The 57,671-nt window shown below is 60.5% G+C and carries 51 protein-coding genes (1 of these 51 running past the window's edge); 21 read left to right on the top strand and 30 right to left on the bottom strand.

Features of this window, described 5'->3' with window-relative positions; translation table 11 throughout:
- From rfbF to AC3WTM_RS11525, 15 genes are all read right to left on the bottom strand, one after another.
- Positions 1-436: the 5' portion of a glucose-1-phosphate cytidylyltransferase gene (rfbF, locus tag AC3WTM_RS11595; RefSeq protein WP_102669753.1), read on the bottom strand. Its footprint begins 338 nt before the window's first position; 436 of the gene's 774 nt are visible here — the first part of the coding sequence; its start codon is at positions 434-436; the stop codon falls past the left edge of the window.
- Positions 437-715: 279 nt separating this feature from the next.
- Positions 716-4,309 (bottom strand): glycosyltransferase, encoded by a 3,594-nt coding sequence (locus tag AC3WTM_RS11590; protein WP_102669754.1) that lies wholly within the window; start codon positions 4,307-4,309, stop codon positions 716-718.
- Between the two features lie 116 nt (positions 4,310-4,425).
- Positions 4,426-5,997 carry a flagellar hook-associated protein 3 gene (locus tag AC3WTM_RS11585; protein ID WP_102669755.1) on the bottom strand — a complete coding sequence of 524 codons (1,572 nt, stop codon included), beginning with the start codon at positions 5,995-5,997 and terminating at the stop codon, positions 4,426-4,428.
- Between the two features lie 13 nt (positions 5,998-6,010).
- Positions 6,011-8,056, bottom strand: a complete 2,046-nt coding sequence (flgK, locus tag AC3WTM_RS11580) for a flagellar hook-associated protein FlgK (protein ID WP_102669756.1) — start codon at positions 8,054-8,056, stop codon at positions 6,011-6,013.
- A gap of 23 nt (positions 8,057-8,079) precedes the next feature.
- Entirely contained in the window at positions 8,080-9,366 is a 1,287-nt protein-coding gene (gene flgJ / locus AC3WTM_RS11575; protein WP_102669757.1) for a flagellar assembly peptidoglycan hydrolase FlgJ, read from the bottom strand.
- Between the two features lie 11 nt (positions 9,367-9,377).
- A complete protein-coding gene (locus tag AC3WTM_RS11570) occupies positions 9,378-10,466 on the bottom strand; it encodes a flagellar basal body P-ring protein FlgI (protein ID WP_173677904.1) in 1,089 nt (362 codons plus the stop codon).
- Positions 10,467-10,493: 27 nt separating this feature from the next.
- Positions 10,494-11,189 carry a flagellar basal body L-ring protein FlgH gene (gene flgH, locus AC3WTM_RS11565; RefSeq protein WP_102669759.1) on the bottom strand — a complete coding sequence of 232 codons (696 nt, stop codon included), beginning with the start codon at positions 11,187-11,189 and terminating at the stop codon, positions 10,494-10,496.
- Positions 11,190-11,241: 52 nt separating this feature from the next.
- Positions 11,242-12,027, bottom strand: a complete 786-nt coding sequence (gene flgG / locus AC3WTM_RS11560; RefSeq protein ID WP_057715916.1) for a flagellar basal-body rod protein FlgG — start codon at positions 12,025-12,027, stop codon at positions 11,242-11,244.
- A 45-nt stretch (positions 12,028-12,072) separates the two neighbouring features.
- Positions 12,073-12,813, bottom strand: a complete 741-nt coding sequence (locus tag AC3WTM_RS11555) for a flagellar basal body rod protein FlgF (protein WP_102669760.1) — start codon at positions 12,811-12,813, stop codon at positions 12,073-12,075.
- Positions 12,814-13,016: 203 nt separating this feature from the next.
- Positions 13,017-13,613 carry a cytochrome c3 family protein gene (locus AC3WTM_RS11550; protein ID WP_102669761.1) on the bottom strand — a complete coding sequence of 199 codons (597 nt, stop codon included), beginning with the start codon at positions 13,611-13,613 and terminating at the stop codon, positions 13,017-13,019.
- 9 nt (positions 13,614-13,622) lie between these two features.
- On the bottom strand, positions 13,623-14,084 hold the full coding sequence (locus AC3WTM_RS11545) for a nitrate reductase cytochrome c-type subunit (protein ID WP_371918574.1): 462 nt from the start codon (positions 14,082-14,084) through the stop codon (positions 13,623-13,625).
- A gap of 42 nt (positions 14,085-14,126) precedes the next feature.
- Positions 14,127-16,631, bottom strand: a complete 2,505-nt coding sequence (napA, locus tag AC3WTM_RS11540; protein ID WP_090453787.1) for a nitrate reductase catalytic subunit NapA — start codon at positions 16,629-16,631, stop codon at positions 14,127-14,129.
- Positions 16,622-16,888 carry a chaperone NapD gene (locus AC3WTM_RS11535; protein WP_057715921.1) on the bottom strand — a complete coding sequence of 89 codons (267 nt, stop codon included), beginning with the start codon at positions 16,886-16,888 and terminating at the stop codon, positions 16,622-16,624. Before AC3WTM_RS11535 ends, napA begins: the two co-directional genes overlap by 10 nt.
- A 37-nt stretch (positions 16,889-16,925) precedes the next feature.
- A complete protein-coding gene (locus tag AC3WTM_RS11530; protein WP_173677902.1) occupies positions 16,926-17,093 on the bottom strand; it encodes a periplasmic nitrate reductase, NapE protein in 168 nt (55 codons plus the stop codon).
- A 157-nt stretch (positions 17,094-17,250) separates the two neighbouring features.
- Positions 17,251-18,810 carry a sigma-54-dependent transcriptional regulator gene (locus AC3WTM_RS11525; protein WP_102669763.1) on the bottom strand — a complete coding sequence of 520 codons (1,560 nt, stop codon included), beginning with the start codon at positions 18,808-18,810 and terminating at the stop codon, positions 17,251-17,253.
- Between the two features lie 280 nt (positions 18,811-19,090).
- On the opposite strand from AC3WTM_RS11525, the gene phhA reads away from it, so the two are divergent.
- The 6 genes from phhA (at position 19,091) to AC3WTM_RS11495 (ending at position 23,494) form a co-directional block, all read left to right on the top strand.
- Complete coding sequence (gene phhA, locus AC3WTM_RS11520) at positions 19,091-19,876, top strand: phenylalanine 4-monooxygenase (protein WP_095963831.1); 786 nt, start codon at positions 19,091-19,093, stop codon at positions 19,874-19,876.
- Positions 19,877-19,981: 105 nt separating this feature from the next.
- Positions 19,982-20,338 (top strand): 4a-hydroxytetrahydrobiopterin dehydratase, encoded by a 357-nt coding sequence (locus tag AC3WTM_RS11515; protein ID WP_007975310.1) that lies wholly within the window; start codon positions 19,982-19,984, stop codon positions 20,336-20,338.
- Positions 20,338-21,531 carry an amino acid aminotransferase gene (locus tag AC3WTM_RS11510; RefSeq protein ID WP_102669764.1) on the top strand — a complete coding sequence of 398 codons (1,194 nt, stop codon included), beginning with the start codon at positions 20,338-20,340 and terminating at the stop codon, positions 21,529-21,531. Before AC3WTM_RS11515 ends, AC3WTM_RS11510 begins: the two co-directional genes overlap by 1 nt.
- Before the next feature lie 274 nt (positions 21,532-21,805).
- Positions 21,806-21,937, top strand: coding sequence for a hypothetical protein (locus AC3WTM_RS11505; RefSeq protein WP_008051162.1), 132 nt, complete (start codon positions 21,806-21,808; stop codon positions 21,935-21,937).
- Between the two features lie 36 nt (positions 21,938-21,973).
- Positions 21,974-22,195, top strand: coding sequence for a hypothetical protein (locus AC3WTM_RS11500; RefSeq protein ID WP_102669765.1), 222 nt, complete (start codon positions 21,974-21,976; stop codon positions 22,193-22,195).
- Between the two features lie 99 nt (positions 22,196-22,294).
- The gene (locus AC3WTM_RS11495; protein WP_102669766.1) at positions 22,295-23,494 is read left to right on the top strand and encodes an MFS transporter; all 1,200 of its coding nucleotides are present in this window, start codon (positions 22,295-22,297) and stop codon (positions 23,492-23,494) included.
- Here AC3WTM_RS11495 and arfB read toward each other — a convergent pair.
- The 7 genes from arfB to AC3WTM_RS11460 all read right to left on the bottom strand — a co-directional run bounded on the left by arfB (position 23,491) and on the right by AC3WTM_RS11460 (position 31,180).
- Positions 23,491-23,904, bottom strand: a complete 414-nt coding sequence (arfB, locus tag AC3WTM_RS11490) for an alternative ribosome rescue aminoacyl-tRNA hydrolase ArfB (protein WP_057715927.1) — start codon at positions 23,902-23,904, stop codon at positions 23,491-23,493. The genes AC3WTM_RS11495 and arfB overlap by 4 nt on opposite strands.
- A gap of 159 nt (positions 23,905-24,063) precedes the next feature.
- Entirely contained in the window at positions 24,064-25,485 is a 1,422-nt protein-coding gene (locus AC3WTM_RS11485) for an amino acid permease (protein WP_057715928.1), read from the bottom strand.
- A gap of 863 nt (positions 25,486-26,348) precedes the next feature.
- On the bottom strand, positions 26,349-27,569 hold the full coding sequence (rluB, locus tag AC3WTM_RS11480; protein ID WP_057715929.1) for a 23S rRNA pseudouridine(2605) synthase RluB: 1,221 nt from the start codon (positions 27,567-27,569) through the stop codon (positions 26,349-26,351).
- A 302-nt stretch (positions 27,570-27,871) separates the two neighbouring features.
- Positions 27,872-28,843 carry an SMC-Scp complex subunit ScpB gene (gene scpB, locus AC3WTM_RS11475; protein ID WP_102669767.1) on the bottom strand — a complete coding sequence of 324 codons (972 nt, stop codon included), beginning with the start codon at positions 28,841-28,843 and terminating at the stop codon, positions 27,872-27,874.
- Between the two features lie 11 nt (positions 28,844-28,854).
- Positions 28,855-29,673, bottom strand: coding sequence for a segregation and condensation protein A (locus AC3WTM_RS11470; RefSeq protein WP_007984128.1), 819 nt, complete (start codon positions 29,671-29,673; stop codon positions 28,855-28,857).
- On the bottom strand, positions 29,674-30,303 hold the full coding sequence (locus AC3WTM_RS11465; protein WP_032829738.1) for an L-threonylcarbamoyladenylate synthase: 630 nt from the start codon (positions 30,301-30,303) through the stop codon (positions 29,674-29,676).
- Positions 30,304-30,316: 13 nt separating this feature from the next.
- Positions 30,317-31,180, bottom strand: coding sequence for a PHP domain-containing protein (locus AC3WTM_RS11460; RefSeq protein WP_102669768.1), 864 nt, complete (start codon positions 31,178-31,180; stop codon positions 30,317-30,319).
- Positions 31,181-31,267: 87 nt separating this feature from the next.
- On the opposite strand from AC3WTM_RS11460, the gene AC3WTM_RS11455 reads away from it, so the two are divergent.
- From AC3WTM_RS11455 to AC3WTM_RS11430, 6 genes are all read left to right on the top strand, one after another.
- Positions 31,268-31,864 (top strand): septation protein A, encoded by a 597-nt coding sequence (locus AC3WTM_RS11455; protein WP_102669769.1) that lies wholly within the window; start codon positions 31,268-31,270, stop codon positions 31,862-31,864.
- 1 nt (position 31,865) lies between these two features.
- On the top strand, positions 31,866-32,165 hold the full coding sequence (locus AC3WTM_RS11450) for a YciI family protein (protein ID WP_102669770.1): 300 nt from the start codon (positions 31,866-31,868) through the stop codon (positions 32,163-32,165).
- 122 nt (positions 32,166-32,287) lie between these two features.
- Complete coding sequence (locus AC3WTM_RS11445; RefSeq protein ID WP_102669771.1) at positions 32,288-32,701, top strand: SH3 domain-containing protein; 414 nt, start codon at positions 32,288-32,290, stop codon at positions 32,699-32,701.
- Between the two features lie 7 nt (positions 32,702-32,708).
- Positions 32,709-33,386, top strand: coding sequence for a response regulator transcription factor (locus AC3WTM_RS11440; RefSeq protein ID WP_102669772.1), 678 nt, complete (start codon positions 32,709-32,711; stop codon positions 33,384-33,386).
- Between the two features lie 244 nt (positions 33,387-33,630).
- Positions 33,631-34,080, top strand: coding sequence for a Spy/CpxP family protein refolding chaperone (locus tag AC3WTM_RS11435; protein ID WP_102669773.1), 450 nt, complete (start codon positions 33,631-33,633; stop codon positions 34,078-34,080).
- A gap of 176 nt (positions 34,081-34,256) precedes the next feature.
- Positions 34,257-35,600 (top strand): sensor histidine kinase, encoded by a 1,344-nt coding sequence (locus AC3WTM_RS11430; RefSeq protein ID WP_102669774.1) that lies wholly within the window; start codon positions 34,257-34,259, stop codon positions 35,598-35,600.
- A gap of 138 nt (positions 35,601-35,738) precedes the next feature.
- On the opposite strand, the gene AC3WTM_RS11425 is transcribed toward AC3WTM_RS11430, so the two are convergent.
- Positions 35,739-36,305, bottom strand: coding sequence for an NAD(P)H nitroreductase (locus tag AC3WTM_RS11425; RefSeq protein WP_102669775.1), 567 nt, complete (start codon positions 36,303-36,305; stop codon positions 35,739-35,741).
- Positions 36,306-36,426: 121 nt separating this feature from the next.
- On the opposite strand from AC3WTM_RS11425, the gene AC3WTM_RS11420 reads away from it, so the two are divergent.
- Positions 36,427-37,881, top strand: coding sequence for a TrkH family potassium uptake protein (locus AC3WTM_RS11420; RefSeq protein WP_102669776.1), 1,455 nt, complete (start codon positions 36,427-36,429; stop codon positions 37,879-37,881).
- Here the strand turns inward: AC3WTM_RS11420 and AC3WTM_RS11415 are convergent.
- Complete coding sequence (locus tag AC3WTM_RS11415; protein ID WP_102669777.1) at positions 37,838-38,899, bottom strand: AraC family transcriptional regulator; 1,062 nt, start codon at positions 38,897-38,899, stop codon at positions 37,838-37,840. The genes AC3WTM_RS11420 and AC3WTM_RS11415 overlap by 44 nt on opposite strands.
- 159 nt (positions 38,900-39,058) lie before the next feature.
- Between AC3WTM_RS11415 and AC3WTM_RS11410 the strand changes: the two genes are divergently transcribed.
- On the top strand, positions 39,059-39,370 hold the full coding sequence (locus AC3WTM_RS11410; RefSeq protein ID WP_008051185.1) for an Mpo1-like protein: 312 nt from the start codon (positions 39,059-39,061) through the stop codon (positions 39,368-39,370).
- 27 nt (positions 39,371-39,397) lie between these two features.
- Entirely contained in the window at positions 39,398-39,988 is a 591-nt protein-coding gene (locus tag AC3WTM_RS11405; protein ID WP_102669778.1) for an HD domain-containing protein, read from the top strand.
- A 60-nt stretch (positions 39,989-40,048) separates the two neighbouring features.
- On the opposite strand, the gene AC3WTM_RS11400 is transcribed toward AC3WTM_RS11405, so the two are convergent.
- Positions 40,049-40,864 (bottom strand): UDP-2,3-diacylglucosamine diphosphatase, encoded by an 816-nt coding sequence (locus AC3WTM_RS11400; RefSeq protein ID WP_102669779.1) that lies wholly within the window; start codon positions 40,862-40,864, stop codon positions 40,049-40,051.
- A gap of 134 nt (positions 40,865-40,998) precedes the next feature.
- On the opposite strand from AC3WTM_RS11400, the gene AC3WTM_RS11395 reads away from it, so the two are divergent.
- Both AC3WTM_RS11395 and AC3WTM_RS11390 read left to right on the top strand, forming a co-directional pair.
- Positions 40,999-41,757: a helix-turn-helix transcriptional regulator gene (locus AC3WTM_RS11395; protein ID WP_102669780.1), complete on the top strand. Its 759-nt coding sequence runs from the start codon at positions 40,999-41,001 to the stop codon at positions 41,755-41,757.
- Positions 41,758-41,834: 77 nt separating this feature from the next.
- Entirely contained in the window at positions 41,835-42,728 is an 894-nt protein-coding gene (locus AC3WTM_RS11390; RefSeq protein ID WP_102669781.1) for a DMT family transporter, read from the top strand.
- Here the strand turns inward: AC3WTM_RS11390 and AC3WTM_RS11385 are convergent.
- The 4 genes from AC3WTM_RS11385 to recQ form a co-directional block, all read right to left on the bottom strand.
- On the bottom strand, positions 42,722-43,009 hold the full coding sequence (locus AC3WTM_RS11385) for an Rdx family protein (RefSeq protein WP_102669782.1): 288 nt from the start codon (positions 43,007-43,009) through the stop codon (positions 42,722-42,724). The genes AC3WTM_RS11390 and AC3WTM_RS11385 overlap by 7 nt on opposite strands.
- A gap of 33 nt (positions 43,010-43,042) precedes the next feature.
- Positions 43,043-44,290, bottom strand: a complete 1,248-nt coding sequence (locus AC3WTM_RS11380; protein ID WP_102669783.1) for a type IV pilus assembly protein FimV — start codon at positions 44,288-44,290, stop codon at positions 43,043-43,045.
- 127 nt (positions 44,291-44,417) lie between these two features.
- Positions 44,418-44,852: a MarR family transcriptional regulator gene (locus AC3WTM_RS11375; RefSeq protein ID WP_007984163.1), complete on the bottom strand. Its 435-nt coding sequence runs from the start codon at positions 44,850-44,852 to the stop codon at positions 44,418-44,420.
- 119 nt (positions 44,853-44,971) lie between these two features.
- Positions 44,972-47,098 carry a DNA helicase RecQ gene (gene recQ / locus AC3WTM_RS11370; protein WP_102669784.1) on the bottom strand — a complete coding sequence of 709 codons (2,127 nt, stop codon included), beginning with the start codon at positions 47,096-47,098 and terminating at the stop codon, positions 44,972-44,974.
- A 428-nt stretch (positions 47,099-47,526) separates the two neighbouring features.
- Between recQ and AC3WTM_RS11365 the strand changes: the two genes are divergently transcribed.
- The 4 genes from AC3WTM_RS11365 (at position 47,527) to lapD (ending at position 51,298) form a co-directional block, all read left to right on the top strand.
- A complete protein-coding gene (locus tag AC3WTM_RS11365) occupies positions 47,527-48,114 on the top strand; it encodes a UPF0149 family protein (protein WP_102669786.1) in 588 nt (195 codons plus the stop codon).
- Between the two features lie 10 nt (positions 48,115-48,124).
- On the top strand, positions 48,125-48,520 hold the full coding sequence (locus AC3WTM_RS11360; protein WP_102669787.1) for a YbaN family protein: 396 nt from the start codon (positions 48,125-48,127) through the stop codon (positions 48,518-48,520).
- Positions 48,521-48,621: 101 nt separating this feature from the next.
- Complete coding sequence (gene lapG / locus AC3WTM_RS11355) at positions 48,622-49,329, top strand: cysteine protease LapG (protein ID WP_102669788.1); 708 nt, start codon at positions 48,622-48,624, stop codon at positions 49,327-49,329.
- 22 nt (positions 49,330-49,351) lie between these two features.
- Entirely contained in the window at positions 49,352-51,298 is a 1,947-nt protein-coding gene (gene lapD, locus AC3WTM_RS11350) for a cyclic di-GMP receptor LapD (RefSeq protein WP_102669789.1), read from the top strand.
- Between the two features lie 82 nt (positions 51,299-51,380).
- Here lapD and AC3WTM_RS11345 read toward each other — a convergent pair.
- Positions 51,381-57,671 (bottom strand): cadherin-like domain-containing protein (locus tag AC3WTM_RS11345; RefSeq protein ID WP_492574074.1); only part of this gene is annotated, 6,291 nt, incomplete at its 5' end.

Below are 57,671 nucleotides of genomic sequence, written 5' to 3'. Positions count from 1 at the left end.
GCTTGAGATGGAAATCCACCAACGCACCGATATTGAGGTCCGACACGCCGTCGCCATAGGTAAAACAGAAGGCCTTTTCGTCTTCGAGGTAGCGTCGGGCGCGGCGCAAACGGCCGCCGGTCATGGTCTCTTCGCCGGTGTCGATCAGCGTGACGCGCCATGGCTCGCTGTAGTTCTGGTGAACATCCATGCGGTTGTTACACATGTCGAACGTGACGTCGGAGGTGTGCAGGAAGTAGTTGGCGAAGAAGTCCTTGATCGCATAACCCTTGTAGCCAAGACAGATCACGAAATCGTGGATTCCGTGAGCGGAGTACTGCTTCATGATGTGCCAGAGAATTGGCTTGCCGCCGACCTCGATCATCGGCTTGGGCTTGAGGTGCGACTCCTCGCTGATCCGCGTACCCAGGCCACCCGCCAAAATAACTGCCTTCATCCCCTTCCCTCTTGTTCGTCACAGGGCTCAGCCAAGCTGTATCAAGCTTTTGCGGGGCCATCTGGGTTAAACCTGCCGCCGTTCAGGACACGTCCGGACTCCCCGGAAGTGCTCGTTTTATGGCGATATAAGGGGGACTTGCAGGAAACGCGCCAGCTCTTTCAATCCGCTATCGGGCAATGCCTGGCGGGCATCTTCGACACTGATTGCAAAACCTGATGGAAAAAAAAGGCAGGCGACTCAACGTCGCCTGCCTGAACCGGATGGATGCGCGAACGGTCAGTCCGCCAGCCAGCCATTTTCCCAGTAGCGCAAATTGTCGCCGCGCAGCACGTAGTCACGCAGCACGATCTCGCGCAACTCATCGCCCATGCGATAGCTGGCGTCCGGATCGGCCAGGTGCATGCGGATCGCCTGCAGCCATTCATCCGTGGAGTTGGTCTTGATCCGGGTGCACGGCAAGTAGCCGCGATAGGCTTCGGTGTCGGTGCAGATCACCGGGTAACCGCACGCGCCATACTCCAGCAGCCGCAGGTTGCTCTTGCAGTCGTTGAAGATGTGGAACTCCAACGGCGCCAATGCCAGATCCAGGTTCAGGCTGGCCAGCTTGGCCGGGTACACATCCAGCCCGATCACCCCATGAAACTCATGCATGTAGGGGCGCAAATCGTCCGGGCACATGCCGAAGAAGACCCAGTCGACTTCATTGGCCAACTCGCGGACCACATCGGCGATGACCGCCAGGTCACCGTGGTGGCTGGTGCCGCCACCCCAGCCGACCCGAGGCTTTTTCGAAGTGCGGCGCTGACTGCGCAGATCGGTCCACAAGTGCGACGCCAACATGTTGGGTACCACACGGATGTCGTGATGCATGTCCGACAGCGCGTTACCCAGCGGTTCGGTGGAGACCACCACGCGATCGCACATGCCGATGGCGCGCCGGACCAGCGACTCCATTTCATCCTTGCCCGGCATATTGCGAATATGCGCATTACGGTGCGGGACGTTGATCACAAAGTCATCCAGCTCATAGATACGTCGCGCGCTGGAATATTTTTGCAGGCTCGGGATTTCGTTGATCGGACCTTCGGAATAGCGCCCCTGCAAGATAATCACGTCAGGCGAATGACGCTCGACTTCGATGATGGTCGGCAGGTTGTAATGAATGCGCCCATGCGCCCTGCCAGCGGCCTCCAGTTCGATCAGCGGTTGCGTGACCCGATAATGGCCAATGGCGGATGCGTTGACCGGCAACGCGAGAATCTTCGGCAATTGCGCTTTGGAAAACGGACTCCAACCGGATCGTAAGCCGGGCTCGAGACTGAAGCTTGCCCCGCCCAACCCCTGCAACGCCAGGTTGGTGTTGTAGGCCGGATCACGGGCCACGATCGGCAGCCAGCGCTTATAGAAAACCTCCTGCTCCTGTTCACTTCGAGCCTGGTCACCCTCTTGTGCAACCACCGCCGGTTGCGCGCCCAAGGCCAGTTGCGCATGGGGCGTCCACACCACCAGATAACCTTCCTGGCCGATCCGCAGGCACAGGTCCACCTCGTTGAGGGAGTGCGCCAGGCCCTGCTCGTCCAGGCCGCCGACCGCATCGAAGACCGCCTTGCGCACCATCAGACAGTCGCCGCCGACGGCACTGAAATTGTGGGCGACCTGCAAGCGGTACATGTAGCCTGCCGCGTGCAGCATCTCGCCATGGAACGGCACGCCGGCGGGCCCTTGCAGCCCGAGAATCAGGCCGGCATGCAGCACGCGGCCATCGGGGTTGAACAGCTTGGCCCCCACCACGCCGACTTCCGGACGTTGCGCATGATTGAGCAGTTCACTCAGCCATTGCGCCTGGGTGATCACCGTGTAGGGGTTGAGCATCAGGACATACGCGCCAGCGGCCTGCTGCACGGCGAAGTTGCGCACCGCCGCTGCATTGCCCTGCAACTCGTAGCGCAATACCCGGACCCGGTCGCTGCCCAGTTGCGCCATGCCGGCGAACCAGTCAAGCGCCTCGGCGCTCTCGCTGCCATTGTCCACCAACAGCAACTCGTATTCACCGTACGCGGTTTTCTCCAGCAGGCTCTCGACACAGCGTTGCAACGCCAGGGTCTGGTCCTTGCTGACGATAATGATCGACACCAGCGGCCGATCTTCATGGTGATAGTCGACCCGATTGAGTAGTGCCGAGCTGCCCTGGCGAATGCCGTGGGCGACACCCAGGCGCTGCAAGTGCGCCTCGAGTAACCGCGGATTGGTGTCCACCACTTGCGGCAGCGACAGCCATTTGGTCAGGTCGAACGCCGACTCCAGCAGAACCTCCGAAACGTGTCCGACCACCTGTGTACCGCCGCTCTCGACCATTCGCCACAACACATCGTGTGGCGCCAGTTCGCCGTACACCGAATCGAAACCGCCCAGCGCCAGGAACTGCTCGCGCTCGAATGCCAGCGCTCGCCCCACGTAGGGATAACTGCGCATCAGGTCCAGGTTGAAGTCCGGCTTGAAGGCAGGCTCGGCCGACTCCCCCTGATCCAACCCACCTTCGTCGCTGTACAGACAGGTAAGCGCGCGCGACAGCGCAATGCGTTCCGCCATGACCAGCAAGGCCGGCGCCACCAGCCGATCACCGGCACGCAGCAGATAGAACCAGCCAGTGCCTTCCAGTTGCGGTAACAAGGCGTTGATCTGCTGCTGCCAGTCGTCCTGCAACGGCAAACGGAACACACGCTCGTCCAGCACGGCTTCTGTGCACGATGCCGACAGCACCAGCGTCAGTTCAGGGGCGTAATCCTGATCCGCCAGCGATTGCAGGGTAAGCTCCAACGCCGAACGGCTGCCGTGCTCATCGATGATGATCGGAACGATTTTTGGCTTTGTTGGCCACGCCTCCAACGTGTCCGCCAGCAGCTCGCGCTGACCGTCGGTGAGACGGCGGCACGCCAGCCACTGGGCATACAGTTGCGCGAAACTGACACTGGCGATGCCGACATGCCAGTCCTGGGTGGTCTGCTTGGTGCCCAGAGTCCGACTCAGCGGCAACTCCTCCCAAACCCGCGGCGACTCGTCCACCCGGGTCAATGGCAGATAGCGCACCCAGCCCTGGGCCGGCGCTGATTCGCCACTACGTGCCTTGAGCATCTGCGACAGCCACTGCCGCTCGATTTCGGCAGCGTCCTTCATCGACTGTTGGCCGCTCAATCGTTCGGGGTACAGGCGTTCGACGCCGAGCACGTGATTGGACACCGCCAGGTTGCCGCGCCGCATCAGGCAGACATACAAGGCGAAGTCGAGGGTCGCGACGAAGCAATGGCCTGGCTGAGTCAATGCCGGGAACAATTCGAGCACGTCAGCCCGACGGAACATCGCGTTGCTGAAACCACCGAGGATGTTGACCGGGAAGTTTTCGAAGATCGCCAGCAGGTCCTCCCCCTTGAACACCCCGCCCACCGGGGACAGCGGGGTATTTTCCAGGCGCGAAGGCAGAGGCATGTCGTCGGCATCCCAAAGCAGTCGCTGGGCGACGACCAGGTTGACGTCGGCACAATCGATGAGCATCTGGGCCTGACGCTCGATGCAGGCCGAGAACAACTGGTCGTCATCACAAAGAAATTTGATGTACTCGCCCCGCGCCTGCTCCAGGCAAGCCTGCAGGTTACCCACCAGCCCCAGGGTTCGCGGGTTACGCACATAACGTACGCTAGCCCCCTCCTCAACCAGCGAAGCCACGATGCCTTCGATTTCCTGGCCGCGACTGTCATCGCAAACGATGATCTCCAGATTGCCGTAGCTCTGGCTCAAAGCCGTGTGCAAGGCACGACCGAAAAAGCGCGGATTGAAGGCGGGAATGACCAGGCTGACAAGCGGGAGTGAATTCACGGCGGGCTCACAGGCGGCGCGAGCCCGCCCTGAAAAGCGAGCCCTTTGTTACCGCAAAAAAAGACGATAAATACTGAAGGGACAATGCCATCGGGCGCCTGCGCGCCCGACCACCGTCAGATCTTGTTGAACAGGCCCAGCTGGGAAATCTTGCTGAACGCCAGTTGCGCAGCTTGCAACATGGTTTGCTGCAAGGTCAGGCGAGTCATGACTTCGGCCGGGTCCGAATCGCGAATTGACTTCTGGCTCGCGCTGTTCGCAAGGGTCAGGCTCTCGTTGGTCGCGGTCTGGTTATCCAGCGCCTGACCACGGGCACCGATCGTAGTGATGGCCGAGCCGATCTGGTTGGCCGCACTGTCGATGTTGCCCATTCCCGACTCCATGGCCCCCAGAAACTTCTGCTTGGCCACTGCATCGCCGTCGATTGGCGTGTTTAGCGCAGTGATCATCTGGCCCAGGGTGTCGAGCACGTTCTGGGTCTGATGGTTGTTGTTCTGGATCACAAACTGGTCGCCGGACGCTGGAGTGCCTCCACCCAGGGCAAAGGTCACGCCCGCCGCGGTGGCGTTGCCGCCCGAAACCGTGCCCGACGAGACCGGCTTGCTGTCAGCGGTGATCGGGGCTGCATACAGGTCGAAATTGGTGGCACTGGTGAACTTGAGGATCGCCCCGCCCGCCGGGAAGGCGTTGGTGTAAGCCGTCGGGTCGGTCACGCTGGAACCGGTGATGACCGCGGTCGACGGGTTACCGGCGCTGCGTGAGGTGTTGAAGGTATCCGACGTGGAAGACAGATTGAAACTGTGGCCGGCGATCACCGCATCCGGGTTGGTATCACCGGATTTGAGGTTGATGTTCAGCTTCAGGTCGACGCCACGGAAACTGACCGTCTGGTTGGCACCGTTGGCATTGCTGATCAGACCGTTCTGGCTGGCTTCGGCGGTCACGTCGTTGCCCAGCGAGTCGGTGATCTTCAACTGGGTGCTGCTGAGGAAACTGACGGTGTAGGGCTGACCACCTGTGAACTTCGCGTTGTAGGTGGAGCTGGTGCCAACCGTACCGTTGGACAGCACCACACGACCGTCATCCACCACCGGAGCAGTCATGGTGGTCTGGGTGCGACTGGTATTGATGGTCTGCTGGAACGCATCCCAGCCAGTGGTGTTGATCCCGACTGTCATGCCATCGCCAATGCCAAGGTCGATGGTGGTCTGGTCACCGTTGTAGCTGTAGGTGCCATCGGCGTTCTGCGAGTAAGGCGCAGTGTCGGTTTTCGAACCGGAGAAGAGGTAGTTGCCGCTCGCGTCCTTGGAGTTCATCAGGCCCAGCACTTGTTGCTGGATCTGACCCAGTTCCGACGCATAAGCCTTGCGGTCCGCGTCGGTGGCAATGCCGTTGCTGGCAGCGAGGGCCAGTTCCTTGACGCGCTGCAGAGCAGTACCGATGGAGTTGAGCGTGGTTTCCTGCAGGCTCAACGCATTCTTGGTGCTGCCGATGTTGGTGCCGTACTGATCAAGCATCGCGCTCTGCTGACCCAGTTGCAGCAAACGACCGGCGCCGATCGGGTCATCGGCGGCGGTATTGATGCGGATCAGGCTGCTGGCTTCGTTGCTGGTCGCGATGGCCTTGTTGAAGTTGCGCTGATAGTTGGCAGCGGTGATTTCGTAATACTGGGCGGTGGAAATGCGCATGAATTACGACTCCTTAAAGGCTGTTGATCAGCGTGGTGAAAATTTCCTGCGCAGCCTTGATGATCTGCGAAGACGCGGTGTAGTACTGCTGGTACTTGACCAGGTTGCCGGTTTCCTCATCCAGGTCGACCCCGGAGTTCGAATCCCGCGCCCCCTTGGCATTGGCCAGGATTGCCGTAGTGGCGTCGCTGTCGGACTTGCCTTGGGCAGCCTTGGCGCCGACGTTGGTCACCAGCTTGTTGTAGGCATCGGTCAGGCTGATGCCCTTGCTCGCCGTGCCGGTGTCTACGGTCTGTTTGGTTTGCAAACCCACCAGCGCTTGAGCATTGCGGTTGTCCGAAGACGCCGCGCCGGTCAGGTTGATGGTGAAGCTTTCGCCGCTGGCGGGTGTGGCGCCGACCGTGGTCTGCACAGTGAAGGTCTTCTGCACGGCGGGCGTGACGCTGTTGTCCATCACCGGCGCACCGCTGGCATCGACCATGCCCACTTTCAGGTTCAGGGTGTTGCTCTGGCCGGGAACAATGGTGCCGGTGCCGATCGAGTTGCCCTTGGCATCGACCAGGTTGTAGGTCTGACTACCGCCGCTGGCCGCCCCGAACACCAGTTTGACCGGCGTCGAGTTCTTGAGCGCGGTCTGCATTTCTGCCTGGGCCGCCGGGTTGTAGATATCTATGGTGCTGGTCAGCGTCGGCTGGGTGTAGGTGCCGGTGTTGTTGGCGCTGGTCACACCGGTCAAGGGTGCGGCCGCGGCGATTTTTTTCGGGTCGGTGAGCACGGTCTGGATACCAGCCGCCGCGCCACGGGTCGGTGTCACCTTGAACGAGTCGCCAGCGCTCAACGCACCGCCGTTGAGGTTCAGGCTGAAGCCGTCGATCACCGGAGCCGGCGTCGTCGTGGTGCTGAACGAGCCCATGTCAGTGCCGTCCGAGCGCTTGACGGTGTAGTTGGTCGCGCTGGTGAACGTCACCTGATAGTCACTGGCGGTCAGCTTGCCGGTGTCCTTGATGGTGACATCCAGGTTGCCGGAGCCGGTACTGTTGCCCGCTGCCGCAATGCTGCGCTGACTGATCAGGGCGGCACTGTTGATGTTGTTGAAGATCGCCGCGCCGAAGTCACCGTTCTTGTCGATGCCTTGCGCCTGCTGGCTGTTGATCTGGTCGGCCACCACCAGCGCCACGCGCCCCAGCTCATTGAGCGAAGGGTCAAGCACTTCCTTGCGGTAAGTCAGCAGACCACCGATTTCACCACCACTGATCACCGAGGTCACGTCGATGGTGCTGGAGCCACGGTTCAGCTGCAGCGCCATGCGCGACGGATCGCTCTGGCTCGGCACGGTTTGCAGTGAATTGGTGGTGTTGCCGACCACCAGGGGCTGGCCGCTGCCGATGTAGATGTCGTAGCTGCTGCCACGCTCGACCACTTGGGTACCGACCAGCTCGGACAGTTGCCGCACGGCTTCGTTGCGTGAGTCCAGCAGGTCGTTTGGCTGATTGGTGCCGGTGGAGAGCTCGGAAATCTTCTGGTTGAGCGTGGCAATAGTGGTAGACAGCTTGTTCACCTGATCCGCCATGTCGCCCAGGCTGCCGTTCAGGTTGGTGTTCTGGTCGTTCAACTGCTTGGCAATCGAATTGAAGCGGGCGGACAGGGCCTGGGCACCGGTCAGCACCGACTGGCGGGACGTGTCGTCGGTGGCCGAGGTCGAAACGCCCTGCATCGAGGTGAAGAACTTTTGCAGCACGCCGGTCAGCCCGGTGTTGGTATCGGAAAGCGTGGCGTCCAGCGGAGTGGCCTGAGCGTTGTACGACGCCGCTTCACTGTTGAGCGAGGTGGCGGTACGCAGCTGCGAATCGAGGTAGGCATTGTACACGCGACGCACATCGGCCAGTGTTGTGCCGGTGCCGATGAACACATTGCCGTACTGGATCGAGCCTTTGGTGCTCTGCACAGATTGCTGGCGCGAGTACCCGGCGGTGTCGACGTTGGCAATGTTGTTGCCGGTCGTCACCAACGAGTTATGGCCAGCACTCAGCCCCGACATCCCGATATTGAGCAAACTCATGGTTCAGACCTTATACCTTGTGCCTATAAAGGCGTAGTTGAAACGCCCGCCGCAGCGTAGTTCTGGTAACTCGTCATCTGCTTGGCTATCTGCGAAATCTTGCTCGCGTAGTTCGGATCGGTTGCGTAACCGGCCTTCTGCAACTCGCGTACAAACTGTTCTGGGTTATCGGCCGACTTCACGACATCTTGATAGCGATTGTTGGTCTGCAGCAAAGTTACAAGGTCGTGGAAACTGTCCTCGTAGGAGTCGTAGGAGCGGAACTGCGCCGTCTCCTTGACCATCTGCCCGTTCCTGAATTCGCTGGTGATCGCCCGCGCCGAATTGCCCTGCCAACTATTGCCGGCCTTGATGCCGAACAGGTTGTGGCTGCTGCTGCCGTCCTGAGCACGCATGACCGACTTGCCCCAGCCGGTTTCCAGGGCCGCCTGCGCCACCAGGTAACGCGGATCGACACCAATGCGGGCCGCCGCTTCCTTGGCCATCGGCAACATGGTGTTGACGAACTGGTCGGCGGAACTGAAGGCTTTCTTCGCTGGCGCCAGCGGAATCTGCGCCATGGCGCGACCGTAGATCTGCATGCCGCCACTGGAGGTTTGCTGCGCGCTGGCCAGCCAGTCACCGTTATACAAAGGACCGGTGCCAGTGCTTGTCGCGCGCTCAGGCAACGGTGTCTTGTTGATCGTCGTGGCCGCGGCCGTCGCCGAAGGCACCAGCCCGGCCAACAGACGATCAGCCAGCTTCGGCGGCAATGCCAGGCGTCGCTGATTGATCAGCGCCATGTCGTTGCGATGACCCCCCTCACCCGCCTCTTGCGGCGCATGGACCGATCGCGAAGCCCACAACGGACGCTGGCCATTGACCCGCGACAGCGGCCCATTGACCGCAACCGTGCCCGCCGCCACCGGCGTTTGCACGGCGGCCTTGGCAGCCTCTTGCTTGGCCAGCGATGCAGCAGCCGCCTCGCCCGGCGCCAATGGCTTGTTCTTCGACATCTGGCGCATCAGCACGTCCGCCAGGCCGATACCACCGCCCTCGCGGGACATGGAAACGGCCAGTTGCTGGTCGTACATTTCCTGGTACTGCTTGGCCGCCGGCGTGTTCATCGGATTGTCCTGTCCCAGCGCTTCGGTTGCCGAGCGCATGGACTTGAGCATCTCACCGAGGAACAGCGATTCGAACTCCTGCGCCACCTTGCGCATGTTGCCGTCGCTGTTCTTGTCGCCGACCTTGAGCTGACTCAGGCGGTTGAGGTCCGAATAGGAGCCCGAATCGCTGCTGCTGACCAGACCGCTCTTGCGCATATCCACGATGGCCGTCCTCAGATCACGATCAGATCAGCTTGCAGGGCGCCGGCCTGCTTCAGCGCTTCGAGGATGGCCATCAAATCACCCGGTGCCGCGCCGACCTGGTTCACCGCCCGCACGATCTCGTCGAGGGTGGTACCAGGGCCGAATTTGAACATCGGCTTGGCCTCTTGCTGGGCGTTGACCTTCGATCGCGGCACCACCGCCGTCGTGCCATTGGACAGAGGGCCGGGCTGGCTGACGATCGGGTCTTCGGTAATGGTCACGGTCAGGCTGCCGTGGGTCACGGCGGCCGGTGAAACCTTGACGTTCTGGCCGATCACGATGGTGCCGGTACGGGAGTTGATGATGACTTTCGCGACTGCCTGGCCCGGATCGACTTCGAGGTTTTCCAGGATCGACAGGTAGTCGACGCGCTGACTCGGATCGAGCGGCGCGGTGACGCGAATCGATCCGCCGTCGATGGCCTGGGCCACGCCAGGACCGAGCATGTTGTTGATCTTGTCAACGATGCGCTTGGCGGTAGTGAAGTCGGAACGGTTGAGGTTCAGCGTCAGGCTGTTGCCCTGGTTGAAACCGCTGGGCACCGCGCGCTCCACCGATGCACCACCGGGGATGCGACCGGCCGACGGAACGTTGACGGTGATCTTCGAACCGTCGCGCCCTTCCGCATCGAAACCACCGACCACCAGGTTGCCCTGAGCCACCGCATAGACGTTGCCGTCGATACCTTTGAGTGGCGTCAGCAGCAAGGTGCCGCCGCGCAGACTTTTGGAGTTACCGATGGACGAAACGGTGATGTCGACCTGCTGACCCGGTTTGGCGAACGCTGGCAGATCGGCACTGATCGACACCGCCGCGACGTTCTTCAACTGTACGTTGCCCGAACCCGGCGGCACCTTGATGCCGAATTGCGAGAGCATGTTGTTGAAGGTCTGCAGGGTGAACGGGGTCTGCGTCGTCTGGTCACCGGTGCCGTTAAGCCCGACCACCAGGCCGTAGCCGATCAATTGGTTGGAACGCACGCCGGAAATGCTGGCGATGTCCTTCAGGCGCTCGGCTTGAGCGTTGAAGGCCGCAGACAATAAAACAGCGGCCACCATGAGGTGCTTTAAATTCAACGTAGCCACCTAGAAAGGGAACAGCGGGCTGAGGAAGAAACGGTCGAACCAGCCTGGCTGACTCGCATCGGCAAACGAACCGGTGCCCGAGTAGGTGATGCGCGCATCGGCGACACGGGTCGACGACACGGTGTTGTCGGTAGCGATGTCATCCGCGCGGACGAGGCCTGCAATCCGTACCAGTTCGTCGCCGGTATTGAGGGTCATCCACTTCTCGCCACGCACCGCGATGATGCCGTTGGGCAACACATCGGCGACAGTCACGGTGATCGAGCCGGTCAGGGTATTGCCCTGCGCCGCCTTGCTGTCGCCCTTGGTGGCGCGGTCGCCTTCGTAGCTCGCGCTCAGGCTCAGGTCGCCATCGCCGAACGGGTTGTTGGTGGTGGCGCTGCTGCCGAACAGCGAGGTCAGGCCGATGCCGGTCTTGCTGTTCTTGGCCACCTGCGAGTTGGCGTTTTTGCTGGCCTGGGTCCTTTCGTTCAGGGTGATGGTGATGATGTCACCGACCCGGAACGCCTTGCGGTCACTGTAGAGGTTCTGTTCGAAACCGGCCTGATAGATCGAGCCGTTGTTCGCCGCCGCCGGCAACGGCGTGCGCGGCAACACCGGAGCGTAGTAAGGGTCATTGGGCTTGGGCGTCGCAGGCACGCAACCTGCGAGCGCGGTGATCCCACTCAGTGCCAGAACAGATACATAGCGATTCATGACCCTACCTCACGGTGTTGCAGGCGGCCCAATGGCCGCCACATAGACTTGATTACAGATTCTGCGTTACGAACGAGAGCATCTGGTCGGCGGTGGAGATCACCTTGGAGTTCATCTCGTAGGCGCGTTGGGTGGTGATCATGTTGACCATCTCCTCAACGGTGCTGACGTTGGACGTTTCCAGGGTGTTCTGCAGCGTGGAGCCGAAACCGTTCAGGCCCGGAGTGCCGACTTGCGGCGCGCCACTGGCGGCGGTTTCCAGGAACAGGTTGTTGCCCACTGCCTGCAGGCCGGCCGGGTTGATGAAGTCGGCGGTTTGCAGGTTGCCGATCACCTGGGCTGCCGGGTTGCCGGCAACGGTGATGGACACGGTGCCGTCGCGGCCGACCGTGAAGGTCTGCGCGTCGTTCGGAATGACAATGGCCGGCTCCAGGGCAAAGCCGCTGGCGTTGACGATCTGGCCGTTGGAATCCAGGTGGAACGTACCGTCACGGGTGTAGGACGTGGTGCCGTCCGGTTGCAGGATCTGGAAGAAACCACGGCCGTCGATGGCCATATCCAGCGGCTGCTCGGTGGTTTGCAGGCTGCCGGCGGTGAAGTTTTTCTGGGTACCGACGATGCGCACACCGGTACCCAGTTGCAGACCCGACGGCAGTTCGCTGTCCTGGGTCGACTGGGCGCCTGGCTGGCGCTTGATCTGGTAGAGCAGGTCCTGGAACTCGGCGCGGTCACGTTTGAAACCCGTGGTCGACACGTTGGCCAGGTTGTTGGAAATGGTGGTCAGGTTGGTGTCCTGGGCGGACAGACCTGTCTTGGCAACCCATAGAGCCGGTAGCATTCGATTCTCCTCGTGCGCCTGTTTTACGGCGCGACGTTCTGGTAATTAGCTGATCTGCAAGACCCGAGCCATGGCCTGGTCATCGTCTTTGGCGGTGTTCATCATCTTGATGTGCAGCTCGAACTGCTTGGCCAGGGCCAGAACGGAGGTCATCTCCTCCACGGCATTGACGTTGCTCGATTCGAGGAACCCGGACACCAGCTTGACGTCGGCATCGGCCTGCGCCGGCTTGCCGTCCTTGGTGTGGATCGAACCATCCAGGCCCTTGGTCATGTTCTTGAAGTCCGGGTTGACCAGCTTGATGCGGTCGACTTCCGCCATCACCCGGGGACCTTCGCCCATCGCGCGGATGCTGATGGTGCCGTCCTCGCCGACTTCGATCTGCTGCTCCGGCGGCACGGCAATCGGCCCGCCATTGCCCATGACCGGCATGCCGTTGCCGGCGCGCAGCACACCCAGGGCGTCAACGTTCAGGCTGCCGGTGCGCACGTAGCTTTCACCGCCATCTGGATTCTGTACGGCAATCCAGCCGTTGCCTTGCACGGCAACGTCGAGGTCGCGGCCGGTTTCAACCAGTGAGCCAGGGGAGAAATCCGTGGCCGGGCGTTCGGACATGGCAAACGCACGCGCCGGAAAGCTGTCACCGAACACCGGCATCGAACGGGCCTGTTCCAGGTCTTTCTGGAAGCCGTTGGTGGAGATGTTCGCGAGGTTGTTGGCATGAGCCTTTTGCGCCAGTGCATTCTGGCTGGCGCCGGTCATTGCCACATAAAGGTACTTGTCCACACTCTTTCCTCTGCCTGCCGGACGTTTGCCGCCCACTGCTGTGTTGCGCAGGTTGTAGCAATTTGCAGACCAACTTGCGCGCAGCAGCTCCAACCCCCTTTAAACAAGGGACTGGAGGCTAATCAGAAGGGAATCGAACGATGTATCGAAGACGAAAAACCGGCGCGGTTATGCCGCTTGACGGCAATGCCGTGAAAAGCCGGCTACCAACCTTTCACGCCGCTCATGTCGGGCAATTTGTGGGCAATGCCTTTATGGCAATCGATACAGGTCGCCTGGCCGCTGGCCAATGAGGTGGAGTGCATGTTGGAAGCGCGTTTACCCTGGCGTGTGAAGTCCATGAACTCGAAGTTATGGCAGTTGCGACACTCCCGGGAATCGTTGGCCTTGAGCCGTGCCCACTCGTGTTCGGCCAGCTCCCGGCGCATGCCCAGAAACTTGTCCCGGGTACTGATAGTGCCGAACAGCTTGCCCCAGACCTCCTTGGAAGCCTGCATCTTGCGGGCGATCTTGTGTGTCCACTCGTGGGGGACGTGACAGTCCGGGCACGTGGCGCGCACACCCGAGCGGTTGGTGTAGTGAATGGTTTCCTGCAACTCGACAAAAACGTTGTCGCGCATTTCATGGCAGGACGTGCAGAACTTCTCGGTGTTGGTCGCTTCCAGCGCGGTGTTGAACCCACCCCAGAAAATCACCCCGGCGATAAACCCGCCGAGAGTCAGGAAACCCAGGCTGTAATGCACGCTGGGCCGACGCAGCACACCCCAATAATCCTTGAGCAAGGCAAGCAAAGATTTCATGGCCTTTCCTCAAGGTTTCGGCTGGTGGTTGATTTCGTCTTGCAAGACCTGGTCGATGTTCTTGAAGCTGTTGCTCACCAGTGGCTTCACATCCTTTTGCGGCACGTGACACTGGTTGCAGAAATATCGGCGCGGCGACACCGCCGCCAATGCCTGGCCGTCACGGTCCATGTAGTGAGTGATGCTGATCATCGGCGCCTGGGTACGCGCACTGTTGGCGCGACTGTGGCAGGTCAGGCACTTGTTGCTGTTCATGTCGATGGCATACCCGCGAATGCTGTGGGGTATGGTGGGCGGTTGATCGGGGTAATTGCGCTCACGCTTGAGATCCTTGTTCTCGTCTTCGGCAATGGGTGGTGCCGGCAGCTCCTGGGTCAGGGTCCCGCCGACTCGCCGTCCATCCGGTGCCGGCGCATCCAGTGAGTAACCGGGTTCTGCCGCAAATGTCGCGGGCAGCCACATCAGCAGCATGACAAGCAAGGACAGCGAACGATAATTCATGAAAGCTCTCCTTTATGCCGTCTTGATCAACTCAATCCTGATCGCGCATTTCTTGTAATCGGTCTGCTTGGAGATCGGGTCCGTCGCATCAAGCGTGACTTTGTTGATCAGCTTGTTGGCATCGAAAAACGGTACGAACACCAGGCCTTGGGGCGGTTTGTTGCGCCCCCGGGTTTCAATCCGTGCACGCATCTCGCCGCGCCGACTGATCAGCTTTACTTCGCTGCCACGCCGGGCATTCAAGGCCTTGGCATCGGCCGGGTGCATGTAGACCAGCGCATCGGGAACCGCTTTATAGAGTTCTTCGACACGCTGGGTCATAGTCCCGGTGTGCCAATGCTCAAGCACCCGACCGGTGCTCAACCAGAACGGGAAGTCCGCGTCCGGAGCTTCCGCAGGAGGCTCGTAAGGCAGCGCGAAGATGATTGCCTTCTTGTCGGGGTAGCCGTAGAACTGAACGCCACTGCCCTTCTCGACATACGGATCGTAACCTTCGCGGAAGCGCCAAAGCGTTTCCTTGCCTTCGACGACGGGCCAGCGCAACCCGCGCTCGGAGTGATAACGATCAAAGGGCGCCAAGTCATGACCATGTCCACGGCCGAACTGGGCATATTCTTCGAACAGGCCTTTTTGCAGGTAGAAACCGAAATCCCGGGCCTCGTCGTTTTGATAGCCCGCCGCCATTTGTTCAACAGGGAACTGGTCGACCTGGCCATTCTTGAACAGCACCTCATACAGGGTCTTGCCCTTGTATTGCGGTGAGCCGTCCAACAGTTCCTGCGGCCAGACCTCGTCGGTTTTAAAGCGCTTGGAAAACTCGACCAATTGCCAAAGGTCCGACTTGGCGTCACCCGGCGCCGAGACCAGTTGATGCCAGAACTGCGTACGCCGCTCCGCGTTGCCGTAAGCGCCCTCTTTCTCGACCCACATCGCCGTCGGCAAAATCAGATCGGCCGCCTGTGCCGAGACAGTGGGATACACATCCGACACCACCACGAAGTTCTCGGGGTTGCGCCACCCCGGCAGCACTTCCTGCATGATGTTGGGCCCGGCCTGCATGTTGTTGCTGGCCATCGTCCAATACACATTGAGCACGCCGTCCTTGAGCATGCGACTCTGCTGCACGGCATGGAACCCGACCTTTTCCTTGATGGTGCCTGCCGGGAGCTTCCAGATTTTTTCCGCGGTGGCGCGGTGCGCCGGATTGGTGACGACCAGGTCGGCCGGCAAACGATGGGAGAACGTGCCCACTTCACGCGCCGTCCCGCAGGCCGAAGGCTGGCCCGTCAGGGAGAAAGGACTGTTGCCCGGCTCGCTGATTTTCCCGGTCAGCAGGTGAATGTTGTAGATCAGGTTATTAGCCCACACACCCCGGGTGTGCTGGTTGAAGCCCATGGTCCAGAACGAAACCACCTTGCGCTTGGGGTCGGCGTACAGTTCGGCCAATGCCTTGAGGCGCTCGGCCGGTACACCGGTTTCTTTCGCGGTGCGCTCAAGGGTGTAGGGTTTTACAAATGCGGCGAATTGCTCGAAGTCGATGTCGGTCCAGGTGTTCGCCTTGTCGGCATTTTTGGCTTTCATCTCCAGCGGATTATCGGCACGCAAACCGTAGCCGATGTCATCCGTACCCTTGGCGAACTTGGTGTGTTTGCTGACGAAGTCTTTGTTGACCGAACCGCTTTCAATGATGTGATTGGCGATGTAGTTGAGAATGAGCAGGTCCGTCTGCGGCTTGAACACCATCGGAATGTCGGCCAGTTCAAAACTGCGATGTTCGAAAGTAGAGAGCACGGCCACTTTCACATTCGGCTGGCTTAGACGGCGATCGGTGACCCGACTCCACAGAATCGGATGCATTTCCGCCATGTTCGAACCCCACAAGACGAATGCATCGGTGACTTCGATATCGTCATAACAGCCCATTGGCTCATCGATACCGAACGTGCGCATAAAGCCCATGACCGCCGAGGCCATGCAATGGCGTGCATTGGGATCGATGTTGTTCGAGCGAAACCCCGCCTTCATCAATTTGTTGGCCGCGTACCCTTCCCAGATCGTCCACTGTCCGGAACCGAACATGGCGATAGACTCCCCGCCCTTGTTCTTCAGCGCTTCCTTGTACTTCAACTCCATTACATCGAACGCCTGTTTCCAGGACACCGGGTGAAACTCGCCCTGTTTGTCATATTGCCCATTGGTCATTCGCAACAGCGGCTGAGTCAGACGATCAACGCCGTACATGATCTTGGACAAAAAGTAGCCTTTGACGCAGTTCAACCCGCGATTGACCTCGGCTTTTACGTCGCCGTGAGTTGCAACAACCCTGTTGTCCTTAGTCGCCACCATGACACTGCAACCGGTGCCGCAAAAACGACAGGGCGCCTTGTTCCAGTCAAGGGCAACCATGTCTTGTTCGGTAATCAGGTTGCTGGCAGAGGTAAACACCGGGAGGCCCGCAGCTGCTGCCGCGATCCCGGCAGCCTGGGCTTTGACAAACTCTCGCCGCGTCATAGGCATGTGCTTTCTCCCGTTACATCGAGAATCTCGTGATAAACCAGGGCGGCATTGAGCACGCCTGGCAAGCGATTGATCTGATCGATTCGCTGAAGAATCTGGCTTTCGTGATCGGTTTCCAGCACAACTACCAGTTTGCCGGCAGGGCTTTCCTGATGAAGTTCAACGCCCTTGAGCAAACGCAGGTTGGCTTTCACCGCCTCGAACAAGGCCGGACGGGCATGTACTACCAGACTGGCAATGTGCAGCGTTTTTCCCATGTCCAGTACTCCCTGCTGAATTAGAGATGGATGGCGATCAGTTGGGGGGGCCGGGCGGACCGAGGAGCATTTGCAGAAACCAGACAAAAAAACCGTAACCACCGACTATCGCCACCGATAACAGTGGAAACAGAACAATGATCAGGAAATAGAAGAGGCGAGTTTCTTTGCGAACTCGCTGGGTAGAATCATCCATTGATGGCATGGTCAGCACTCCTGCCAAACGTTGAGAGGAGCCTAGATGGCTTCCTCTATAAGTTCCATGATTCAGATCAATAGCAGAAGCTTTTGCGTTTTAAATACGAACTGACAGCACTGGATAAATATTGACACTCGAGAAAAGTTATTATTTGAGTGAGTTTTTAACGCTCCAGTTTGCCTATTTCGTATTCACGCAACTTGTTGGCAATCGTTGTGTGGGAAACACCCAGTCGCTTGCCGAGCAATCGGCTGCTGGCATGTTCCGAATAAAGCCGTTCCAGCACCGCCTTCTCGAAACGCCCGACGATTTCGTCCAACCCACCCTCCAGCGAAAAATCGCCAAGGGGCTGACGCACGCCATAATCCGGCAGACGAATATGCTCGGCCTTGACCGTGCCGCCGTCGCACAGGGAAACCGCCTGGAACAGCACGTTCTCCAGTTGACGCACGTTACCTGGCCAATGGTAGTGGCTGAGACGCTCCATGGCTGCCGGAGCGAGCTTGGGCAGCGGACAGCCAATCTGCCGGCTGGCCTGATCGAGGAAGTGCTCCACCAGTGGCGGCAAGCCGTCGAGGCATTCGCGCAACGGCGGGATGTGCAGCGACAACACATTCAAGCGGTGGTAGAGGTCCTGGCGGAACTCACCGCGAGCGCACAACTCGGACAGGTCGACCTGGGTCGCGCAGATCACTCGCACGTCGAGGTAGACCTCTTCATCACTGCCCACACGACGGAAGCAACCGTCCTGCAAAAAACGCAGCAATTTCACCTGCAAGCGCGGGCTCATTTCCCCGACGCCATCGAGAAACAGCGTGCCGCCCGCCGTCAGCTCCAGCAGCCCGAGCTTGCCTTCGGCCCGCGCCCCTTCAAAGGCGCCCGGGCCGTAACCGAACAATTCCGTCTCGGCCATGGACTCCGGCAGACCGGCGCAATTGAGCGCCATCAACGGCGATTGCCCTCGAGGGCTGGCCAAGTGGCAAGCCCGCGCCAGCAACTCTTTGCCGGTGCCGGTTTCCCCTTCGATCAACAGCGGTGCATCCAATGGCGCCATGCGTCGCGCTTCGCGCACCACGGCGGCCATGACTTTCGAGCTTTGGAAGATGCTGTCGAAGCCGCGCAACTCCTGCTTGCGCACGTTGTAGATGCGCTCGCCCACCCGGTCGGCGCGGTGCAATGTCAGCACCGCACCGGCCATGGCCTCGCTGTCGTCATGCTCCGATTGCAGCGGCGCGATGTCAGCCAGGAACACATCCCCCTTGACCTTGACCCGCAGCCCGTTGATCCGCGACTTGTTGGCGCGCACCAGTTCCGGCAAATCGAAATCCTCGGCGTACCGCGACAGGGGAATCCCCGGCACCTCGTCGACGCGCACCCCGAGCAACTGCGCCGCCGCACGGTTGGCCGCGACAATGGAACCGCCCATGTCGATCGACAGCACCGGAAACTCCAGCGCACCGAGCAGTGCATTGAGTTCCATGTGCCGACGCTCGCTGGGCATCAGCCCTACACGCTTGACGCCAAAGACCCCGGCAATCGCTTCGAATTTCGGACGCAAGGCCTGGAACTGAATGTTGATCAGGTTTGGGCAATGCAGGTAGATGGCATTGCCATGCTCCCCCCCCACCTCACCGCGGGCCACGTTGATCCCGTACTCCACCAACAGGTTGAGAATGTCGCGCAGGATGCCGATGCGGTTCTGGCAGTGGACTTTGATACGCATATAAAAGGTCCAAACAGTGAAGAACGAGGCCAATGGCAGGGATTTTTCTGCATGGGCGCACAGATAGTCGTCAAGATTATGTGACAGGAAAGGCTCTTTTCAAACCAGAAAATCTCAGCCAGTACGCAACAAGCGCCCATTCGTAACAAATACTTTACGATTATCGATGACTTTTCCTACACGTGACGCCGAACACCTGCTGCAACAATGCAATCCTTGGGGTATTTCTAGGTCTATAGCAGTACATAACAAGAACGAAATCCCCTAGCAGGAGAGCAGCATGAAGCAGACGCAATACGTGGCCCGCGAGCCCGATGCGCAAGGTTTTATCGACTACCCCGCCGAAGAACACGCGGTGTGGAACACGCTGATCACTCGTCAACTGAAAGTGATTGAAGGGCGTGCGTGCCAGGAGTACCTGGACGGTATCGAAAAACTCGGTCTGCCCCACGACCGCATTCCTCAACTCGGCGAAATCAACAAGGTCCTCGGTGAAACCACCGGCTGGCAGGTTGCCCGGGTTCCCGCATTGATTCCCTTCCAGACCTTTTTCGAATTGCTGGCCAGCAAACAGTTTCCGGTGGCGACCTTTATTCGTACCCGCGAAGAACTGGACTACCTGCAAGAGCCGGACATTTTCCACGAGATCTTCGGTCACTGCCCGCTGCTGACCAACCCGTGGTTCGCCGAATTCACACACACCTACGGCAAGCTCGGCCTCAAGGCATCCAAGGAAGAACGCGTCTACCTGGCGCGCCTGTACTGGATGACCATCGAGTTCGGCCTGCTCGACACCCCGCAAGGCCAGCGCATCTACGGCGGCGGCATCCTGTCCTCACCGAAAGAGACCGTCTACAGCCTGTCTAACGAGCCTGAACACCAAGCCTTCGACCCGCTGGAATGCATGCGCACGCCTTACCGCATCGACATCCTGCAACCCCTGTATTTCGTTCTGCCGAACCTCAAGCGCCTGTTCGACCTGGCCCACGAAGACATCATGGGCATGGTCAAGCAAGCGATGCAGATGGGTCTGCACACGCCGAAATTTCCGCCAAAGGCCGCCTGAACCGCGACTTTTGCTGACAAGTGAGTCTGTCAGTCACCGTCGCTTTGGTTTAGCGTGACGGCACTGTCGACCGATATAAAAACACTCGATTACAGGAAACACACCATGTCCACTTTGAACCAAGCCCATTGCGAAGCCTGCCGCGCCGACGCTCCACAAGTCAGCGACGAGGAACTGCCGATCCTGATCAAGCAGATCCCGGACTGGAACATCGAAGTACGCGACAGCATCATGCAGCTGGAAAAGGTCTTCCTGTTCAAGAACTTCAAGCACGCCCTGGCGTTCACCAACGCCGTCGGCGAAATCTCCGAGGCCGAAGGCCATCACCCGGGCTTGCTGACCGAGTGGGGCAAAGTGACCGTGACCTGGTGGAGCCACTCGATCAAGGGCCTGCACCGCAACGATTTCATCATGGCCGCGCGCACTGACGAAGTGGCGAAGGACGCTGAGGGGCGCAAGTAATGCATTTCGACGCCATCGGTCGAGTGCCTGGCGACCCGATTCTGGGCCTGATGGAGGCCTACGCGCAGGACCCGAACCCGCGCAAGTTCGATTTGGGCGTGGGTGTCTACAAGGACGCCCAGGGCCTGACGCCGATTCTCGAGTCGGTGAAGCTTGCCGAGCAGCGCCTGGTGGATCACCAGTCCACCAAGACCTACATCGGTGGTCACGGCGAACCGGCGTTCGGCAAAGCGATCAATGAGCTGGTGCTGGGTGCCGACTCGAAGCTGATCAGCGCACAACGCGCCGGCGCCACCCAGACTCCGGGCGGCACCGGGGCTTTGCGCCTGAGCGCGGACTTCATCGCCCAGTGCCTGCCAGGGCGCGGCGTGTGGTTGAGCAACCCGACCTGGCCGATCCACGAAACGATTTTTGCGGCAGCCAAGGTCAAGGTCAGCCACTACCCGTACGTGGGCAGTGACAACCGTCTCGACATCGACGGCATGCTGGCGGCGCTCAATGAAGCGCCCAAGGGTGACGTGGTCTTGCTGCACGCCTGCTGCCACAACCCGACCGGCTTCGACCTGTCCCAGGATGACTGGCAACGGGTGCTGGAGGTCGTACGCAAGCGCGAACTACTGCCATTGATCGACTTCGCGTATCAAGGATTCGGCGATGGACTGGAACAGGATGCCTGGTCGACCCGGCTGTTCGCCGCCGAGTTGCCGGAACTGCTGATCACCAGTTCCTGCTCAAAGAATTTCGGCCTGTACCGCGACCGCACCGGCGCGCTGATTGTCTGCGCGAAAACCGGCGACAAGCTGGTGGATATCCGCAGCCAACTGGCCAACATCGCCCGCAACCTGTGGTCGACGCCGCCGGATCATGGCGCTGCCGTTGTAGCGACCATCCTCGGTGATCCAGAGCTGAAACGCCTGTGGGCCGACGAAGTTGAAGCGATGCGCCTGCGTATCGCCCAACTGCGCAGCGGTCTGGTGGAGGCGCTGGAGCCTCACGGTTTGCGCGAGCGCTTTGCCCATATTGGTGTGCAACGCGGGATGTTCTCCTACACCGGCCTGTCGCCTGAGCAAGTGAAGAACCTGCGCGATCATCACAGCGTGTACATGGTCAGCTCGGGCCGGGCCAACGTTGCCGGCATTGATGCCACGCGCCTGGATTTGCTGGCCGAGGCGATTGCCAAGGTCTGCAAGTAACCCTCGGGCACTGCAATCCCCCTGTGGGAGCGAGCTTGCTCGCGATAGCGGTCTATCAGTCAACATCATCGTTGAATGACACTCCGCAATCGCGAGCAAGCTCGCTCCCACATTTGCTTCTGCGTAATTGTTACTTATCTGTCTATACAACCCCATCCGTCGAAACAAATGGATATAAAAGTCCGTTTGTCATTTTCAGTGCTGTATCCTGCCCAGGCTTTTTCAAAGCGCGGATCTACCAGATCTATCAACAGACTTAGCGAGGAGCGCAACCATGCACGAGATTCCTAATCTCCCCTTCCCAAGCCTGCACGTACCTGAGCAGACGACCACGCAGCAAGCCGGAGCCCAACAGCCCGAGCCGAAAGAAGCCACTGACAGCCGTCAGGCTGACAGAGAAGACTGAAACACCCGCCGTACAGACCGTGTGGAAAGCGCTACCATGCGCTTTCCACACTGCCTGAAACGAGAACTTTCCATGAGCGATGAATTCAGCGAAGCGCAAGCCAGTGTCCTGATCGGCACCGCCGAGAAAATGATCGAGATCTGGAGTCGCCTATCCGCCGAGAAACAAGCCGCTTTGCTCGCCCGCTTCGGCACCCAGGAAAATGCGCTGGCCGCCCTGGTCACTACGCAGCTGATCGCTCCCGTCAAAGCTGAATGACACCGCCCGGTAAATAGTTTTACTTTTTCACAACCGACGACCGTCCACACCGCTATCATAAGCAGCCTATCTATCCTGCTTTACCGTGGACCTTTACTCATGCCTGAAAACCAGCGCCCCCTGGCGGTCACGCTGCAAGTCGTTTCCATCGTCCTTTTCACCTTCATTGGCTACCTGAACATCGGCATCCCCCTGGCCGTATTGCCCGGTTACGTCCACAGCGACCTGGGCTTCGGCGCGGTGATCGCGGGTCTGGTGATCAGCGTGCAATACCTGGCCACCCTGCTCAGCCGCCCCTATGCCGGGAAGATCATCGACAACAAGGGCAGCAAACTGGCTGTGATGTATGGCCTGGCCGGTTGCGGCTTGAGCGGTGTGTTCATGCTGGTCTCGGCCTGGACCCAGAGCCTGCCGACCTTGAGCCTGATCAGCCTGTTGATCGGCCGCCTGGTGCTCGGCAGCGCCGAAAGCCTGGTGGGCTCGGGCTCGATTGGCTGGGGCATCGGCCGGGTCGGCGCGGCGAACACGGCCAAGGTCATCTCCTGGAACGGTATCGCCAGCTACGGCGCACTGGCTGTCGGCGCGCCCCTGGGCGTACTGCTCGTCCATCAACTGGGCTTGTGGAGCATGGGAGTGAGCATTGTGCTGCTGGCGATCCTCGGCCTGCTGCTGGCCTGGCCGAAAACCGCCGCACCGATCGTTGCCGGTGAGCGCCTGCCGTTCATGCATGTGCTGGGGCGAGTCTTCCCCCACGGCTGCGGCCTGGCCCTGGGCTCCATCGGCTTCGGCACCATCGCCACCTTCATCACCTTGTATTACGCCACGCAACACTGGGACAACGCGGTGCTGTGCCTAAGCCTGTTCGGCGCCAGCTTCATCGGCGCGCGCTTGCTGTTCGGCAACCTGATCAACCGCCTCGGCGGCTTTCGCGTGGCCATTGCCTGCCTGTCAGTGGAAACCCTGGGATTACTGTTGCTGTGGCTCGCACCGGATGCCCATTGGGCACTGGCGGGTGCGGCGCTGAGCGGCTTCGGCTTTTCGCTGGTGTTTCCGGCACTAGGCGTGGAGGCGGTCAACCTGGTCCCGGCCTCCAGCCGTGGTGCAGCGGTCGGCGCCTATTCGCTGTTCATCGACTTGTCGCTGGGGATCACCGGGCCGCTGGCCGGGGCGATTGCCGCCGGGTTCGGGTTCGCTTCGATCTTCCTGTTCGCCGCCCTCGCCGCGCTCAGCGGTTTGATGCTGAGCCTATACCTGTACCGGCAGGCGCCGAAGCAACGCGAAGCGCGGGACGCCCGCTAGAAGTCGACCTTGCCGCGCCCGGCCTTGATGTTGCCGCGCTTGCTCTTGGATTCGAGGCGACGGGTCTTCGAGCCGAGGGTCGGCTTGGTCGGACGGCGCTTTTTCTCGACCTTGGTGGCACTGAGGATCAACTCGGTCAGCCGCAACAGCGCATCGGCGCGGTTCTGCTCCTGCGTCCGGTACTGCTGGGCCTTGATGATCAACACACCGTCGCTGGTGATGCGACTGTCGCGCAGCGCCAGCAGCCGCTCCTTGTAGAACTCGGGCAAGGACGACGCAGGAATGTCGAAACGCAGGTGCACGGCGCTGGAAACCTTGTTGACGTTCTGCCCACCCGCGCCCTGGGCACGAATGGCCGTCAACTCGATCTCGGCATCCGGCAGCTGCACGTTGTTGGAAATCACCAGCATGGAAAAGCGTCCGTATTCAGAGTGTGCAGGATACCGCGAATAGATGGGAGGAACCCGGACCTTGTGGGAGCAAGCCCGCTCCCACAAAGGGATTTATGTGAACCCCGAAAAAAAACAAACCCGGCACATGGCCGGGTTCGTTGTTTCTGCGCTCTGCGTTTACTTCGCCGCAGAGCCGGCAACCTGCAGTGCATGTTGCGCACTGCGCTTGTTCTTGATGCCGTAGCAGACCCACATGAACACGAGCCACACTGGAATCGCGTACACCGATGTCTGGATCCCCGGAATCAACAACATCACACCAAGGATGAACAACACGAACGCCAGGCAGATGTAGTTGCCGTACGGATACCACAAGGCCTTGAACAGTGGCGTTTGTTTTGTCTTGTTCATGTGTTGGCGGAACTTGAAGTGCGAGTAGCTGATCATCGCCCAGTTGATCACCAGGGTGGCCACCACCAGCGACATCAGCAGTTCCAGCGCGCTGTGCGGAATCAGGTAGTTCAGCAGTACCGCGATCAGAGTCACGGCGGCCGAGGCCAGGATCGAGCGCACCGGCACACCGCGCTTGTCGATCTTCGCCAATGCCTTTGGCGCATCGCCTTGCTCGGCCATGCCCAGCAGCATGCGGCTGTTGCAGTAGGTGCCGCTGTTGTACACCGACAGCGCAGCGGTCAGGACCACGAAGTTGAGGATGTGCGCAGCGGTATTGCTGCCCAGCATCGAGAACACTTGCACGAACGGGCTGCCGCTATAGGAATCACCGGAAGCGTTCAGGGTGGTCAGCAAGCTGTCCCACGGCGTCAACGACAGCAGGATCACCAATGCACCGATGTAGAAAATCAGGATCCGGTAGATCACCTGGTTGATCGCTTTCGGAATCACGGTTTTCGGCTTGTCGGCTTCGGCAGCGGTGAAACCGAGCATTTCCAGGCCACCGAAGGAAAACATGATGAAAGCCATGGCCATCACCAGACCCGTGACACCGTTCGGGAAGAAGCCACCGTGGGACCACAGGTTGCTGACCGCAGCTTGCGGGCCGCCATTGCCACTGACCAGCAGGTAGCTGCCCAGAGCGATCATGCCGACGATCGCCACGACCTTGATGATCGCAAACCAGAACTCGGCCTCGCCAAAGACTTTGACGTTGGCCAGGTTGATGGCGTTGATCAGCACGAAGAAGGCAGCTGCGGAGGCCCAGGTCGGGATGTCCGGCGCCCAGTAGTGGATGTATTTGCCGACCGCGGTCAGCTCGGACATACCCACCAGAATGTACAGGATCCAGCAGTTCCAGCCCGACAGGAAGCCGGCAAAGCCGCCCCAGTACTTGTGCGCGAAGTGACTGAAGGAGCCGGCCACCGGATCTTCGACGATCATTTCACCCAGTTGGCGCATGATCATGAAGGCGATGAAGCCGCAGATGGCGTAGCCGAGGATCATCGACGGGCCGGCGGATTTCAGCACCCCGGCCGAGCCGAGGAACAAGCCGGTACCGATCGCGCCACCGAGGGCAATTAATTGAATGTGGCGATTTTTCAGGCCGCGTTTCAGCTCGCCTGATTGCGGGTTTTGTCCACTCATGAAAAGGGTCTCACGCAAGGTTTGATGATGTTCAGTAGACGTTGCTGCTCAAGAAAGGCGTTAAGCGGCACCGATCAAACCCCAGCGCAGGCACCAGGAGTTCAGCGTAATTACAACGGTCATGCGTCACCTGTTTGTTTTTATCTGTGACGAAATCGAACCCGACACGCTCGTGACGCGACGGAGTGAACAAGGCGGATAGCCTTGAGGTTTGCGCAGATGCGCAGGAGGTCACAGGTAAAACGCGGCGCATTGTACACCTGTAACCCCCTGCTGCCAGACCCGCTGGACAAGCGTGTCTATGGCCGGGATTGCCTGTGTCCGCCCCGAGAGGCTCGGGCGGCTGCAAAAAATGGGTCAGATCCTTGCGGATCATCGACGCAGACGGCGCCAAACACGCCACTCGCGGAGAGATGAAAACGGATTGCGGCGTTCATTGCGCCTCCTTTTTGTTATGCACCTGCACGACAGGCATGGCGCGCATAACACCTTGCATGGAGCGGTGAAACAAGCGGGCCAGAGGGTCGGAAGGAGGAAGGAAGACGCTGAAGCGTAAGCGTTTTCTTACGGCATCCATGGAATGGCGAATCCACGGGGTTAATCCGCGGTTTTTGTCAGGATTTCTTTACATGGCGTAAACCATGGTTTCCAAATTGGAGGTCTCAGCGCGACGACTGACGTCATCGCGAGCAAGCTCGCTCCCGCATTTTAATCGCGATTCTCCGAGCAAACTCATTACCCTGTGGAAGCGAGCTTGCTCGCGATGGCGCCCTCAAAAACAATACGGACATAAAGCCAGACGAAAAAAAACGCCAACCCGAAGGTTGGCGTTTTTGACTTGTCGCTAACAGCTTACCGCTGCCTCACTCCGGCTTGCGACGACCGAAGCCTGGACGCTGGCCGGAACCGGCCGGTGCGCCACGGCGCTTGCCCGATGGCGTGTCACCGTCGACCAGTTTGATCCCCGGACGCTTCGGCGCAGGCTTGGCCGGGCGCTTGGTGTCGGCCGGGCGATCGGCTACCGGCGTACCACGACCTTCGCCACGCTCGGTACGACCATTGGCCGGACGTGGCGTACGTGGACCGCGTTCGCCGTCCTGACGGGCAGCAGGTTTGCGCCCTGGACGCTCGCCTTCGATCTGCGGCTCGCGGCTGGCACGAGGCGCGGCAGGTGCGGCAGCTGCACCAGTGGCTGGACGCAGGGTACGAACGCGTTCGGTCTTGGCCATCGGACGCGACGACTTGCGCTGCATCCGGTCAAGCTTGTCCTTGCTCTTGGCGTTCATCTGCGGCATCGCGACCGGCGTCAGGCCGACCTCGGCACTCAGGATGTCGACTTCGTACTGGCTCATTTCGCGCCAGCGACCCATCGGCAGATCGGAATTGAGGAACACCGGGCCGAAACGCACGCGCTTCAGACGGCTGACCACCAGGCCCTGGGATTCCCACAGGCGACGAACTTCGCGGTTACGACCTTCCATCACCACGCAGTGATACCAGTGGTTGAAACCTTCACCGCCTGGTGCCTGCTTGATGTCAGTGAACTTGGCCGGGCCGTCTTCAAGGACAACACCAGCCTTCAGACGCTCGATCATCTCGTCATCGACTTCACCACGCACACGTACCGCGTATTCACGGTCCATTTCGTAGGAAGGGTGCATCAGGCGGTTGGCCAGTTCACCGTCGGTGGTGAACATCAGCAGACCGGTGGTGTTGATGTCCAGGCGACCGATGTTGATCCAGCGGCCTTCTTTCGGGCGCGGCATCTTGTCGAACACGGTCGGACGGCCTTCCGGGTCAACGCGGGTGCAGATCTCGCCGTCGGGCTTGTTGTACATGATCACGCGGCGGACCGACTCGGCAGCCTCTTCGCGCTTGATCACCTTGCCATCGATGGTGATGGCGTCGTGCATGTCGACACGCTGGCCAAGGGTGGCGTCTTTGCCGTTGACCTTGATGCGGCCGTGGCTGATCCAGGCTTCCACGTCACGGCGCGAGCCGACGCCGATACGGGCGAGGACTTTTTGCAGTTTTTCGCCTGCTGGGCCGATTGGCTGGTCGTCTTGCTGGTCTTTGATACTCATCTGGGCACCTCCCGGTGTGGTCTGAAAACTGGGTACTTGGGCGAAGGGATCGCCGAAGGGTCGCGAATCATACGCGCATGAGGGCGTTTGCGCATCAGAGACTAGCTGATCAAGGCAAGGTTATTTGTTTTTCCGCCAGCCGGTGCCACTCACTTTGATCATTCGGTGATCACAACCCCCTGTAGGAGCGAGCTTGCTCGCGAAAAACCCAATGGCGCCACGGGCATCAGGATGTGCGCGTCATCGTTCACGACCATCGTCGGAGCGCCGCCCGGAGCAAGCTCGCTCCTACAGGATCGTTGTCAGTCCTCGAACTGGCGCCGTTCGGCCTCGATGGCTTCGGCCAGGGCCTGGGCTTCGGCTTCTTCGTCCGACAGTTCGGGCTCGGGTTTCGGTTGTTCGAGAGCGGCAACGGCGGCCAGGAGCTTTTCCCGAGCTTCGGCGACACCGAGGATGTCGTCTTCTAGCTCCGGTTCAATTTCCGGTTCAGGCTCGGGCTGTGCCGCTTCGACTTCTGGCTCGATGACCGACTGTTCCGGATCGAATTCAGGCGACACCCCATCACGCAGCAAATCGTCGAAATCGGTCTTGATCCCCTCCTCCATGCTGTCCAGTTCCAGCAGCAGTGTGTGGAAACTGGTTTCTTCCTTGGGCTCTTCCGGTTCGGCACTGGCGTCGGCCAGTTCCTGCAGGGCTGCCGGTACCGGGGCATCATCGAAGTCGAGCACCGGATCCGGTTCCAGCTCGCGCAGTTCCGCCAGCGGCGGCAGGTCGTCGAGGTTCTTCAGGTTGAAGTGATCGAGGAATGCCTTGGTGGTGGCGAACATTGCCGGTTTGCCGGGTACGTCACGGTAGCCGACGATGCGGATCCACTCGCGCTCCATCAGCGTCTTGACGATGTTGCTGTTGACCGCCACGCCCCGCACATCTTCGATTTCACCGCGAGTGATCGGCTGGCGATAGGCAATCAGCGCCATCGTTTCCAACATGGCCCGGGAGTAACGCTGCGGCCGCTCTTCCCACAGACGCCCGACCCAAGGTGCAAATTTCTCGCGAATTTGCAAACGATAGCCCGTGGCTACTTCCTTGAGTTCAAACGCGCGGCCATCGCAGGACTTGGCGAGAATCGTCAGGGCTTTCTTGAAGACCGGTGGTTCCGGGCGTTCGCCTTCTTCGAAGAGTTCGAACAGGCTTTCCAAAGATTGCGGCTTTCCCGAGGCCAACAGAAAGGCTTCAAGCAAGGATGCCAGATCACGGGGTTCAGTCAGGTTCATGTTTCGACTCGTTATTCGGCTCGGGCTCGCACGTGGATCGCGGCAAATGGCTCATTCTGCACCAGCTCGACCAGGGATTCCTTGACCAATTCAAGGATCGCCATAAAGGTCACCACCACCCCCAGGCGCCCTTCTTCAGCGGTGAACAGCTCGACAAACGGTACGAAACCGCCGCCCTTGAGGCGCTCCAGCACATCGCTCATGCGTTCGCGGGTCGACAGCGCTTCGCGGCTGACCTGATGGCTTTCGAACATGTCACCACGGCGCAACACCTCGGCCATGGACAACAGCAGCTCTGACAAGCGCACATCCGGCAACAGCTTGCGCGCCCGGGCCTCCGGGGCGTCAAGCTTAGGCACCACCACATCACGGCCGACGCGACTCAGACCGTCGATGCCTTCGGCGGCAGCCTTGAAACGCTCGTATTCCTGCAAGCGGCGGATCAGTTCGGCGCGCGGGTCTTCCTCTTCGTCTTCGACGGTTTCGGCCCGTGGCAATAGCATCCGCGACTTGATCTCCGCCAGCATCGCGGCCATCACCAGGTATTCGGCGGCCAGCTCGAGGCGCACCGACTGCATCAACTCGACGTAGCCCATGTACTGGCGAGTGATTTCCGCCACCGGGATGTCGAGGATGTTGATGTTCTGTTTGCGGATCAGGTACAGCAGCAGGTCGAGTGGGCCTTCAAACGCCTCGAGAAAGACTTCGAGGGCATCCGGCGGGATGTACAGGTCCAGCGGCATTTCCATGACCGCCTGGCCATAGACCATGGCGAAGGGCAGTTCCTGCTGGGCTCCGGCCTGACTGTCGACGGGTTCTACTGCGGACATCTAGGCTTCGACCATGAACGGCGCAGGATCGCCGCAACCAACGCGAATGACTTCCGGCTCGCCGTCGGCGAGGCTGATCACGGTGGAAGCCTTGATCCCGCCGAAACCGCCGTCGATGATCAGATCTACCTGATGCTCGAGCAACTGGCGCATTTCGTGCGGATCGCTCAATGGATCCTCATCGCCTGGCATGATCAGGGTTACGCTCATCAACGGTTCGCCCAATTCAGCCAGCAGCGCCAGGGCAATCGGGTGGCTCGGCACACGCAGGCCGATGGTGCGTTTCTTCGGGTGCAACAACAACCGCGGCACTTCGCGGGTGGCGTTGAGAATGAAGGTATACGGCCCCGGCAGATGAGCCTTGAGAATTCGAAAAGTGCCGGTGTCGATCTTGGCGAACAGCCCCAGTTGCGACAGGTCGCTGCAAATCAGCGCGAAGTTGTGCTTTTCATCCAGCTGCCGCAGACGCCGAACGCGCTCCACGGCTACCTTGTCGCCGATCTGGCAACCTATGGCGTAGGAAGAGTCCGTGGGATAAATCACCACCCCGCCCTTGCGGATGATCTCGACCGCCTGTTTGATCAGACGCGCTTGCGGGTTTTCCGGATGAATCTGGAAAAATTGACTCACATTCTCTACCTGTTCAGACGGCGGCAATAACTGGGTCATGTTTGAATCGACACCATAGCGGTGGCAGATCCTCCGGGAGTGGCCGGTACTCACCGATCTCCGACCAGCCTCCGGGGCCATGAAAATCACTGCCGGCACTGACCAGCAGACCGAACTCGCGGGCCAGAATGGCCAGGCTGCCCACTTGCTCGGCAGGCTGGTAACCATTGACCACTTCGATGGCGTGGCCCCCTGCTTGAATATAGTCGGCAATCAGGCGGCGTCGCTTGCTGCGCGTGAAATCATAGTGCCATGGATGTGCCAGACTGACCCAGGCCTTGGCCGCGCGCAGGGTTTCGACGGTTTCCTCCAGGGTCGGCCAGTGTTGCTTGACGTCGCCCAGCTTGCCGGCGCCCAGCCATTTGCGGAACGCCTCGGCGCGATCCTTGACGAAACCTTCACGCACCATCCAGTCGGCGAAATGCGGGCGAGCCGGCGCGTTACCGCTGTCGCCCAGCTCCTGCTGGATCTCCCGGGCGCCTTCAAGCGCCCCCGGCATGCCTTTGAGCGCCAGTTTGCGGCTGATTTCCTCGGAGCGTAGCCAGCGGCCATCATGCAATCTGGCGATGGCCTCGACCAACGGCGCGGCGTTCACGTCAAAACCGTAGCCCAGGATATGAATGGTCGCACCGCCCCAGGTGCAGGACAATTCGACGCCGTTGACCAGTTGCATCCCCAGCGCGGTAGCCGCGTGCCGGGCCTCGTCTAGGCCCTCAAGGGTATCGTGATCGGTCAAGGCCAGGACTCGCACACCTTTCTCGAACGCCCGCGCCACCAGAACCGCAGGCGCCAAGGCGCCATCGGAGGCCGTGCTATGGCAGTGCAAATCAACATTCACAGGGCTTTGTAACCTCAAATCAGCTGGCGCTATCGCGCGCCCATATGTTTGTTATTATGCCGCCACATCCTGCTTCTGGCTGCCACTGTGAAACAATTCATCGATTTCATCCCGCTACTGCTGTTTTTCATCGTCTTCAAAATCGACCCACAGGTCGTCGACATCGCCGGTCATGAGATCACTGTAGGCGGTATTTACAGCGCCACCGCGATGCTGATCGTCAGTTCACTGGTGGTCTACGGCACACTGTTCATCAAGCAGCGCAAGCTGGAGAAGAGCCAGTGGCTGACCCTGATCGCCTGCCTGGTCTTCGGCAGCCTGACGCTCGCGTTCCACAGCGAGACGTTCCTTAAGTGGAAAGCCCCGGTGGTCAACTGGCTGTTCGCCCTTGCGTTCATCGGCAGCCACTTCGTCGGTGACAACCTGCTGATCAAACGCATCATGGGCCACGCGCTGACCTTGCCGGAGCCGGTCTGGACGCGCCTGAACATCGCCTGGATCGCCTTCTTCCTGTTTTGCGGTGCCGCCAACCTGTTTGTCGCGTTCACCTTCCAGAGCTACTGGGTCGACTTCAAGGTCTTCGGCAGCCTGGGCATGACTTTGCTGTTCCTGATCGGCCAGGGCATCTACCTGTCCCGTCATCTGCACGATGCCGACACCACAACGCCAAAAACCGAGGACTGACATGCTTTACGCAATCATTGCCACAGACGTCGCCAACTCCCTGGAAGCCCGCCTGGCCGCTCGGCCTGCACACCTCGAGCGCCTGCAAGCGCTCAAGGGCGAAGGTCGCATCGTACTGGCCGGCCCACATCCGGCGATCGACAGCAATGATCCGGGCGCCGCGGGTTTCACCGGCAGCCTGATCGTCGCCCAATTCGATTCCCTGAGCGCCGCCCAGGCCTGGGCCGACGCTGATCCGTACATCGCCGCAGGCGTCTACGCCAACGTTCTGGTGAAGCCGTTCAAGCAAGTCCTGCCGTAACTTTCTTCTCGCAATGCCCCCACGCGGTGAACCATATCGGTTCATCGCGTTCTCAATCGCTCATTATTCTCGCTTGCCGGCCGACAACTTTCCCAATACTCGTATTGGAACCAGGAGTCGCCATGCGCAAGGGTCCGTTGTGCCTGATGTTGGTCACGTTGTCGATCGTGGCGCCCGCCCACGGTGAAGAAAACGCCGAGGGGGGCAACTCGACGCCGCTTTCCTTGAGCGCCGGAAGCCAGATCACCGAGCTGCAGCAACGCTTGAAAGAAAGCGAACGGCAACGGGAAGAACTGAACAAACAAATACAAACTGCCGATGGCGAACGCGAAAGCCCGCTCCTGGCCCGGTTGCGCCAGGAGAACCAGCGTTTGAAGCTGCAACTCAAGGAAGCCCAGGCCAGCAGTCCGCTGCCGCGCCTGCTGACCGACCAGCAACAATGGTTCGTCATTGGCGCCGGGGTAGCGCTATTGGCCCTGCTCTGCGGTATCTTCGCCAGTGGAGCAAGTCGAAAACGTCGACAATGGCTAAATTGAGTGAGTCATGAGCGAGCTGTTACTTATTGATGATGACCAGGAGCTGTGTGAGCTCCTGAGCAGTTGGCTGAGCCAGGAAGGGTTTCAGGTACGGGCCTGTCACGACGGCCAGGGCGCACGCCGCGCGCTGGCTGAAACCGCCCCGGCGGCCGTGGTGCTGGATGTGATGTTGCCCGATGGCAGCGGCCTGGAACTGCTCAAGCAGTTGCGCAGCGATCACCCGGATTTGCCCGTACTGATGCTCTCGGCCCGGGGCGAACCGCTGGACCGTATCCTCGGCCTGGAACTCGGTGCCGACGATTACCTGGCCAAGCCCTGCGACCCACGGGAACTGACCGCCCGCCTGCGCGCAGTCCTGCGCCGTAGCCACCCGGCGGCGGTGTCCAGCCAGATGGAACTGGGCGACCTGTGTTTCAGCCCGGTGCGCGGCGTGGTCAGCATCGACGATCAGGAATTCACCCTCACCGTCTCCGAAAGCCGCCTGCTGGAAGCCTTGCTCAAGCAACCGGGCGAGCCCCTGGACAAACAGGAACTGGCGCAGATCGCCCTCGGCCGCAAGCTGACCCTGTACGACCGCAGCCTGGACATGCACGTCAGCAACCTGCGCAAGAAGATCGGTCCACACCCCGATGGTCGACCGCGCATCGTCGCCCTGCGCAGCCGCGGTTACTACTACAGCCTGTAGGAGCAGCCGGTCGACGCTCGATTACTCGCGATGAACTCGCAGTCAACGCGTATTTCCAGAAAGCACGTGTAATCGTTCAACTCCATCGCGAGCTCGCTCCTACAGTCAGGCACCCGGACGTTTTGTCAGGTCGGCGCAAAATCATCTTTACCCAAGCTTTACGTACCGCTGACCGCCGCTGACCTTGATCTGCGTAATCTGTACTCATCCGGAACGTACCGGGAACGAGACAAGGAGATACACCATGCGCAAGACTCTTATCGCTCTGATGTTCGCTGCTGCCCTGCCGACCGTTGCCATGGCCATGCCGGAAGGCGCAGGTCCCATGGGTGGGTCGATGGACGGTTCGCGCCACGGCGGTCAGATGCACGGCATGCACGGCAAAGGCCCGTACAGTGAACTGGACCTGAGCCGCGAACAGCGCGAGCAGATCCGCAAGATCATGGGCGAGCAGATGCACGAGCGTAAGCAACTGGTCGATAAGTACCTGGAGAAACTCTCGCCAGCCGACCAGAAAGCCATGAAGGACGAGATGGCCGCCAACCACAAGAAAGCGGAAGCGGATGTGCGCGCCTTGCTGAAACCGGATCAACAGAAGAAATTCGACGAGATCCAGAAAAAACAGGCTGAACGTCGCGCCGAGTGGGCCGAGTTCAAGGCCTGGAAAGCGCAACAACCGCAAAAGGCGCAATAATGCGCTGACCACGGACCCGACGGCTGAACACCGTTGGGTCTGACACCACACAATTTAAATGTGGGAGCGAGCTTGCTCGCGATAGCGTCAGCACGTTCAACATCAACGTGACTGAAAGACCGCCATCGCGAGCAAGCTCGCTCCCACATGGATTTGTGATCGTTTGAGGATTTCCTGTGCGTTCATTGTTCTGGCGTATCCTGGCCAGCTTCTGGCTGGCCATCGCCCTGGTTGCAGGGCTTTCCATCCTGCTCGGGCACATGCTCAACCAGGACGCATGGATTCTCAGCCGCCATCCGGGCCTCAACACGCTGGCCGAAGAGTGGACGCAAACCTACGAAAGCCAGGGCGAAGATGCGGCCCAGGACATTCTCCAGCTACGTAAACGCCAGTATCACATCGACGTTCAGGTGCTGAACGAAAGCGGCGATCCGGTGGTGCGCGGCACCTTCCCCAGACGTGCGGCGGCCTTTGAGGCGCGCCAGAACAACGAGGACCGGCGCCTGCCATGGCGGCGCCTGACCGATGAGTTCACCAGCGAAAAAACCGGTGACACCTACCTGTTCATCTACCGCATTCCGCACCCGGAACTGGACGCCTGGCACCGCGAAAGCCTGCTCTGGCCGCTCAGTGCCCTGGGGATCGCCCTGGTGGTGCTGACCCTGTTCAGCCTGCTGGTGACCTTTTCCATCACTCGTCCGCTCAGCCGTCTGCGCGGTGCGGTGCATGACCTGGGACAAACAACGTATCAACAGAACAGCCTGGTCAAGCTGGCTAACCGTCGCGATGAGTTCGGCGTTCTGGCCAACGACTTCAACCGCATGGGCGCGCGCCTGCAAAGCCTGATTGGCAGTCAGCGGCAACTGCTGCGGGATGTGTCCCATGAACTGCGCTCGCCCCTCGCCCGCCTGCGTATCGCGCTGGCACTGGCCGAACGGGCCACCCCGCAAGAACGGGAACAGCTATGGCCGCGCCTGACCCGTGAGTGCGACCGACTGGAAGCACTGATCAGCGAAATCCTGGTACTGGCGCGGGTCGACTCCGATAACGCCAGTGCGGAAGAGGTGGACCTGAACGCCTTGCTCATTACCCTGCAAAAGGATGCGCAACTCGGTTCCCCCGAGCAACTGGTCCACCTTGAAGCCGAATCGCAACTGAATCTGAAGGGCTGGCCGACCATGATCGAACGGGCCGTCGACAATCTGCTGCGCAACGCACAGCGTTTCAATCCGGTAGGTGGCCTACCGATCGAAATGCAGGCGCTGCGTCAGGGTGAGCGGATCGTCGTGACTGTGCGCGATCATGGGCCGGGAGTCAGTGCCGAATACTTGAGTCAGCTCGGTGAGCCGTTCTATCGGGCGCCGGGGCAGACTGCGGCCGGACACGGCCTGGGCTTGGCCATCGCCCGGCGCGCGGCGGAACGACATGGCGGCAGCCTGGTGCTGGCCAATCACCCGGAAGGCGGGTTCATCGCCAGCCTGGAATTGCCTTTGGTGCCGGGGGCTGTCGTACAGCCCTGAAACGGACACCCTTTGATGTGAGCTACCTGGACCTACTGTGGGAGCGAGCTTGCTCGCGATGACGCAGGCAGTATCAACAATCACATTGACTGACCGGCCGCTATCGCGAGCAAGCTCGCTCCCACAGGCTTTGCGGTGTCAGACTTTGCCCGGCCAGGCGCTGACGAATTCGGCCAGGTCGACTTTCTCGGCCACACGCGGTTCTTTCTGCGGTGTGCCCAGATACAGGAAAGCAATCACCTCCTCCCCTTCCGTCAGGCCCAAACCCTTGGCCACGTGGGGCGAATAAGCCAGGTCACCGGTACGCCACACCGCGCCAATGCCCTGCGCATACGCCGCGAGCAAAATCCCGTGGGCCGCACAGCCTGCCGCCAGCAATTGCTCGGACTTCGGATATTTGACGTGATCCTGCAACCGCGCAATCACCACCACCACCAGTGGTGCACGCAGTGGATTATTGCGCGCCTTGTCGATGGCCGCTTCGCCGACTTCGCTGTCTTGCAGTTTCGCCGCCTCGGCCAGCAACTCGCCCATCTGCTCACGCGCCGCGCCTTCCACCGTCAGGAAACGCCAAGGCTGCAAGTGACCGTGATCCGGAGCGCGCATGGCGGCGCCAAACAGCACCTCGCGCTGCTCGGCAGTGGGTGCAGGATCAATCAGTCGTGGAACGGAAACACGGTTGAGCAAAGCGTCGAGAGCCTGCATCGGCCACCTCCTGAAAAATTTGTGCGGCTATTCTAGCTGTAACTGTCGCAGCAGTGCCGGTTTACATGCCCTGCCCCGCAGGTAGAATGGCGCCCTTTCCACTATCAGCCGAGCGGACCTCATGGCGTTGCCGACCTTACGGATCATTGGTTTCATCATCGGCATCTTCCTGATCACGCTGGCGATCTCCATGGTCGTGCCCATGGCCACGCTGGTCATTTTCGAGCGCACCAGCGATCTGCCGTCGTTCCTCTGGGCCAGCATGATCACCTTTGTCGCCGGTTTGGCGCTGGTGATTCCAGGGCGCCCCGAACATATTCACCTGCGCCCCCGAGACATGTACCTGCTGACCGTCAGCAGTTGGCTGGTGGTGTGCATCTTCGCCGCCCTGCCATTCCTGCTGACCCAGCACATCAGCTACACCGATTCATTCTTCGAAAGCATGTCGGGCATCACCGCCACTGGCGCAACCGTGCTCAACGGCCTGGACAACATGTCCCCCGGCATCCTGATGTGGCGCTCGTTGCTGCACTGGATCGGCGGCATCGGCTTCATCGGCATGGCAGTGGCGATCCTGCCGCTGTTGCGCATCGGCGGCATGCGGCTGTTCCAGACCGAATCGTCGGACCGCTCGGAAAAGGTAATGCCCCGCTCACACATGGTGGCGCGGCTGATCGTGGCGGCCTACGTCGGCATAACCATTGTTGGCAGCCTGGCGTTCTGGTGGGCCGGGATGAGCCCGTTCGACGCCATCAACCATGCGATGTCGGCCATTTCCACTGGCGGCTTCTCGACCTCCGACCAGTCTTTGGCCAAGTGGCCGCAACCGGCGGTGCATTGGGTAGCGATCGTCATCATGATTCTCGGTGCCCTGCCGTTCACCCTGTATGTGGCCACGTTGCGCGGAAACCGTCGGGCGCTGATCAAGGACGAACAGGTTCAAGGCCTGCTCGGCATGCTACTGGTGACCTGGCTGGTGCTCGGCACCTGGTATTGGTGGACTACCCAGCTGCATTGGCTGGAGGCGTTGCGGCATGTGGCGTTGAATGTGACATCGGTGGTGACGACGACCGGTTTCGCGCTGGGGGACTACAGCCTCTGGGGCAATTTCTCGCTGATGCTGTTCTTCTACCTGGGGTTTATCGGTGGTTGTTCCGGCTCGACCGCGGGCGGGATCAAGATTTTCCGCTTCCAGGTGGCCTATATCCTGCTCAAGGCTAACCTTAACCAGCTGATTCACCCGCGAGCGGTGATCAAGCAGAAGTACAACGGTCACCGCCTCGACGAAGAAATCGTGCGGTCGATCCTGACCTTTTCGTTCTTCTTTGCAATCACCATCTGTGTGATCGCGCTGCTGCTGTCGCTGCTCGGCGTGGACTGGATGACTGCCCTCACCGGCGCGGCCAGTACCGTGTCCGGTGTCGGCCCGGGGCTCGGCGAAACCATCGGCCCGGCGGGCAACTTCGCCACCCTGCCGGATGCCGCCAAGTGGATTCTCTCGTTCGGCATGCTGCTGGGCCGACTGGAGATCATTACGGTGTTTGTGCTTTGTATTCCGGCATTTTGGCGTCATTGACCGCATCAGGTGCTTGCATCAGCCGCATCCGGTACTCGCCGGGTGTGGCATCGAACCAGCGCCGGAAAGCACGGAAGAAGTTGCTCGGATCAGCAAACCCCAGCAAGTAGGCAATTTCCAGCAAGGTCATGTTCGGTTGTGCCAGGTACTGCTCGGCCAGTTCTCGCCGGGTATCGTCCAGCAGCGCCTGAAAACTCGTACCCTCTTCCTGCAAGCGCCGCTGCAAGGTGCGCTGGGACAGATGCAGCGTCTGCGCCACGGTATCGCGCTTGGGTTCGCCTTGGGGCAACAGGCGGCACAACACCTGCCGCGCCTTGTGGGTCACGCGGCTTTCGGAAAACCGCGCCAGGTACTCGCCGGCAAATCGGTCATGCAGCAACGCCATGGCCTCGTTGGCTGTCGGCAGTGGGGCTTCCATATCGGCGCGTTCGAAAATCAGCGCATCGTAAGGCGCGTTGAACACCAGCGGTGCATGGAAAGCTTGTTTATAGGGTTCCAGATTGACCGGCTCGGTACCTTGCAACAACACTTTGCGTGGTTGCAACGTACGCCCGGTCAACCAGCCGCACAGCGCCAAGGCACAGGCCATTGAAGCTTCGGCGCTTTGCCGGGTCGGCGGCAGATGATCGCCATGCACGGTCAGAATCAGCCCGTAGCCCTCTTCCAGCGGCTGGAAACTCAGGTCGGCACTTTCGGCGATGATCCGCTGATAGCGCACCAGACGCTGAAAGCCTTCGGCCAGGGTCCGGCTGGACATCAAGGCGTAACCGGCCACATGAAACTGCGCCGGTCGCACCAACCTGCCCATGTTCAGGCCGATAGCCGGGTTGCCGGACAGCTCGACCGCGCGTTGCCACAACCGGGTCATGGAATCTTGGGGGAAGCGTGCGTCCGGATCATCCAGTGCCGCGTAGTCGAGCCCCAACTGCTTGAACAGAGCCCGGCAATCCAGGCCGTCCATCTCCAGCGCTTTGACAATCCCCATCGCCCAGCTTGCAGAAGTCGTTCGTTCGCTCATGGCGTTTTCTTACATGATGGCCGCATGCTACGGCTATTGACCGAAGGATACTAAAGTGGCGCCTATTGTCAGTGGCTGATGCCATTGATCACTCTAGACTCAATTAAGCTACCCGCAGAACAACTTGCAGCAAGAACAATAACCACAGAGATCGCTGTCGTGGAAAACGTCAAACGATTCAACAGCTTCGCTGAGTTCTATCCTTACTACCTCAGTGAGCACAGCAACAGTACCTGCCGCCGTTTACACTTTATCGGCACGACCCTGGTTATCTTGATTCTGACGCTGACCATTGGTCGCGGAGCCTGGATGCTGTTGTGGGCCCTGCCATTGGCAGGCTACAGCTTTGCCTGGGTAGGGCATTTCTTCTTCGAGAAGAACCGCCCGGCAACGTTCCAACACCCCTTCTATAGCCTGCTCGGCGATTTTGTCATGTACCGGGACATGGTCCTGGGGCGCGTTCCGTTCTAGCTGACTTGCGTCACAAGAGAGTTTCCGATGAATGCCAATGCCCGCTTCACCCACATGAAGGACGGCACACAGGAAGACTGGGCGATCATCGCCGCGGACTTCAGTGCCTACGCAAGACAATTGCCTGCACGGATTGTGGCGCACCTGAAGTTGCTGGAGGGGGATTTTGGCGGGTTCCCGGTGGATCGTCTGACCCACTCCCTGCAAACCGCCACCCGCGCCTGGCGCGATGGTCGCGACGAGGAGTACGTGGTCTGCGCCCTGCTCCACGATATTGGCGACACCCTGGGCACCTACAATCACCCGGACATCGCGGCGGCGATCCTCAAGCCGTTCGTCAGCACCGAGAACTTGTGGATGGTGGAAAAGCACGGGATTTTCCAGGGCTACTACTTCTTCCATCACTTGGGTATGGATCGGCACTTGCGCGAGCAATTCAAGGACCATCCGCAGTACCAGGCGACCATCGAGTTCTGCGCCAAATACGATGCGGCAGCGTTTGATCCGGCGTACGACACGCTGCCGTTGAGCTTTTTCGAGCCGATGATGGAGCGCCTGTTTGCGCACCCCAGGAATTCGATCTACAAGGCGGCGATGGTAGAACAGGCTCCAGAGTGATGACCTATGGCGACCATTGTGGCGAGGGGGCTTGCCCCCTCGCCACAAAAATCAAATCAATCAGGCCAACTCCGCAACCCTGCCCGCCTTCATCTGTGCCTCGCGCGCCTGGGCATCCGCCAGTCGATACAACTCGATCGAGCCATCCCAGTGCTCGATCAGCGCGGTGCACGATTCCACCCAGTCGCCGCAATTGAGGTAGTCCACCTCGCCGACCTTGCGAATCTCGGCATGGTGAATGTGCCCGCACACCACTCCGTGCAGCTCGCGCTTGACGCATTCATGGGCGATGGCTTCTTCGAAGTCGCTGATGAAGCTGACCGCGGTTTTCACCTTGTGCTTGAGGTAGGCCGACAGCGACCAGTAGCCGTAGCCATATCGCGCGCGCCAATGATTGAGCCAGCGGTTGAGGGTCAGGGTGAATTCGTAGGCCGAGTCACCGAGAAACGCCAGCCAGCGATGGTAACGAGTGATCACATCGAACTGGTCGCCGTGTATCACCAACAGGTGCCGGCCGTCGGCGGTGACGTGCACGGTTTCGTCGACCAGTTGGATGTTGCCCAGGATCAGTTTCGAATAGCGGCGCAGGAATTCGTCGTGGTTACCGGTGACGTAGATCACCTCGGTGCCACGCTTGCTCATGGTCAACAGGCGGCGGATGACGTTGGTGTGCGCTTGCGGCCAGTACATGCCGCCGCGCAGTTTCCAGCCGTCGATGATGTCGCCGACCAGGTAGATCTTGTCTGCGTGGTAGCTCTTGAGAAACTGCGACAGGTGTTCAGCCTGACAATCCCGGGTGCCCAAATGCACGTCGGAAATCCATAGAGTCCGTACGCGTTGCTTACGGGTGGGTTTGGCGAGCTCGGCGCTGGTCATGGGCAACCCTCTGACAAGTTTTGCCAAGTCTGCCCCGGCCCGGTTAATGGTCCATGACAGCGTCAAGTCAGTCCTGTGACAGCGCTTGTTGGCCCGCTCGGTGTAGACTGACGCCCTGAACCGGGAGACCCGCGATGAGACCGATCCTCACGCTTCGTCAATACAGCCACGACCTGATCGTCCATAGCCACGAACACGCACAACTGGTGTTCGGGCTCTCGGGCGCCCTGGATTTCGAGGTCGACGGCCGTGGCAGTCAGGTAGTCCAGCAGAGTTTCGTGGTGGTGCCCTCCGGAGCGCATCACGCGTGTGGCAGCACCAATGGCAGCCGTTGCCTGGTGCTGGATGTCCCCAGCGAACAATGGGTTGCCCAGTCGTTGGGCGATCACGCCGACTCCAGCCGACGCCTGCTCGACAACCCCGGGCGCCTGCCCCTGGACGCCGGGCAAAGCCAATTGGTCAGTTGGCTGGCGAACAGTCCGGTCGATGATCCGCTGATCGCTCAACAAGGCGCGGTGCTTTTGCTGGCCAGTCTCAACAACGCCAGGCCCGAGGCCGTCGGCGGTCGGCGCCTGCCCTATGCGGCGCTGAACGCACACATCGATCAGTACGCGGCATACCCCTTGCAAGTGGCCGACCTGGCCCGGGTCGCCGGCCTTTCCAGTGCCCGTTTGCATGCGCGGTTCGTGACCGAATGCGGGCAGACGCCGATGGACTATATCCGCAGCCGACGCCTGCACATCGCGGTGGGCTTGCTGCGCAATTCGGCGTTGCCCATCGGCGAGATTGCCAGCCGCGTCGGCTACAGCTCCCAGAGTGCCTTTGCGGCGGCGGTGCTGCGCGAGTTCGGGGTATCCCCCGGAAAACTGCGGCGCGAGGCTGGCGACAAATAACGCGAGTTTGCCGACAGACTTGATGGGCCATTACGCGCTTCAATGAGGCCTCTGTTCGTTTGTCGTTAAGGATTGCAATGACTCCCCGTACCGCCCTTGGCGCCTTGCATATAGGCGCATTGATGTTCGGCCTGACCGGTGTGTTCGGCAAACTGGCCGCTGCGTCCCCGGCGATCATCGTTTTCGGCCGTGCCGCTTTCGCCGTGCTCGCGCTGGCGTTTTTTGCACGGTTCGCCAGCCAGACACGCTGGCAGAAACTCGAGGCCATCGACTGGCGCCGGCTGTTGCTCAGCGGCTTGTTGCTGGCCGGACACTGGGTGAGCTTCTTCATTGCGGTGAAAGTCGCAGGCGTGGCGATTGCGACGCTCGGTTTCGCCAGTTTCCCGGCCTTTACCGTGATCCTCGAAGGGTTGATCTTCCGCGAGCGCATTCGCGCCAATGAGATCGTGCTGGTGCTGCTGGTTAGCGTCGGCCTGGTGTTGGTCACGCCCGATTTTGACCTCGCCAGCGGCGCCACCACCGGCCTGCTGTGGGCCGTGGGTTCCGGATTGTTGTTCGCCCTGCTGTCACTGACCAACCGTGCCAGCTCCGGGCGAGTTCCACCGGTACAGGCGGCGCTGTACCAGAACGTGGTGGTTGCCCTGTGCCTGCTGCCGGTGGCGGCGCCTCAATTGAGCGAAGTGCGCGCCATCGACTGGCTGTGGATCGGTCTGCTCGGTGTGTTCTGTACTGGTGTTGCCCACAGCCTGTTCGTCGCCAGCCTCGCGGTGATCAAGGCACGCACTGCCGCCGTGGTTTTCGCCCTGGAGCCGGTCTATGGCATCACCGTCGCCTGGCTGCTGTTCAACGAAAACCCGACCCTGCGCATGTTGCTGGGGGGGGCGCTGATCATTGTGGCGATTGTGGTCTCCAGCCGGTTCTCAAGTGGCACAAGCAAGAAAGCCATTGCAGCCGAGGCCGCGTCTCATTGAGTGCGGTCGTTGTGCCCCAGGTCGCGGTCCGGATCGATCTGGTCGCGGACCCGCTGCTTGAGCACTTTGGCCTCGGGGAAGCCACCGTCCGCCTTGCGCTCCCAGATCTGCACGGCGCCACAGTAGATATGAAAGACCCCGCCGGTGCCCGGCACCAGGGAGACTTTGCCCAAGTCATCACCAAAGGTGCTGAGCAGTTCCTGGGCCAGCCAGGCCGCACGCAACAGCCATTGGCATTGCGTGCAGTAGGTGATGATGATTTCCGGTTTGCTGACGGTCATGATGGGACCTGACTCCAGAGTTTGACGACGCCGCTATGATAGCCCGACCGGAGGCTGTCGAGACGGCGCAACGGGTTGCATCTCCAACTCGAACTCAGGCTCGATCATGGCCAGAACCGCCGGCTGCGGGTTCTCGGTCAGACTGATCACGTCCCAACTCGACGCCATGGACAGCTCCTCCAGGTTGAGCCGGTACTCATCGTCCATAGCGGATTCGCCGGATATCGCCAAACCCGGAACCACCGCCATGGCAACAGCGACCGGGACGGAATGATGACTATCGACCCGCTCAAGCTCATCGTTGGCCGGCCCCCCGTCGCGATGCACAGTGGATGGTTGCATGACGGAGGGCCACATCACTGGCTCGGTAAAGAGCTCAGCCAGCGGTTCATGCTGCGACGGCAGCGCCTCTGACGCTGTGGCTTGATGCTGCTGGCGGCGAACAAACCAGCCCAGCGCCAGCAACGCTATCAGCGCCGACAAACCGGCAATCGGCAGCCAGCCAATCCCGGGGTTCTCAGCAATAACGGGGGCTGGCGTCGCCACGTCGGAAGCAACCGGTTGGGCCTTTACCTTCTTGAGCTCCGCGAGTTGGGTTTGCAGTTCGGCCAAATGTTTTTTCTGGCCGGCGATCAGCTCATCCTGGTCTTGAAGCTTCGCGTTGAGCTCATCGACAGTGGTTTGCAACTGGTGGTTTTGCAGGGCGCTGGCGGCCAGTTGTTCGACAGCGGGATCAACCACTGCGACGTCCGTTTCCGGTGTCGTCCTGGCCACGGGTGACGGCGCCACGACCGGTTTCACACGGGGGAATGCGGACGCCGGGGAACCGGATGCCGCTTCATCAGCGGCGGGAACAACCCCAGGCGCACCCGGCGGATCGATCAGTAACGTGTACTCACGCAGCAATCGCCCATTAGGCTGATTGAGCTGCACGAGGAAATTCAGGAACGGCTCACTCACCGGTTTGTTGGAGGTCACCTGGATCACGCTGCGATTACCGCGCAACACCGGGGTGAACTTCAGGTTGCTGAGGAAAAACGCCCGGTCGACCCCGGCACGGCTGAACTCGTCTGCCGTTGCCAGGCTCACCGACAGCTGGTTTTCCTCCACGCCAGCAGCATCCACCAGTGCAATATCGGCACGCAGCGGTTGATTCAGCGCCGAATGCAGGGTGATTTCACCCAGGCCCAGCGCAGGTGCCCATGCCGAATAAGTGACCGCGGCCCCGGCCAGCAACCACTGAGAACCACCGCGTAAAACCAATCGCCAACACTTGAGCATGAGCATCCTTGAGATCTACAGAAACCATCCGCACGGGTTCGTACATCCGTTACGAACACGATATTGCCGAGTAGTTCTTATAGTCTGTCCAATGCAGTCTCTCAAAAACCTGGCGTTCGGTTATGCCTCAAGACTTTTCAAGGTTGCCCAGGATGTGCCCGTGAACCCGCATGCACACCTTCAAATCCGCCTCATCGACGCCTTCGAACAGTTCGTGACGCAGTTGCGTGGCAATGGTTTCAATTTGTTCGATCAAGGGACGCGCTGGCGCGCAGAGCACGATTTTCTTCGCCCGACGGTCTTCCAGCACTGCCTGGCGTTGCACCAGGCCCTGGCTTTCCAGGCTGTCGAGTAAACGGGCCAGGGTCGGACCTTCGACGCCGACGCTTTGTGCCAGCTCACGCTGGGTCGGTGCTTCTTCGAAACGGGCCAGGTGCAGCAGCACCAGCCAGCGTGCCTGGGACAAGCCCATGCCCGCCAGTCGGCGGTCCAGTTCGGCACGCCAGCCACGGGACATCTGGGCCAATTGCATGCCAAAGCGGTGTTGATCGGTTAACGGCATAAAACACTCATGATTAGACTGAAATAAATAAAAACTAATTATTAGTCAGCTAAGCATGAGCCTCGACTTGAGGCAAGGCTTGATCTGTAGTGAATCGTTACATCAGCACTACGGATGTCTCAAATCTCGAACTCCGACTGCAAGGCAGCGCGAACGCAGTACAACACCCCTTCCGGCACCCGGCCCGAGAACAGCGCGGCGATCTCGGAAACCGGCGGCAACTCGCCTTCGCCGTCGAGGAAGGCGTCCTGGACTTCACCCATCAGGTCTTCAGGCAGATCCAGCGCCTGTTCCAACGACAACTGCTGCTTGCCGATCGCTTCGGCCAGCATGGTGTAGACGTTCTTTTCCGAACACTGCAATTGACCGGCGATCTGCACCGGCGTCATCCCGGCCCGCGCCAGCGTGATCAGTTCGTGACGTACGTCGGCCACCGGTTTCGGTGCCTCGACCTGGCCGCCGAGCACTTCGAGGAAGGCCTCACCGTAACGCTCCAGCTTGCGCGCGCCGACGCCGCTGACCGTGGCCATTTCCGCCAGCGAGGTCGGCTGGCTGCGCAGCATCTCCAGCAAGGTCGAGTCGGGGAAGATGACATACGGCGGCACGCCATGTTCTTCGGCGAGCTTGCGACGCAGGGCGCGCAAGGCTTCCCATTGTTCACGCTCCTCGCCACGGACGAGTTGGCTCGCCTGGCTCTTGCTGCTTTTCGCCACGGTTTGCGCCTTGAGATCGCGGCGCAGTTCCAGGGTCACTTCACCCTTGAGCAGTGGCCGGCAGCTGTCGCTCAGTCGCAGGCCACCGTAACCTTCGAGGTCGATGTCCGCCAGACCACGGGCTACCAGTTGGCGGAACAACGAACGCCATTCTCCCTCCGCCATCGTCTTGCCAACACCATACACCGACAGGTGCTGATGGCCGAAGCTGCGGACCTTCTCGTTGTCCTTGCCCAGCAATACATCCACCAGGTGCCCGACGCCGTAGCGCTGACCGGTGCGATAGATCGCCGACAGCGCCTGACGCGCAGGCTCCGTGGCATCCCAGGTCTGCACGCCGTCGACGCAGTTGTCGCAATGACCGCAGGGCTCGGGCATGTCTTCGTCGAAGTAGGCCAGCAGCGTTTGCCGACGGCAGCGGGTTTCTTCACAGAGCGAGAGCATGGCGTCGAGCTTGTGCTGCTCCAGACGCTTGTGGCGTTCGTCGCCTTCGGAGTTCTGCAGCATCTGCTTGAGCATCACCACGTCTTGCAAACCGTAGGCCATCCAGGCATCCGCCGGCAGACCGTCACGACCACCACGACCGGTTTCCTGGTAATAGGCCTCAAGGGATTTCGGTAAATCGAGGTGCGCGACAAAACGCACGTTGGGCTTGTCGATACCCATGCCGAACGCCACCGTCGCGACCATGATCAGGCCTTCCTCATTGAGGAAGCGCTTCTGATGGTAGGCCCGCAGATCATTGGGTAGCCCGGCGTGGTACGGCAGCGCCGGGAAGCCTTGCTCGCTGAGGAACGCGGCGACCTCCTCGACTTTCTTGCGCGACAGGCAATACACGATGCCCGCATCGCTACGGCGCTCGGCGAGGAACGCCAGCAACTGCTTGCGCGGCTGTTCCTTGGGCACGATGCGATAAAAAATGTTCGGCCGGTCAAAGCTCGACAGGAAGCGCTCGGCGTCCTGCAGGTGCAGCCGGGTGACGATTTCTTCCCGGGTGCGCTTGTCAGCCGTGGCGGTCAGGGCGATGCGCGGCACGTCGGGGAACATTTCCGCCAACTGACCCAGTTGCAGGTATTCCGGGCGGAAATCGTGACCCCATTGCGACACGCAGTGCGCTTCGTCGATGGCGAACAGGGAGATGTCCAGGCCCTGCAGGAAGGACAACATACGCGGCTGGACCAGGCGCTCCGGCGCCAGATAGAGCATTTTCACTTCACCGCGGCGGATACGGGCGGCGAGGTCGCGTTGCTGTTCGGCACTGAGGGTGGAGTTCAACGCGGCGGCGGCCACGCCCAGTTCTTCGAGGGTAGCGACCTGATCGTCCATCAGTGCGATCAGCGGCGAGACCACCACGGCCAGGCCTTCGCGCAACAGCGCCGGAACCTGGAAGCACAGGGACTTGCCGCCGCCGGTAGGCATCAGGACCAGGGCATCGCCGCCGCTGGCCACGCGCTCAATGATTGCACCCTGGCGGCCACGGAAACTGTCGTAGCCGAAGATGTCCTTGAGGACGCGTTGAGCCTGTTCGAGCATAAAAACTCCAAAAATCACCGAAACATCCCTGCAAGGCTGGTTCAGAACCCGCGACGCTGCACCGACAAATCGTAAGTGCGCATTGCATGACGCTTCACATTTCAGCCGTGACGCCAGCAGGGCATCACAAAACGCGCGAGTATACCCGAGCCCCGTCCGGCAAAGGGCACCGCTGATAAGACACCGGCAAACCCGATGTGCATAAAAAACTGTGGGAGCGAGCTTGCTCGCGATGAGGCCATCACAGTCAACATTGATTTCGCCTGAACCATCGCTATCGCGAGCAAGCTCGCTTCCACAGGGGTAGCGCTTGACCGAACTGCAAGGGGAGCAGCTCCCACAAACGGGCAAATATGCCGTGCGGCTGGCCCAAGTGCTCAAGAAGGCCTAGAATTCCCGCATCGAACATTCCCCAAGGTAGTCCTTTAATGTCCTTCGCTGAGCAACTAACCCGCCTGCAAGTCTTCCTCGACGCTGATGAACTGCATGACGAGGCGCTGGACTACGTGGCCGCCCACGGCTACCTCACCGCGCTGTCGATCTGTTCCGAAGTCGTTCCTGATCGTGAGTGGATCGATGCACTTTTCGCCGAGGAGCCGCATTACAGCAGCGAAGCCCAGCGCGAAGAGATCGAAGCCACCCTGATCGGCCTCAAGGCCCACATCGCTCGCCAGCTGGCCTCCGATGAAGAATTTGAACTGCCATGCGACCTGGACTTGGGCGACGAGCCGGACGATTCCGACCTGCGCGGCTGGTGCATCGGCTTCATGGAAGGCGTATTCCTGCGCGAAGCGGCCTGGTTCGAAACCGCCGAAGACGAAGTCAGCGAAATGCTGCTGCCGATCATGGTCGGTTCGGGCCTGTTCGACGAGCAGCCGGAGTTCGAAGACATCGCCAAAGATGCCAACCTGATGGACGACATGATCGTGCAGATCCCGGAAGCCCTGACCGCGCTGTACCTGTTGTGCAACGCGCCAGACGAAAAACCGGCGATTCTCAAGCCCCGCCACCACTAAGGTTCTGCCTATGGACAACCCCATAGGCAACCGCCCCCTGATGTTGCGCTACGTGCTGCTGGCCACCGGCTGGCTGAGCGTGACGCTGGGGGTGATCGGGATTTTCCTGCCGGTATTGCCCACCACCCCTTTCCTGCTGCTGGCGGCCGCCTGCTTCGCCCGCAGTTCGCCGCGCTTTTATCAATGGCTGGTCGAGCATCCACGGCTTGGCCCGTGGATCCGCGATTACCTCAACGGCAATGGCATTCCGCTCAAGGGCAAGGTCTACGCCATTGGCCTGATGTGGCCGAGTATCCTGTTCTCCTGCTACCTGGTACCGCTGTATTGGGCACGGTGCTTCATGCTGACTAGTGCAGTGCTGGTGACGATTTACATCCTCAAGCAGAAAACCCTGCGCAAATCCTGAAGTCTCCCATAGCCATTTGTGGCGAGCCCCGTCCGACGACCTGACCTACCGCGCCCAAAACTCCACCTAAACTTCACAAACCTACACTCGAGCAGCCAGACATGGCCCGCAGTCTGCGTAGTCCAGGATGGCCAACGCTCCGACTTCGGCTCGGCGGCTGGTTGCTGCTGGCTGGTTTGGTACTGACCGTATGCAACGGGGTCCGGGCCGACTGGGATTTTGCGCAGATCCTGCAAACCGTTGAAAAGCGCTACGGCCCCCTTGGACCGGCGCGAGGTCGGATCGAGGCCTGGAGTCAAATGCTGCAAAGTGCACGCGGCGCCCCCGAACGCGAACAGCTCAACGTGGTGAACCGCTTCTTCGATCAACAGCTGAACTTCCAGGACGACACGCGCATCTGGCAACAGACCGATTATTGGGCCACGCCCGTCGAAGCACTGATCAAGGGCGCCGCCGATTGCGAAGACTATGCTCTGGCGAAGTATTTCAGCCTGCGCCGGCTTGGTATTCCCAGCGAAAAACTGCGCATCACCTACGTCAAGGCCTTGAGCCAGAACCAGGCGCACATGGTGTTGACGTTCTACAGCACCCCCACGAGCGAACCACTGGTGCTGGACAACCTGATCGGCGATATCCGCCCCGCCTCCCAACGCAAAGACTTGCTGCCGGTGTACGCCTTCAATGCCGAAGGCCTGTACCTGCCGGGCAAAAACGGCGGCCAGCGCAGCAGCGACTCGAAAAAGCTGTCGCGCTGGCAGGACGTGTTGAAAAAGATGCAGGCCGAAGGGTTCGACATCGGCGACGGCTAACCGCCTTGGCAAGGAGCGAAGCATGACACTGCGAAAACAGTTGTTCCTGGCAATCTGCCTGTTCCTGCTGGTGGCGTTCAGCGGCAGTTTTTTTGCCAGCCTGGAAAGCTCCCGCGAACAAACGCTCAGCCAACTGCGCGCCCACGCCCAAGACGCGGCCACCGCGTTGGGGCTGTCGCTGACGGCACAGGTCGATGACCCGGCAATGATGGAGCTGATGGTCAGTTCGATTTTCGACAGCGGCTATTTCAGCAGCATCCGCGTCATCAGGCTCAAGGATCAGCAACCCCTTGTGGAACGCTCCGCACCAACAAAAATCGACGGTGTGCCTGACTGGTTCGTCAACCTGGTCAACCTGCGCCCGGAAGGCGGCGATGCCCTTATCATGCGCGGCTGGGAACAACTGGCACGGGTCGAAGTGCTGAGCAATCCGCAATTCGCCCTGGCCAAGCTCTGGGAAAGCACCCTGGGCAGTCTGATCTGGCTACTACTTTGCGGGCTGTTCAGCGCCGTGATTGGAGGATGGATGCTGCGCCGGCAATTTCGCCCACTCGACAGCATGGTCCGACAAGCCGAGGCCATCAGCAAGCGCGAATTTCTCAGTCTGCCGAAACTGCCGCGCACACCGGAATTGAAACGGGTCGTGCTGGCGATGAACCAGATGGTCGAGAAGCTCAAGGCGCTTTTCGTCGAGGAGGCTGCACGCAGCGAAAAACTGCGGGCCGAATCCTATCTGGACAGCCTCACCGGCCTGGCCAACCGACGCCTGCTCGACGAGCAACTGGCCGACCATTTACGCGTGTGCGAACAGAACCGTGACGGCCATTTGCTGATGTTGCGAATCAACGACCTGAACGGCCTCAACCAGCGCCTGGGTGGCCAACGGACTGATGCGCTGATCACTGCCGTCGGCGAATTGCTCAAGCGCCTGACTCAATTGCCGGAGCGTCGAACCTGGCTGGCGGCGCGCAATCGTGGCGGCGAATTCAGCCTGCTGACACCAGGTCTGGATGCTGAAAGTGCCGCACGCCTGGCCGCCGATGTCAGCGTCAGCCTGGAGAACCTGCGCCTGACCGGCGCCAGCGATTGCATGCCGGTCGCCCATCTGGGCGTTGTCGCCTACCGCCCCGGTGAGCCGATCAGCACCGTTCTCCTGCGCCTTGATCAGGCGCTGACGGAGTCCCGGCAGCATCCCGAACGTCCCTGGGTTCATTTGAGCCATCGTGACACCGCACCCAATCACTCCCAGCACGACTGGCGCACCTGGATCGACGACGCCCTGACCCATGGCAAAGTGCAGCTGTACTTTCAGCCCGTCGTGCAATGCGCCGACACCCGCCAGATGCTGCATCACAAAGTACTCGCACGCCTGCTCGACCCGCAGGGCGAAGCGATTGCCGCAGGGCATTTCCTGCCGTGGATCGAGCGTCTCGGCTGGTCGGGACGGTTCGACCTGGCGATGCTCGAAGCCACGCTGGACGAGCTGGTGGTCAACCGCAGCCCCTTGGCATTGAGCCTGTCCGGGAGCACCCTGCGCGACCCGGTGCAATGGCGAACAATTCTCGACCTGCTCGAATCCCTTCCCGAACTGGCGCCGCTGTTGACCCTGGAAATCGACGAGCGCCAGTTGCCATCCCCCGAAGTGCTGCAGAACCTTTGCAGCACATTGCTCAAGACCGGTTATCGAGTCGGCCTGCAACACTTTGGCGGGCGCTTCAGCCAGATCGGCAACCTGACCCAATTGGGCTTGGCGTACCTGAAAATCGATGGAGCCTACATCCGCAACATCGACGAGCAGCCTGACAAACGGCTGTTCATCGACGCGATCTTTCGCGCGACCCACAGCATAGATTTGCCGCTGATTGCGGAAATGATCGAGACGCGTGGGGAACTGGAGGTAATCCGTGAGTTGGGAATATTCGGGGCCATGGGTCGATTGATCGGGGAGCCCAGGTTTTCTAACCACTGACCGGGTATCGAGCATTGTCCCGGGTAGCAAAAAACCCGCCTCCCCTTAACAGGAATGACGGGTTCTTTAGCGGGTTTTCAGGTCACACGGTATCCACCTTCAACGAATGATCGTTGAGCATGCCATTGATAATGGTCCCCGTGTCATGTCCACCCGCGATCACCCCACCTGCGCCTGGCGTTACACCGTATTGACTGGCGAGATCGACGCCGGCCAGGTCGATGGTCTGGTTCGGCGCGGCACCGGCCATGGCGCTGACGTCGATGCTGGTCACTGTCGATGGCCCGCTGCCGGTGACGGTGAAGTGCAGGTAGTCATCCAGCGAAGCCGTGGTGCCGTTTTCCCCTTGCAGCAGTTGCGACAGGTCGAGTTTGTCGGTGCCGGGCGTGAAATCAGTGATCACGTCATGGCCACTGTTGCCCTTGAACCACTGGAAGGTATCGCTCCCCGCCCCCCCGGTCAGGGTGTTATTGCCCAGGCCACCAATCAGCAAGTCATCGCCGCCCCCGCCGCTGAGGATGTCGTTGCCAAGACCGCCATTGATCATGTTGTTAGTGTTGTCGCCGGTCAGGGTGTCGTTGAAGTTCGAGCCGATGAGGTTTTCGATACCGGTCAGGGTGTCAATGCCGGCACCGAGAGTGTTTTGCCCACCCGGCAGGCTGAGGCCGACCGTCACCCCAGCCGTGGCGTGGGCGTAACTGGCCGTGTCGATACCCGTGCCGCCATCAAGGATGTCATTGCCCTGGCCGCTGAAGAGCAGATCATTGCCGGCGCCACCATGCAGCTCGTTGTTGCCGGAACCGGCAGTGAGCACATCGTTGCCGTCGCCGGCATTGATGATGTTGTTGCCCGTGCCCGCCACCAGTACGTCATCCCCACTGGTACCGGTGAGGGTATGGCCGTCCTGATAGCTGATGGTCAGGTTGGCCGAGTCGCTGCCGCCGTGGTTGTCGTTGGCGGTGTAGGTGCCGTGGTAGTCCGTGGTGACTTCGTGTGCTCCGGCGTAGTTGACGGTCATGGTCAGTTCGTAGTTTTCCGCCCCATTCTTATTGCCGCCACTGGAATTGGCGATGTTGGTCACGTGGATCTGGTAAGTGCCATCGGCGCCTGCGGTGATGGTGTCACCATCGGCGATGCTTACGAACGCCCCACCGTTGAGCGAATACTCCATCGTGATGTGCCCGTCATCCAGGTTGTGATTGAGGTTGAGTGTCTCACCTTGATTCAGCTTGACCGTGATGAAGTCTTCATTGTTGCCATTGGAGTTGTTCGCTGCGCCAAGATAACCACTGACCACCAGCAGCGCCGTCATGGTCGCCGCGTTGGCCGCAAAGGCGTTGCGCACGTTGGCCAGATTCTGGTTGCCGGGGTTGTTGTTTTCGCCGGCGAAGCTGATCGCGCCGGTGCCGGTGAAGTCCGCGCCTTTCACGACCCAGCCGGTGTTGAACGAGGTCGGTGTCGCCGAAAGTTGGTCGCCATTGGGGTCGGTGTCATTGGCCAGCAACAGTTCGCCCGGCACCACGATGGTGCCCGAGAGCACGTTGGTGATGACGTGGTCGTCCACCGCCACCGGAGGCGCGTTGGGGATCACTTTCACGGTCAGCGTCGAGCTGGCGAGGTCGCCATCGTTGTCGCTGGCGGTGAAGCCGATGTTCTCGGTGATCACCACCGCAGTGGTTTTCTGCGAGGTGTAGTTGTAATCGCCAGTGTCGAGGTTGATCACCAACGTGCCGCCGTTGTTGGTGGCGATGCTCACCGTGTTGTTCACGGTGTTGAAGGTGCCGTGGTTGGTGCCGCCGCTTGACGTCAACGAACCCTGACCGCTGAGGGCGTTTGGATCGTAAGTGTAGGTAGTGCCGTCGACCACGATGGATTTGATGAAACCGCCATCAGCGCCGAACGTGCCGCCCTCACCCAGCAACGAACCGGTGACCGGTGAGCCGACCACGGTGCCGGACAGCACCGAGTTGAGTTGGTTGAGGTCAGTGACCACCACCGCATTGGTGTTGGTGTGGCTGATGCCGTCGTAGGCCAGCGGATCGAGGTTGGCGTTGCTCACGCCACTGCCCAGGCCGATCGCGTAGTTCTTGATGTTGTTGGCATCGAGGAAGGCTTTCAGCGCGGTTTCGTCGGCGGTGCCGATTTCCTGGCCGGTGGTGGGCTTGCCGTCGGAGAAGAAGTAGCCGACGTTTTGCGCACCGGTCAGTTTGCCCGAGGTGTTGAACGCGGCCTGCATGGTCACCACGGCCGCGTCGTAGTTGGTCCCGCCGTTCGCGGTGAGGCTGGCCAGCAGTGTCTTGGCGGTCGCGACATCGACCCACACAGAGGTCATGTCGGTAGCGCTGCTGCTGAAGGTGACGAGCTGCACTTTCACATCGCCGAGGTCATCGTATTTATCCAGCAAGGCACTGATGGCCTGCTTGGCCAGGGCCAGGCGCGACAGGCCCGACACGCCGGATGGGTCAGCCATGCTGCCGGAGACGTCGAGCACGATCAGCAGGTTGGAATCGATCTCCACCGCCGCCACCGAGCGATCCGTTGCCACCGCCTTGGGCACGTCATCGACAATGTTGACCACGATGGTGCTGGTGCTGCTGTTGCCCAGCGCATCGGTGGCTTTGTAGGTGAAGCTTTCACTCAGGCTGTTCGGCCCGTCGTTGGCATTCGGCAAGGTTTTCGGAGCCGAGGTCAGGGTGTAGGTATAGCTGCCGTCGGGGTTGATCAGGATCTTTCCGTAGGTGCCTGTGGCGCTGCCGACCAGGGTGTAGGTGAGCGCGCCGCTGGCACCCGAGACCGAACCGACCAGGGTCCCGAACGCGGTTTCGCCAGTGTTGCCCGGATCGCTGCCGGTGACCGTACCGGCGACCAGGTCCAGCCCGTCCTTGCTCAGGTCGAGGGCTTTTTCGTAGACCGTCACGTCGCTATCGGGGTTGGCCTTGATCGTGCTGCTGGCCACGTCGATGGTGATGGTGGTGGTGCTTTCATCGCCATCGGCATCACGCACGGTGTAGGTGAACGTGTCAGTGGCGCCCGGATCGCCGACGGAATCCTGGTTGCTGTGATACACCGCGTTGCCGTTGGCATCGAGGGTCAGGTAGCCATAGGTGCCGTTGATCTGGTTACCCAGTCCGCCGATGGCCGAGGTCGAGGTGTTGCCGCCGGCACGCACGCCGACCACCGTCGCCGGACCATCGGCGCCGCTGGCGTCATTACCCAGCACACTGATGTTGACGGTGCCGCCCTCCACTACCGACGACGAGTCAGGTTTGGCGCTCGGCAAGTCATCGACGATGTTGACGTTGATCTGCCCGGTCGCTGTGTCGCCATTGCTGTCGGTAGCGACGACGTTGAAGTTCTCGGTCAGGCTGTTGGCGCCGTTGGCGGTTGGATGGGCTTCGTTATCGTTCAGGGTGTAGCTGTAGCTGATTACCCCGGTCGCCGGGTTGTAACCGGTGATGGTCAGGGTGCTGCCCAGTAGCGTGACGGCGGTTTGCGGGAAGCCGGCGGCCACACCACCGCTGACGACAGTGATGCCGCCGACGGTCAGGGTTTGCAAGCCATCGAGAGCGGTGACGGTGAAGGTGCCGCTCTGGGTCAGGGCCGATGCGTTGGGGGTGCTGCCGTCGCCGAGATTTTTTTCGTAGACCGTCAGCTCACCGCCATACACGTTGAGGCCGTCGATGGTCACCGGATCGTCGTTGTTGTAGACGTTGAGCACCAGATTGGCGGTGCTGCTGTCGCCGTCCGAATCGGTGATTGTGTAGGTGAAGGTTTCGGTGCCGTCGCCACCGCCGTGCAGGGCTTTGAAGTCGGCATCGCTGGTGTTGAGGGTGTAGGTGTAAGTGCCATTGGCATTCAGTACCAGGGTGCCGTAGGTGCCGGTGAAGGTGCCGGGGGTGATAGGGCCGGCGTTTTCGCCGATCGTTACCCGGTCAGCACCTTGCACGTCGTTGCTCAGCACGTTGCCGTTGAGGGTCAGCAGAGTTTCCGAAGCCGTTGATGCATTGCTGTCGTACACGCCTTTCGGCAGGTCGTCGACGATATTCACATCGAGGCTGCCCGTGGCGGTCGTGCCGTTGTCATCGACCACGGTCACGGCGAACTGCTCAGGCAGGGTGTTGGCACCGTTGGCGGTCGGGTGCGCTTCATTGTCGTTGAGGGTGTAGCTGTAACTGACCACCCCGCTCGCCGCGTTGAACCCGGTGATGGTCAGGGTGCTGCCCAGTGGGGTGGTGATCGATTGCGGGAAGCCGGTGGCCACGCCAGCGGTGACCACGGCGATACCGCCGACAGTCAGGGTCGTTACACCGTCCAGTGCAGTGACGGTGAAGGTGCCGCTCTGGGTCAGGGCCGACGCGTTGGGGTTGCTGCCGTCGCCGAGATTTTTTTCGTAGACCGTCAGCTCACCGCCATACACGTTGAGGCCGTCGAGGGTCACCGGATTGTCGTTGTTGGAGACGTTGAGCACCAGGTAGGCGGTACGGCTGTCGCCGTCCGAATCGGTGATTGTGTAGGTGAAGGTTTCGGTGCCGTCGCCACCGCCGTGCAGGGCTTTGAAGTCGGCATCGCTGGTGTTGAGGGTGTAGGTGTAAGTGCCATTGGCATTCAGCACCAGGGTGCCGTAGGTGCCGGTGAAGGTGCCGGGGGTGATCGGCCCGCTGTTTTCACCGAGCGGCACGCGGTCCGCGCCTTGCACGTCGTTGCTCAGCACGTTGCCGTTGAGGGTCAGCTGGGTTTCCGAAGCCGTTGATGCATTGCTGTCGTCCACGCCTTTCGGCAGGTCGTCGACGATGTTCACATCGAGGCTGCCCGTGGCGGTCGTGCCGTTGTCATCGACCACGGTCACGGCGAACTGCTCAGGCAGGGTGTTGGCGCCGTTGGCGGTCGGATGCGCTTCGTTATCGTTGAGGGTGTAGCTGTAGCTGACCACGCCGGTGACGGCGTTGAACCCGGTAATGGTCAGGGTACTGCCCAGTGGGGTGGTGATCGATTGCGGGAAGCCGGTGGCCACGCCAGCGGTGACCACGGCGATACCGCCGACAGTCAGGGTCGTTACACCGTCCAGTGCAGTGACGGTGAAGGTGCCGCTCTGGGTCAGGGCCGATGCGTTGGGGGTGCTGCCGTCGCCGAGATTTTTTTCGTAGACCGTCAGCTCACCGCCATACACGTTGAGGCCGTCGAGGGTCACCGGATCGTCGTTGTTGTAGACGTTGAGCACCAGATTGGCGGTGCTGCTGTCGCCGTCCGAATCGGTGATTGTGTAGGTGAAGGTTTCGGTGCCGTCGCCACCGCCGTGCAGGGCTTTGAAGTCGGCATCGCTGGTGTTGAGGGTGTAGGTGTAAGTGCCATTGGCATTCAGTACCAGGGTGCCGTAGGTGCCGGTGAAGGTACCGGGGGTGATAGGGCCGGCGTTTTCGCCGATCGTTACCCGGTCAGCACCTTGCACGTCGTTGCTCAGCACGTTGCCGTTGAGGGTCTGCAGAGTTTCCGAAGCCGTTGATGCATTGCTGTCGTACACGCCTTTCGGCAGGTCGTCGACGATATTGACGTTGATCTGCCCGGTTGCACTGTCGCCATCGCTGTCGGTAGCGACGACGTTGAAGTTCTCGGTCAGGCTATTGGCGCCGTTGGCGGTTGGATGGGCTTCGTTATCGTTGAGGGTGTAGCTGTAACTCACCACACCAGTGGCGGCATTGAACCCGGTAATGGTCAGGGTGCTGCCCAGCGGCGTAGTGATCGATTGCGGAAAACCGGCGGCCACACCACCGCTGACGACAGTGATGCCGCCGACGGTCAGGGTTTGCAAGCCATCGAGGGCGGTGACGGTAAACGTCCCGCTCTGGGTCAGGGCCGATGCGTTGGGGTTGCTGCCGTCACCGAGATTTTTTTCGTAGACCGTCAGCTCACCGCCATACACGTTGAGGCCGTTGAGGGTCACCGGATCGTCGTTGTTGTAGACGTTGAGTACCAGGTTGGCGGTGCTGCTGTCGCCATCGGCGTCTGTCAGCGTATAGGCGAAAGTTTCCGTGCCATTGCCGCCGCCGTGCAACGCCTGGAAGTCGGCATCGCTGGTGTTCAGGGTGTAGGTGTAAGTGCCGTTGGCATTCAGCACCAGGGTGCCGTAGGTGCCGGTGAAGGTGCCGGGGGTGATAGGGCCGGCGTTTTCGCCGATCGTTACCCGGTCAGCACCTTGCACGTCGTTGCTCAGCACGTTGCCGTTGAGGGTCAGCTGGGTTTCCGAGGCGGTGCCATTGCTGTCGCCCACGGCGTTGGGCAAGTCGTCGACGATGTTCACATCGAGAGAACCGGTGGCAGTGGTGCCGTTGTCGTCGACCACGGTCACGGCGAACTGCTCGGGCAGGGTGTTGGCGCC

The organism is Pseudomonas sp. EU05-FHT14B02 (assembly GCF_058791055.1).
Note: the sequence above shows the minus strand (reverse complement) of the source record. Positions and strands in the feature narration are given on the sequence as shown.

Bases quoted from the DNA above. Each gene is read 5' to 3' on its own strand.
- AC3WTM_RS11585 (WP_102669755.1), bottom strand. From the start codon at position 5,997: ATGCGCATTTCCACCGCCCAGTATTACGAAATCACCGCTGCCAACTAT.
- flgK (WP_102669756.1), bottom strand. From the start codon at position 8,056: ATGAGTTTGCTCAATATCGGGATGTCGGGGCTGAGTGCTGGCCATAAC.
- AC3WTM_RS11570 (WP_173677904.1), bottom strand. From the start codon at position 10,466: ATGGTGGCCGCTGTTTTATTGTCTGCGGCCTTCAACGCTCAAGCCGAG.
- flgH (WP_102669759.1), bottom strand. From the start codon at position 11,189: ATGAATCGCTATGTATCTGTTCTGGCACTGAGTGGGATCACCGCGCTC.
- flgG (WP_057715916.1), bottom strand. From the start codon at position 12,027: ATGCTACCGGCTCTATGGGTTGCCAAGACAGGTCTGTCCGCCCAGGAC.
- AC3WTM_RS11550 (WP_102669761.1), bottom strand. From the start codon at position 13,613: ATGAAATCTTTGCTTGCCTTGCTCAAGGATTATTGGGGTGTGCTGCGT.
- AC3WTM_RS11545 (WP_371918574.1), bottom strand. From the start codon at position 14,084: ATGCTGCTGATGTGGCTGCCCGCGACATTTGCGGCAGAACCCGGTTAC.
- napA (WP_090453787.1), bottom strand. From the start codon at position 16,631: ATGCCTATGACGCGGCGAGAGTTTGTCAAAGCCCAGGCTGCCGGGATC.
- AC3WTM_RS11535 (WP_057715921.1), bottom strand. From the start codon at position 16,888: ATGGGAAAAACGCTGCACATTGCCAGTCTGGTAGTACATGCCCGTCCG.
- AC3WTM_RS11530 (WP_173677902.1), bottom strand. From the start codon at position 17,093: ATGCCATCAATGGATGATTCTACCCAGCGAGTTCGCAAAGAAACTCGC.
- AC3WTM_RS11525 (WP_102669763.1), bottom strand. From the start codon at position 18,810: ATGCGTATCAAAGTCCACTGCCAGAACCGCATCGGCATCCTGCGCGAC.
- phhA (WP_095963831.1), top strand. From the start codon at position 19,091: ATGAAGCAGACGCAATACGTGGCCCGCGAGCCCGATGCGCAAGGTTTT.
- AC3WTM_RS11515 (WP_007975310.1), top strand. From the start codon at position 19,982: ATGTCCACTTTGAACCAAGCCCATTGCGAAGCCTGCCGCGCCGACGCT.
- AC3WTM_RS11510 (WP_102669764.1), top strand. From the start codon at position 20,338: ATGCATTTCGACGCCATCGGTCGAGTGCCTGGCGACCCGATTCTGGGC.
- AC3WTM_RS11505 (WP_008051162.1), top strand. From the start codon at position 21,806: ATGCACGAGATTCCTAATCTCCCCTTCCCAAGCCTGCACGTACCTGAG.
- AC3WTM_RS11500 (WP_102669765.1), top strand. From the start codon at position 21,974: ATGCGCTTTCCACACTGCCTGAAACGAGAACTTTCCATGAGCGATGAA.
- AC3WTM_RS11495 (WP_102669766.1), top strand. From the start codon at position 22,295: ATGCCTGAAAACCAGCGCCCCCTGGCGGTCACGCTGCAAGTCGTTTCC.
- arfB (WP_057715927.1), bottom strand. From the start codon at position 23,904: ATGCTGGTGATTTCCAACAACGTGCAGCTGCCGGATGCCGAGATCGAG.
- AC3WTM_RS11485 (WP_057715928.1), bottom strand. From the start codon at position 25,485: ATGAGTGGACAAAACCCGCAATCAGGCGAGCTGAAACGCGGCCTGAAA.
- rluB (WP_057715929.1), bottom strand. From the start codon at position 27,569: ATGAGTATCAAAGACCAGCAAGACGACCAGCCAATCGGCCCAGCAGGC.
- scpB (WP_102669767.1), bottom strand. From the start codon at position 28,843: ATGAACCTGACTGAACCCCGTGATCTGGCATCCTTGCTTGAAGCCTTT.
- AC3WTM_RS11470 (WP_007984128.1), bottom strand. From the start codon at position 29,673: ATGTCCGCAGTAGAACCCGTCGACAGTCAGGCCGGAGCCCAGCAGGAA.
- AC3WTM_RS11450 (WP_102669770.1), top strand. From the start codon at position 31,866: ATGCTTTACGCAATCATTGCCACAGACGTCGCCAACTCCCTGGAAGCC.
- AC3WTM_RS11445 (WP_102669771.1), top strand. From the start codon at position 32,288: ATGCGCAAGGGTCCGTTGTGCCTGATGTTGGTCACGTTGTCGATCGTG.
- AC3WTM_RS11440 (WP_102669772.1), top strand. From the start codon at position 32,709: ATGAGCGAGCTGTTACTTATTGATGATGACCAGGAGCTGTGTGAGCTC.
- AC3WTM_RS11435 (WP_102669773.1), top strand. From the start codon at position 33,631: ATGCGCAAGACTCTTATCGCTCTGATGTTCGCTGCTGCCCTGCCGACC.
- AC3WTM_RS11425 (WP_102669775.1), bottom strand. From the start codon at position 36,305: ATGCAGGCTCTCGACGCTTTGCTCAACCGTGTTTCCGTTCCACGACTG.
- AC3WTM_RS11420 (WP_102669776.1), top strand. From the start codon at position 36,427: ATGGCGTTGCCGACCTTACGGATCATTGGTTTCATCATCGGCATCTTC.
- AC3WTM_RS11415 (WP_102669777.1), bottom strand. From the start codon at position 38,899: ATGAGCGAACGAACGACTTCTGCAAGCTGGGCGATGGGGATTGTCAAA.
- AC3WTM_RS11405 (WP_102669778.1), top strand. From the start codon at position 39,398: ATGAATGCCAATGCCCGCTTCACCCACATGAAGGACGGCACACAGGAA.
- AC3WTM_RS11400 (WP_102669779.1), bottom strand. From the start codon at position 40,864: ATGACCAGCGCCGAGCTCGCCAAACCCACCCGTAAGCAACGCGTACGG.
- AC3WTM_RS11395 (WP_102669780.1), top strand. From the start codon at position 40,999: ATGAGACCGATCCTCACGCTTCGTCAATACAGCCACGACCTGATCGTC.
- AC3WTM_RS11390 (WP_102669781.1), top strand. From the start codon at position 41,835: ATGACTCCCCGTACCGCCCTTGGCGCCTTGCATATAGGCGCATTGATG.
- AC3WTM_RS11385 (WP_102669782.1), bottom strand. From the start codon at position 43,009: ATGACCGTCAGCAAACCGGAAATCATCATCACCTACTGCACGCAATGC.
- AC3WTM_RS11380 (WP_102669783.1), bottom strand. From the start codon at position 44,290: ATGCTCAAGTGTTGGCGATTGGTTTTACGCGGTGGTTCTCAGTGGTTG.
- AC3WTM_RS11375 (WP_007984163.1), bottom strand. From the start codon at position 44,852: ATGCCGTTAACCGATCAACACCGCTTTGGCATGCAATTGGCCCAGATG.
- recQ (WP_102669784.1), bottom strand. From the start codon at position 47,098: ATGCTCGAACAGGCTCAACGCGTCCTCAAGGACATCTTCGGCTACGAC.
- AC3WTM_RS11365 (WP_102669786.1), top strand. From the start codon at position 47,527: ATGTCCTTCGCTGAGCAACTAACCCGCCTGCAAGTCTTCCTCGACGCT.
- AC3WTM_RS11360 (WP_102669787.1), top strand. From the start codon at position 48,125: ATGGACAACCCCATAGGCAACCGCCCCCTGATGTTGCGCTACGTGCTG.
- lapG (WP_102669788.1), top strand. From the start codon at position 48,622: ATGGCCCGCAGTCTGCGTAGTCCAGGATGGCCAACGCTCCGACTTCGG.
- lapD (WP_102669789.1), top strand. From the start codon at position 49,352: ATGACACTGCGAAAACAGTTGTTCCTGGCAATCTGCCTGTTCCTGCTG.